Origin of the sequence: Aeromonas sp. 604443, from assembly GCF_049170315.1 — a bacterium.
Taxonomy (GTDB): Bacteria; Pseudomonadota; Gammaproteobacteria; order Enterobacterales; family Aeromonadaceae; genus Aeromonas; species Aeromonas veronii_A.
This window is the reverse complement of sequence record NZ_JAAKMI010000005.1, coordinates 57,672-115,342: the sequence shown is the minus strand read 5'-3', so window position 1 is coordinate 115,342 and position 57,671 is coordinate 57,672. Positions and strand designations below refer to the sequence as shown.

At 59.1% G+C, this 57,671-nt stretch carries 48 protein-coding genes (2 of these 48 cut by a window edge); 34 read left to right on the top strand and 14 right to left on the bottom strand.

Annotated features, from left to right (window positions below):
- The 3 genes from G5380_RS09495 to mscM all read right to left on the bottom strand — a co-directional run.
- Nucleotides 1–722: the start of a methyl-accepting chemotaxis protein gene (locus tag G5380_RS09495; protein ID WP_421208790.1), read on the bottom strand. It extends 1,156 nt beyond the left edge of the window; the window shows 722 of its 1,878 coding nt (coding positions 1–722); the start codon lies at nt 720–722; its stop codon lies beyond the left edge, outside the window.
- Nucleotides 723–880: 158 nt separating this feature from the next.
- Nucleotides 881–1,558, bottom strand: a complete 678-nt coding sequence (locus G5380_RS09490) for a glycerophosphodiester phosphodiesterase (protein ID WP_421208789.1) — start codon at nt 1,556–1,558, stop codon at nt 881–883.
- A gap of 24 nt (nt 1,559–1,582) precedes the next feature.
- Complete coding sequence (gene mscM / locus G5380_RS09485) at nt 1,583–4,864, bottom strand: miniconductance mechanosensitive channel MscM (RefSeq protein ID WP_421352688.1); 3,282 nt, start codon at nt 4,862–4,864, stop codon at nt 1,583–1,585.
- 155 nt (nt 4,865–5,019) lie between these two features.
- Between mscM and G5380_RS09480 the strand changes: the two genes are divergently transcribed.
- Nucleotides 5,020–6,357 carry an MATE family efflux transporter gene (locus G5380_RS09480; RefSeq protein WP_421352687.1) on the top strand — a complete coding sequence of 446 codons (1,338 nt, stop codon included), beginning with the start codon at nt 5,020–5,022 and terminating at the stop codon, nt 6,355–6,357.
- An 88-nt stretch (nt 6,358–6,445) separates the two neighbouring features.
- Here the strand turns inward: G5380_RS09480 and G5380_RS09475 are convergent, their stop codons facing one another.
- Complete coding sequence (locus G5380_RS09475) at nt 6,446–7,267, bottom strand: peptidoglycan DD-metalloendopeptidase family protein (protein WP_421352686.1); 822 nt, start codon at nt 7,265–7,267, stop codon at nt 6,446–6,448.
- 302 nt (nt 7,268–7,569) lie between these two features.
- Between G5380_RS09475 and G5380_RS09470 the strand changes: the two genes are divergently transcribed.
- Nucleotides 7,570–8,349, top strand: a complete 780-nt coding sequence (locus G5380_RS09470) for a BPSS1780 family membrane protein (protein WP_005362278.1) — start codon at nt 7,570–7,572, stop codon at nt 8,347–8,349.
- A 66-nt stretch (nt 8,350–8,415) separates the two neighbouring features.
- Here G5380_RS09470 and G5380_RS09465 read toward each other — a convergent pair whose 3' ends face one another.
- Nucleotides 8,416–9,315 carry a LysR family transcriptional regulator gene (locus G5380_RS09465; RefSeq protein ID WP_167573451.1) on the bottom strand — a complete coding sequence of 300 codons (900 nt, stop codon included), beginning with the start codon at nt 9,313–9,315 and terminating at the stop codon, nt 8,416–8,418.
- 126 nt (nt 9,316–9,441) lie between these two features.
- On the opposite strand from G5380_RS09465, the gene G5380_RS09460 reads away from it, so the two are divergent.
- The 4 genes from G5380_RS09460 (at nt 9,442) to oxyR (ending at nt 13,888) form a co-directional block, all read left to right on the top strand.
- Nucleotides 9,442–10,302, top strand: a complete 861-nt coding sequence (locus G5380_RS09460; protein WP_026035063.1) for a Vmh family MBL fold metallo-hydrolase — start codon at nt 9,442–9,444, stop codon at nt 10,300–10,302.
- A gap of 73 nt (nt 10,303–10,375) precedes the next feature.
- On the top strand, nt 10,376–11,020 hold the full coding sequence (locus G5380_RS09455) for a DsbA family protein (RefSeq protein WP_216953053.1): 645 nt from the start codon (nt 10,376–10,378) through the stop codon (nt 11,018–11,020).
- A gap of 171 nt (nt 11,021–11,191) precedes the next feature.
- Nucleotides 11,192–12,832, top strand: a complete 1,641-nt coding sequence (locus G5380_RS09450; protein WP_216953054.1) for a methyl-accepting chemotaxis protein — start codon at nt 11,192–11,194, stop codon at nt 12,830–12,832.
- A gap of 156 nt (nt 12,833–12,988) precedes the next feature.
- Nucleotides 12,989–13,888: a DNA-binding transcriptional regulator OxyR gene (gene oxyR, locus G5380_RS09445; RefSeq protein ID WP_257687017.1), complete on the top strand. Its 900-nt coding sequence runs from the start codon at nt 12,989–12,991 to the stop codon at nt 13,886–13,888.
- A 49-nt stretch (nt 13,889–13,937) separates the two neighbouring features.
- On the opposite strand, the gene G5380_RS09440 is transcribed toward oxyR, so the two are convergent.
- Nucleotides 13,938–16,409, bottom strand: coding sequence for a penicillin-binding protein 1A (locus G5380_RS09440; protein ID WP_257687016.1), 2,472 nt, complete (start codon nt 16,407–16,409; stop codon nt 13,938–13,940).
- A 299-nt stretch (nt 16,410–16,708) separates the two neighbouring features.
- On the opposite strand from G5380_RS09440, the gene tapM reads away from it, so the two are divergent.
- From tapM to G5380_RS09350, 18 genes are all read left to right on the top strand, one after another.
- Nucleotides 16,709–17,770 (top strand): PilM family type IVa pilus assembly protein TapM, encoded by a 1,062-nt coding sequence (gene tapM, locus G5380_RS09435; RefSeq protein WP_323137627.1) that lies wholly within the window; start codon nt 16,709–16,711, stop codon nt 17,768–17,770.
- The gene (gene tapN / locus G5380_RS09430; RefSeq protein WP_216953058.1) at nt 17,758–18,336 is read left to right on the top strand and encodes a PilN family type IV pilus biogenesis protein TapN; all 579 of its coding nucleotides are present in this window, start codon (nt 17,758–17,760) and stop codon (nt 18,334–18,336) included. Before tapM ends, tapN begins: the two co-directional genes overlap by 13 nt.
- Nucleotides 18,333–18,932, top strand: a complete 600-nt coding sequence (gene tapO, locus G5380_RS09425; RefSeq protein WP_216953059.1) for a PilO family type IV pilus biogenesis protein TapO — start codon at nt 18,333–18,335, stop codon at nt 18,930–18,932. The genes tapN and tapO overlap by 4 nt, the downstream gene beginning before the upstream one ends.
- Nucleotides 18,929–19,462 carry a pilus assembly protein PilP gene (locus tag G5380_RS09420; protein WP_216953060.1) on the top strand — a complete coding sequence of 178 codons (534 nt, stop codon included), beginning with the start codon at nt 18,929–18,931 and terminating at the stop codon, nt 19,460–19,462. The genes tapO and G5380_RS09420 overlap by 4 nt, the downstream gene beginning before the upstream one ends.
- Nucleotides 19,463–19,478: 16 nt before the next feature.
- Nucleotides 19,479–21,692: a type IV pilus secretin PilQ gene (locus tag G5380_RS09415; RefSeq protein WP_421255651.1), complete on the top strand. Its 2,214-nt coding sequence runs from the start codon at nt 19,479–19,481 to the stop codon at nt 21,690–21,692.
- Nucleotides 21,693–21,883: 191 nt separating this feature from the next.
- Entirely contained in the window at nt 21,884–22,402 is a 519-nt protein-coding gene (gene aroK / locus G5380_RS09410) for a shikimate kinase AroK (RefSeq protein ID WP_266134309.1), read from the top strand.
- Between the two features lie 14 nt (nt 22,403–22,416).
- Nucleotides 22,417–23,499 carry a 3-dehydroquinate synthase gene (aroB, locus tag G5380_RS09405; protein ID WP_371178343.1) on the top strand — a complete coding sequence of 361 codons (1,083 nt, stop codon included), beginning with the start codon at nt 22,417–22,419 and terminating at the stop codon, nt 23,497–23,499.
- On the top strand, nt 23,489–25,069 hold the full coding sequence (locus tag G5380_RS09400; RefSeq protein ID WP_421352685.1) for an SPOR domain-containing protein: 1,581 nt from the start codon (nt 23,489–23,491) through the stop codon (nt 25,067–25,069). Before aroB ends, G5380_RS09400 begins: the two co-directional genes overlap by 11 nt.
- 70 nt (nt 25,070–25,139) lie before the next feature.
- Complete coding sequence (locus G5380_RS09395; protein ID WP_005335008.1) at nt 25,140–26,012, top strand: Dam family site-specific DNA-(adenine-N6)-methyltransferase; 873 nt, start codon at nt 25,140–25,142, stop codon at nt 26,010–26,012.
- A gap of 189 nt (nt 26,013–26,201) precedes the next feature.
- Nucleotides 26,202–26,876, top strand: coding sequence for a ribulose-phosphate 3-epimerase (rpe, locus tag G5380_RS09390; protein WP_005335006.1), 675 nt, complete (start codon nt 26,202–26,204; stop codon nt 26,874–26,876).
- Complete coding sequence (locus tag G5380_RS09385) at nt 26,863–27,531, top strand: phosphoglycolate phosphatase (RefSeq protein ID WP_139494141.1); 669 nt, start codon at nt 26,863–26,865, stop codon at nt 27,529–27,531. The genes rpe and G5380_RS09385 overlap by 14 nt, the downstream gene beginning before the upstream one ends.
- A gap of 42 nt (nt 27,532–27,573) precedes the next feature.
- Entirely contained in the window at nt 27,574–28,578 is a 1,005-nt protein-coding gene (gene trpS, locus G5380_RS09380) for a tryptophan--tRNA ligase (RefSeq protein ID WP_005362251.1), read from the top strand.
- A gap of 118 nt (nt 28,579–28,696) precedes the next feature.
- The gene (locus G5380_RS09375; RefSeq protein ID WP_005334997.1) at nt 28,697–28,912 is read left to right on the top strand and encodes a hypothetical protein; all 216 of its coding nucleotides are present in this window, start codon (nt 28,697–28,699) and stop codon (nt 28,910–28,912) included.
- A 21-nt stretch (nt 28,913–28,933) separates the two neighbouring features.
- Nucleotides 28,934–29,515: an aminodeoxychorismate synthase component II gene (locus G5380_RS09370; protein WP_421352684.1), complete on the top strand. Its 582-nt coding sequence runs from the start codon at nt 28,934–28,936 to the stop codon at nt 29,513–29,515.
- 276 nt (nt 29,516–29,791) lie between these two features.
- Complete coding sequence (locus tag G5380_RS09365; RefSeq protein WP_421352683.1) at nt 29,792–31,009, top strand: aspartate aminotransferase family protein; 1,218 nt, start codon at nt 29,792–29,794, stop codon at nt 31,007–31,009.
- Between the two features lie 76 nt (nt 31,010–31,085).
- On the top strand, nt 31,086–32,105 hold the full coding sequence (gene astA / locus G5380_RS09360; RefSeq protein WP_005334994.1) for an arginine N-succinyltransferase: 1,020 nt from the start codon (nt 31,086–31,088) through the stop codon (nt 32,103–32,105).
- A 72-nt stretch (nt 32,106–32,177) separates the two neighbouring features.
- Nucleotides 32,178–33,647 (top strand): succinylglutamate-semialdehyde dehydrogenase, encoded by a 1,470-nt coding sequence (astD, locus tag G5380_RS09355; RefSeq protein WP_421352682.1) that lies wholly within the window; start codon nt 32,178–32,180, stop codon nt 33,645–33,647.
- Nucleotides 33,648–33,706: 59 nt separating this feature from the next.
- Nucleotides 33,707–34,504 carry a DUF1338 domain-containing protein gene (locus G5380_RS09350; RefSeq protein WP_421352681.1) on the top strand — a complete coding sequence of 266 codons (798 nt, stop codon included), beginning with the start codon at nt 33,707–33,709 and terminating at the stop codon, nt 34,502–34,504.
- A gap of 92 nt (nt 34,505–34,596) precedes the next feature.
- Here the strand turns inward: G5380_RS09350 and G5380_RS09345 are convergent, their stop codons facing one another.
- A complete protein-coding gene (locus tag G5380_RS09345; RefSeq protein WP_421352680.1) occupies nt 34,597–35,703 on the bottom strand; it encodes an anhydro-N-acetylmuramic acid kinase in 1,107 nt (368 codons plus the stop codon).
- Nucleotides 35,704–35,826: 123 nt separating this feature from the next.
- A complete protein-coding gene (locus G5380_RS09340) occupies nt 35,827–37,152 on the bottom strand; it encodes a peptidoglycan DD-metalloendopeptidase family protein (protein ID WP_216953070.1) in 1,326 nt (441 codons plus the stop codon).
- A gap of 109 nt (nt 37,153–37,261) precedes the next feature.
- On the opposite strand from G5380_RS09340, the gene tyrS reads away from it, so the two are divergent.
- On the top strand, nt 37,262–38,461 hold the full coding sequence (gene tyrS / locus G5380_RS09335; protein WP_019445249.1) for a tyrosine--tRNA ligase: 1,200 nt from the start codon (nt 37,262–37,264) through the stop codon (nt 38,459–38,461).
- Nucleotides 38,462–38,503: 42 nt separating this feature from the next.
- Here the strand turns inward: tyrS and G5380_RS09330 are convergent, their stop codons facing one another.
- Nucleotides 38,504–39,439: a LysR family transcriptional regulator gene (locus tag G5380_RS09330; RefSeq protein ID WP_421205194.1), complete on the bottom strand. Its 936-nt coding sequence runs from the start codon at nt 39,437–39,439 to the stop codon at nt 38,504–38,506.
- A 108-nt stretch (nt 39,440–39,547) separates the two neighbouring features.
- Here G5380_RS09330 and budA point away from each other — a divergent pair, with 108 nt between their 5' ends.
- Nucleotides 39,548–40,342 (top strand): acetolactate decarboxylase, encoded by a 795-nt coding sequence (budA, locus tag G5380_RS09325; RefSeq protein WP_005338506.1) that lies wholly within the window; start codon nt 39,548–39,550, stop codon nt 40,340–40,342.
- An 18-nt stretch (nt 40,343–40,360) separates the two neighbouring features.
- Nucleotides 40,361–42,031 (top strand): acetolactate synthase AlsS, encoded by a 1,671-nt coding sequence (alsS, locus tag G5380_RS09320; protein ID WP_421352679.1) that lies wholly within the window; start codon nt 40,361–40,363, stop codon nt 42,029–42,031.
- Between the two features lie 114 nt (nt 42,032–42,145).
- On the opposite strand, the gene G5380_RS09315 is transcribed toward alsS, so the two are convergent.
- Nucleotides 42,146–43,558, bottom strand: a complete 1,413-nt coding sequence (locus G5380_RS09315; protein ID WP_136501483.1) for an MATE family efflux transporter — start codon at nt 43,556–43,558, stop codon at nt 42,146–42,148.
- Between the two features lie 73 nt (nt 43,559–43,631).
- Nucleotides 43,632–44,570 carry a LysR family transcriptional regulator gene (locus G5380_RS09310; protein ID WP_042055187.1) on the bottom strand — a complete coding sequence of 313 codons (939 nt, stop codon included), beginning with the start codon at nt 44,568–44,570 and terminating at the stop codon, nt 43,632–43,634.
- 498 nt (nt 44,571–45,068) lie between these two features.
- On the opposite strand from G5380_RS09310, the gene G5380_RS09305 reads away from it, so the two are divergent.
- Nucleotides 45,069–46,361, top strand: a complete 1,293-nt coding sequence (locus G5380_RS09305; protein ID WP_005338498.1) for an HAAAP family serine/threonine permease — start codon at nt 45,069–45,071, stop codon at nt 46,359–46,361.
- Between the two features lie 66 nt (nt 46,362–46,427).
- On the opposite strand, the gene G5380_RS09300 is transcribed toward G5380_RS09305, so the two are convergent.
- Entirely contained in the window at nt 46,428–47,456 is a 1,029-nt protein-coding gene (locus G5380_RS09300) for an MBL fold metallo-hydrolase (RefSeq protein WP_216949498.1), read from the bottom strand.
- 154 nt (nt 47,457–47,610) lie between these two features.
- Here G5380_RS09300 and G5380_RS09295 point away from each other — a divergent pair, with 154 nt between their 5' ends.
- The 6 genes from G5380_RS09295 to pdxY all read left to right on the top strand — a co-directional run bounded on the left by G5380_RS09295 (nt 47,611) and on the right by pdxY (nt 57,092).
- Nucleotides 47,611–48,510 carry a LysR family transcriptional regulator gene (locus tag G5380_RS09295; RefSeq protein ID WP_216949497.1) on the top strand — a complete coding sequence of 300 codons (900 nt, stop codon included), beginning with the start codon at nt 47,611–47,613 and terminating at the stop codon, nt 48,508–48,510.
- A gap of 101 nt (nt 48,511–48,611) precedes the next feature.
- Complete coding sequence (gene yjeH, locus G5380_RS09290) at nt 48,612–49,892, top strand: L-methionine/branched-chain amino acid transporter (protein WP_216949496.1); 1,281 nt, start codon at nt 48,612–48,614, stop codon at nt 49,890–49,892.
- A gap of 392 nt (nt 49,893–50,284) precedes the next feature.
- Nucleotides 50,285–51,838, top strand: a complete 1,554-nt coding sequence (gene cadC, locus G5380_RS09285) for a lysine decarboxylation/transport transcriptional activator CadC (RefSeq protein WP_216949495.1) — start codon at nt 50,285–50,287, stop codon at nt 51,836–51,838.
- A gap of 755 nt (nt 51,839–52,593) precedes the next feature.
- Nucleotides 52,594–53,928 carry a cadaverine/lysine antiporter gene (gene cadB / locus G5380_RS09280; RefSeq protein WP_100646560.1) on the top strand — a complete coding sequence of 445 codons (1,335 nt, stop codon included), beginning with the start codon at nt 52,594–52,596 and terminating at the stop codon, nt 53,926–53,928.
- A 77-nt stretch (nt 53,929–54,005) separates the two neighbouring features.
- Entirely contained in the window at nt 54,006–56,138 is a 2,133-nt protein-coding gene (locus G5380_RS09275; protein WP_150997088.1) for a lysine decarboxylase CadA, read from the top strand.
- A 93-nt stretch (nt 56,139–56,231) separates the two neighbouring features.
- Complete coding sequence (gene pdxY, locus G5380_RS09270; RefSeq protein ID WP_047435702.1) at nt 56,232–57,092, top strand: pyridoxal kinase PdxY; 861 nt, start codon at nt 56,232–56,234, stop codon at nt 57,090–57,092.
- A 76-nt stretch (nt 57,093–57,168) separates the two neighbouring features.
- Here pdxY and G5380_RS09265 read toward each other — a convergent pair whose 3' ends face one another.
- Together G5380_RS09265 and G5380_RS09260 are read right to left on the bottom strand one after the other, a co-directional pair.
- Complete coding sequence (locus G5380_RS09265; protein ID WP_421208777.1) at nt 57,169–57,612, bottom strand: PliI family lysozyme inhibitor of I-type lysozyme; 444 nt, start codon at nt 57,610–57,612, stop codon at nt 57,169–57,171.
- Nucleotides 57,613–57,670: 58 nt separating this feature from the next.
- A protein-coding gene (locus G5380_RS09260; RefSeq protein WP_421208776.1) for a M13 family metallopeptidase crosses the window boundary here: on the bottom strand, nt 57,671 shows a 1-nt sliver of it. The gene runs 2,033 nt beyond the window's last position; just 1 of its 2,034 coding nucleotides falls inside the window; its start codon lies beyond the right edge, outside the window — the gene reads right to left on this strand; only part of the stop codon is in view: it crosses the right edge, with 1 base visible at nt 57,671.

The window sequence follows — 57,671 nt, the reverse complement described above, 5'->3', positions numbered from 1 at the left end:
ACCTCTTTCTTGCCACTGATCACCAGCTCGTTGATCATGCCGTCATGGGCGATCTGGTTGATGTAAGAAGCAGTCAATTCAGGGGCCAGTGCGGTGGCAGACTTGAGACTCAACGAGGCATCCGGGTGGGCGATGATGGTGCCATTACTGTCTACCAGAATGGCGTAGGTGCCCTCGGTGGTGACTGCCAGAATATCCGAGATAAGGGCGCTGATGGATACGTCACCGGCGATGACGCCCTGAGTGTTGCCGCGCTGGAACGGCTCGGCAATGGTGACAATCAGTTGTCCGGTAGAGATATCCGCATAAGGGGCAGTAATGACCAGTTTGCCAGCTGCCATTGCATCCTTGTACCAGGGGCGTTGACGGGGGTCATAACCGGCAGGGAGGTTGGTGGGCTTGCTCTGGATCATCTTGCCATCGGCAGTACCGGCATAGACCAGGTCGAATCCACCTGCATTCATGGATTGGGCCAGATGGCTGATGGGTTCATCCTCTTTGGTGAAAGCCTCCTTGGTGGTGCTGACGATGGCGATACGGGAGTCAACCCAGCGGGAGATCCCCTTGACGTTGGCCATGGAGCTTTCGTCGATGATATTCCAGACCAGCCGCTGGGTTTCGCTGCGCAGTTGCGAGGTGTTGTACCAGACCTGTATCCCGGTGATCACCAGAATGATGACCCCGATAGCCAGGACCAGCTTGTTTTTAATCGATAAGTTCATAGTTACATCCTTGTGAGCGTCAGTCTGAGTGTGTGGAAACTGGTTATTGTTATGTGCCTGTTCTTATCGGCTGAAGTTGAACTCTTTGTATCCCGATCAGCTATTTAAAGTTAGTGCCTAAATCAGAGCTTATCCATATGTGTATCCTTGTCAGGTGGCTACAGGAAACGATCTGGACGATTGGTGAAGATTCCATCGACCCCCATGCTGGCTAGTTTTTCATAATCTTCATGATAATCAACGGTATAAACTAGAACCCTTAATCCGCGTTGATGTGCATCTTCCACCAGTATCCGGTCGACAAAATCCACGTCGCAGTTAAGTGACCAGGCCCCCAGCTCATCAGCAAACAGCGCCAGGTTGAGTGGCAGATTGGCGGTCAGGGCGCCGAGGCGGATATCGGGCCGCAAGGCGGCAAATCGGGCCAGCTCCGGGTGATGGAAGGACGAAACCACCCACTGCTCTGGGGTAAAACCAAGCTTGGCCTCTGCCCTTCGGGTCAGGGATGCCACTGCGTCAGCGGTATCGGCACCCTTGAGCTCGATATGCAGCTCGCAGCGTCCGGCGATAATCTCCATCACTTGCCACAGGGTCGGTATCACCTCTCCCTCACCGGCATCGAGTTGCTCCAGATAGGCTCGTGATTGTTCAGTCAGCACCCCCTTGCCGTTGGTACAACGCTCCAGCCTCCGATCGTGAAATACCCATAACTCGTCATCTGCTGCCTGTACATCCAGTTCGATGGCACTGACTCCCAGCGTCAGTGCTTTTGCCATCGCCTTGAGGGTGTTTTCCGGTGCCAGACCGCTGGCACCACGGTGGGCAATAATTTGCATGTTCTGCTCCTTGTACCTCGGGGATCAGCCGCGGCTCAGGTGAATGTCGATCTGTTGATGGGGCAGGGGAAGTCCCTGCTGCTGCATCTTCTCCAGCACCAGCGAGTGAACCTCGTGAGTGATGGGCATCCGGTGATCCATGTTGTTGACGTAGAGGCGGATCTCGTAGATCAGCGCCGAGTCGGTGAATTCGATCAGGAATACTTCCGGACTGGGGGTCTCCAGTACCAGAGTAGAGGCATGGATCGCCTCCTCAAGAATACGTTGCACCAGTTTCGGATCACGGGTCAGACCGATCCGGATCCGCAGTTTGACCCGGGTTATCGCATCGGAGAGCGACCAGTTGATGAACTGCTCGGTGATAAAGGCCTTGTTGGGCACGATGATCTCCTTGCGATCCCAATCCACTATGGTGGTCGCCCGGGTTTTGATCTTGGTTACGGTGCCGGTGAGATCGCGAATAGTAACAGTGTCACCGAGCCGGATTGGTTTCTCGAACAGGATGATGAGGCCGGAAACAAAGTTGGCGAAGATCTCCTGCAGGCCGAAACCCAGCCCTACCGAGAGGGCGGCTACTAGCCACTGGGTCTTCGACCAGTCGATACCGAGCATGGAGAAACCGGTGAGGGCGCCAACGAGGATCACCAGATACTTGCTGATCGTGGTGAGTGCAAAGCCGGTACCCGGGGAGAGGCTGAGGTGCTGCAGCAGGGTCAGCTCCATCAGCCCCGGCAGGTTGCGGGCTGTCACCACGGTCAGAATGAAGACGAAGGCGGTCAGCATCAGATCCTGCAAGGTGATGGCCGAGAGCTGCTCGATGCCGCCAATCTTGCTGCTCACCTGCCACACCTCGATATTGCTGAGGAAGCTGAAGGCGGAGTTGAGATCCGACCATTGCACCACCACCAGCATGGTGAAGCCCAGCATCAGCAGGGTGCGCACCAGTCCCAGCGACTGGGCGCTGATGGTATCGAGATCCAGCTCAGTCTCTTCCACCACGTCCGGGGTCTCGGAGCTGAGCTCGTCATGCCCCTCTTCCCGGCCGCGCTGGGCCAGGATCTCAGCCCGCTTGCTCTTGGCGCGCTCGAAGGCTAGGCGGCGGCGCTGGATCAGCATCCAGCGTCTGGCTAGATAGTAGACCAGCAGGCAACCCAGCCCCATCAGCAGGCTAAGCTCCAGCTGGCGCAGCAGGGTGCGCGAGGTATAGAAGTAGCCAAACAGGGCGCCGATCACCGCCAGCAGCGGCGCCAGCATCAGGCTGTTCCAGATGAAGTGGTGCAGCAGATGGGGCTTGGTCATATCGGTCTGGCCCCAGGTGAGTGGCAGCCGCTCCCGGTTGAGGCGGGCAAAGAAGAGCAGCAGCCAGAGTGCACCGATCATGAAGGCCATCCGGCCGAGGGAGTCGTAGAAGGCGTGCTCCTGATAGCTGTTGGCCATCCCCTGCACAAAGAAACTCGGGATCAGCACCAGCAGCAGGGTGCGAAACTGCCCCCATACCTTTTGCACCTGTTCCCGGGGCCAGCGGAAGTGGTGGATCAAAATCCCCCGCTCCAGCGTCAGATGGCGGGCCATCACCAGCGCCAGCAGCAGAAACCAGATCTCGCCAAGACCGCGCGCCACCGCCACCGCAAACGGGTATTGCCAGGCCCCTTCGAGCAGGCCGCGCACCATCAGTACCATGGCGGGCAAGGGGAGGGCGGCAAGCAGGGAGCGCAGCAGCAAGCGGCTGGTGAGGCTGAATTTGTCCTGAGTTACCTTGCCGATCCGCGGCGCAATATGGTCGCAATAGAGGCTCAGGTGACGGGCCAGCTTGAACCAGCTCCAGGCCAGCACCAGCAGCCCAATACCGGCCAGCGTGAGGCTCAGCGGGCTGTTTTCGACGATGGCGTAGGGCAGTTGCAACCAGTTGTCCGGGTTGAAGGCCAGGGTCAGCGCGGCAGGAATACCGAGCATCACCTGTGGGGTAAAGGGGCGCACATCCGGCATCCAGAACAGGTGGCTGGCGCTTATTTCGCGGATCTCGTCGATCTTGCTGTTCTGGCGGCTGTAGAGCAGCTTGAGACGGGTCTGCTCCTGAATGAGGGTATCGGAGGCGTCGTTGAGCCGGGTCAGCAGCTGGCGCCGGGCCTTGAGCAGGTTGTCGAGCACAGCTTGCTGCGGCCGATCCAGCGTCACATCCTCTTCGGCCATCAGCTTGTCGCGCAGCTGGCGGGTATCCTTGAGCCCATCCTGCTCGCTCTCGTACTGGTACTTGGCCATGCGGGCGCTGACGATGGCGGACTCCAGCTTGTCGAGGGGGAACTGGGGAGGAAGATCGGAGAGTTTGCTGCGCAGGTTCTCGCCGTAGGCATTACTGATCTGCAGCCACTCCAGCTGTTCGCGTACCGAGTTGACCAGCTCATTCAGTTCAAACAAATTCTTGTCGACGCTGCGCTGCTCGTCCTGCACCCGCTCAATTTGATCTTCCAGTGTGCCGAGCTGGATGGAGAGCGCCTGATTCTGCTGTTGCTGCTCCAGCAGCAGCGGCATGTCGGTGGTGAGTTGTTTGCGCAGCCTTTCGCTCTCCTCCAGCGCCTGCTCGGTCTTCTCCCGCCGCAGCTGGTTCTGCTGGGTCAGCAGGCTGGCTTGCCACTCATCCTCGTCGGCGATGGCCAGATTGAGCTCCTGCAGTTTCAGCTTGCCGAGATCGTTGCGCTGCTGGGCAGAGAGCTGCTCCAGCTCCAGCATCTGGATCCGGTCGGAGAGGCTCTGCTCTTTCATTCTGGTCAGCAGCAGCTGTGCCTCCTGCTGGCGATCCGATTCGCTGCTGAAGCTCAGTCGCTCCAGCTGGCTGCGGGTCAGTTGCAGCTGTTTGCGCAGATCATCCACCCGCAGGTGATACTCCTGACCGGTGCTCTCCAGCTGGTTGAGGCTATCCATCACCCCCTGCCGCTCCTTGCGCAGGTTGAGCTGGCGGTTGCTGCTCAGGCCTATGGCCTGGCGCAGCGCCTCCTCCTTGAGGCTCGCCAGCGGCGGGCGAGCGGCGGGCTGATAGTTGTGCAGGCTCTCCTTGAGCCGTGCCGACTCCTTGGGGTAATCGATAAGGATCTGCTGATAGGCTTTGCTCTGCTCTCGGTAACGCTCGGCCTCTCTGGCAAATTGCAGCGCCTGCTGGTAGCTCTCCCGCAGCTTCTGGTTTTCCGGGGTATCGCTCTTGGGCACGCTCTGCAACAGGGATTCGGCCTGGGCAATGGCATCGTCGGCGCGCACGGTTGGCGGCAACAAGAGAAGGGAGAGCAGCAAGAAGGTGAGCAGGCGTTGCAACATGAGGCTCGTTTCCGTTCAGAAGAGGTGGCCCTAGCCTAAAACAGGGCAGGGAGGCGGGTAAAGCAGTCTATATTAATGATTCATAACACAAATAACAGGAAGTCGTGCTGCCGTTTCGCTATGATCCCGGCCGCTTTCTCTCCACCGAGTCGAATATGTCAGCTGTTGATCTGGGCACAGCCCCGCTATCTCGCCTTTTCTGGCGTTACGTAACCCCGACCGTGGCGGCCATGCTGATCACCGGCATCTATGTCACCATCGATGGCATCTTCGTTGGCCATGTGCTGGGTCAGGATGGCATGGCCGGTCTGATGCTGGCTTATCCCATCTGCGCCGTGCTTTATGCGGTGGGGGCGCTGATCGGCATGGGGGCCTCGTCGCTGGTCTCCTTCTATCTGGGGCAGGGCAACCCGGCCAAAGCCCGCCATATCGTCGGCAATGCCCTGGTGATGGTGTTGCTGGCCTCGGCACTGCTCAGTTTTATCGGGATCCGTTATGGCGAGCCCATGTTGGCCTGGATGGGAGCGGAGGGGGAGATCTTCACCGCCGGGCTCTCCTACCTGCAGGCCTACGCCTGGCTGGGCGTCTTTGCGGTGCTGTCGATGGCGTTCAGCTCGCTGCTGCGCAACGATGGCCGCCCCGGGTTTGTCACCCTCATCATGGTGGTCGGGGGCCTGCTCAACGTGCTGCTCGACTATCTGCTGATGGTAGTGTTTCCGTTCGGACTGGCCGGGGTGGCGACCGCCACCATGCTCTCTCAGGCAGTGACGGGCCTCGCTTGCCTGTGGCACTTCTTCACGCCGCGCAGCCAGCTGCGGATAAGTTGGGACACCTTGCGCCCTGATCTACGGCTGATGGGCGAGACGGTGCGCCTCGGGATCTCCAGTTTTCTGATGTACCTCTATCTCTCGGTAGTGCTGGCGCTGCACAACAAGGCGTTGCTGGCGGTTGGCACTTCGCTGCATGTGGCCGCCTACGGGGTGATCAGTTACACCGAGGCCTTCTTCTATCTGGTGTTTGAGGGGATCGCCATGGGTATCCAGCCCATCGCCAGCTTCAACGCGGGTGCCGGTCACTGGCAGCGGGTGCTGCGGATCCGCAATCTGGCACTCGGAGTGACGTTGGGGATCGCCCTGTGCGCCATGTTCCCGCTTTATCTGTGGCCGGAGGCGGCGGTCTATCTGTTTGCCGGCGACAACGCCACCTTGCTGCCGGTGGCGAGCCTCGGGATCTGGCTCTACTTCTGGGGGCTGCCGATGGAGGGTTTGCTGCTGGTGGGGGCCACTTACTTCCAGGCCATCAATCGGGCCCGCATCGCCTCCCTGCTCACCGGTGGCAAGCTGGTGCTGATCGGCGGTTTCTTGTGGGGATTCTCGACCCTGTGGGGCGTGCCCGGGGTCTGGCTGGCATTGCCAACGTGCAGTTCATTGCTGGTGTTGGTGATGTGGCGGGCGATGCGTCGGGAGTCCGGCGCCCACGCGCTGGCCGGATAGGTAATCAGGTTCGACGTGCAGATAGCAGACAGGCAGCCATGGGCTGCCTGTTTTGTTAGAGGATGTTTTGTTAACGGGCTCTGCCGATTCAGGGCTTGAAGGCACCGATAAAGATGGCGGGATCGACCCGGGTGTCGTTTAGGCTGACGTTCCAGTGCATATGGGGGCCGGTGGCGCGACCGGTCGAACCGACTCGCCCGACGATGCCCCCCCGCGGCAGGCTCTGACCGAGCTTCACATCGATCTTCGACATGTGGCAGAACATGCTGATGAGCCCCTGACCGTGGTCGACAAAGACGGTATTGCCATTGAAGAAGTAGTTGCCGATCAGGATCACCTTGCCTGCGGCGGGGGACTTGATCGGAGTGCCGGCACCGACAGCGAAGTCGAGGCCGGAGTGGGGATTGCGCTCCTCGCCATTGAAGAAACGACGCAGGCCAAACGGGCTGGAGAGGGGTCCGTTGACCGGCTTGTCGAACAGCAGGTTGCTCGGCTGGTTGGGGCTGAAGGTCTGGTAAGCCCGGGTCTGCTCCGCCAGCTCGCGGTTGATACGGGTCATATCCTCGGCGAGCGGATTGACCTGACGGCTGTTCTTAAGCTTGATGTGCTGCTCGCGGTAGTGCTTGGGGGTCACGGTGAAGCCGAGAGTACGGCCATCACCTGTGGTCAGTTGTTGGGCCCCAAGCGGGTTTTTGAGAGAGATGCCGACGATGGCGATCCACTGGTTGTCTTCGCGCACTACCAGCACGGGTTTGTCATGATAGCGGGCCGTGGGGGCAGTGGGTGACGCGCCAAGAGGGATCACCGCAACGCCACCCGGCACCGGATGATTGAGCAGGCGACTGATAAAACCCTCGGCCAGGGCCGACTGGCTGGCCAGTAACAACAACAGACAACACACAACTCTCATGACGATACCACTCGATGTTAAAGCGCCCGGGATGGCGGGATGACAACCCCCTGTCCGGCATTCGTCGATCACTAAAGGGTGATCACGGCACGCTGGCCACGACAGGCGCGGCTGGGGAAGGGGGCAGATTGTGCCTCGTTATGGTCGGGGCAGCCAGAGGCGGGGCGTGGCTGACGCCCCTTTTGTGCATAGCTGCGTCAGGTTTTATGTCGTGGTCGGGCCGCTTCGCCATTGAGTCGCCCCCGCCCTGGCTCTAGAATCGGCTTCCGGCACTGATGCCACCGACACTCCGAGGAGACGATATGAACGGATTACCCCCTTTGCGCACCACTCCGGCCCGGTACACGACAGGTCGTGGCTGGCTCTGGGTTCGCAGCGGGTTCGATATCTTCAACAAGGGTATGGGGATCAGCGTGGCCATGGTGTTGGTCTGGTTTATGGTGGGCATGCTGCTGGAGCAACTGCCGGCGGGTGGCCTTATCTCCCAGCTGCTCTACATGGTGTGGGGCGCGGGTTGGGTGGCGGTCGCCGCTCGGGGTTATCGGGGGGAGCCGCTGCAGTTTGCCGATCTCTTCGCCGGTTTTCGCCACAAGCTGACCCCGCTGATGCTAGGCGGTCTGCTGGTGTTGCTGCTGTTCAGCCTGGTGGGCCTCGTCTGTCTCGGTCTGCTCTCCATGTGGGGGCTGCTCCCGCTGCTGACGCAGGATCCCGAGAGCATGGTGGTCTCAGCCAGCCAGTTGCAACAACTGCTGCTGGTATTGCTGGTGGGTATGCTGCTTATCATTCCCGTGCTGATGGGGGTCACCTTTGCTCCGGCGCTGATCTACCACCACGATATCGGCATCATCCAGGCGGTACGGCTGAGCTTCTTCGGCTGCTGGCGCAATATGTGGCCCTTCTTCTGGTGGGGACTGCTCTCAGCCATGTTGTTGCTGTTTGGCGCTGTGCTGTTACTGGTAGGTCTGCTGGTGGTGATCCCGGCGCTCAACTACTCCATCTATGTGGCTTATCGGGATATTTTCCTCGACGAGAGTGCGCAGCCGGAAGCGCCGCACTCAGAACCATTCGGATTTGAAGCCTGATCAAGGGATCAGAGTGAAGAAGGGGCCCGCAGCGGCCCCTTCGTTATGTTTGGGTGTGCGGAGTGCTTACTCCTGCCAGATGGGATCCGCCGCCATGCGGGCCAGCAGAAAATCGAGGAAGCTGCGCAGCAGTGGCGACATCTGCTTGCGGGTGGCATACACCCCGTAGACCCCGAGGCGCTTGGGTTGCCAGTCGGTCAGCAGGGGCACCAGTTCCCCACGCTCCAGATAGGGTTGTGCCGAGTAGCGGGGTTGCAGGCTGATCCCGGCACCTTCAAGCGTTGCTTCCAGAAGCAGGTTGGAGATATTGGCGCTCAGGTTACCGCTGACCGGCACTGACTCGGGACCGTCCGGTCCATTGAACTCCCACAGGCTCTTGCCAAAGTAGGTGTAGGTGAGGCAGTTGTGCAGCGCCAAATCCTGCACCTTGTGTGGCATTGGATGACGGGCCAGATAGGCCGGGCTGGCACAGACTACCGAGTGGCAGGTGCCGAGACGACGCGCCACCAGATTGGGGTCGAGGTCGTTGGTGATGCGCACCGCCAGATCGATCCGCTCCTCCACCAGATTGACGGTTCTGTCGAGCAGCAGAATGTCGATGGCCGTCCCCGGGTATTGCGCCAGATAGTCGTTAGCAGCCCCGACCAGCAAGGCTTCCGACAGGGAGTAGCTGCTGGTGATCCGCAGTTGTCCCTTGGGGGCGTCATCCCCCTTCACGGCGATCTGCTCCATCTCTTCGCCGAGCGCCAGCATGGCGCGGGCCCGGTTCAGCGCTTCCTCTCCCGGTCCGGTCAGACTCAGACGACGGGTGGTGCGGTGCAGCAGGCGGGCGCCCATCCAGCTCTCCAGCTCGGCCAGATAGCGCGACACCATGGCGCGCGACATATCCAGTTTCTCTCCGGCGCCGCTCAGGCTCCCCTGTTCGACTACGCTGACAAAGACCTGCAATGCGGTCAGTCGATCCATGTATGGCTCTCTATATGTTCGATATGTGCAACAGTGATGCGCTTTTTATGCTGTATTTGCACCTTAATTGATCCAATACACTGTGTCCATCAAATGAACCCCCGAATACTTAATGAGGAATAGATGATGAACAACACCCTGATCCGCAACTTGACTCTGGCGACCACCCTGTTGAGTGGCGCCGCACTGGCCGCCCCCCTGAGCGTGACCGTCTACAACCCTGGCGAGAAGGCGATCTTCCCGGTCTCCTCCTCACTGGTGACCGGTGACAAAGAGGCCATCCTGATCGATGCCCAGTTCGACGTGCAAAATGGTCAGGCGCTGGTCGACATGATCAAGAAGAGCGGCAAGAAGCTGACCACTGTCTATATCAGTGCCGGTGACCCCGACTTCTACTTCGGTCTGGAGCCGGTCATGGCGGCGTTCCCGGATGTCAAAGTGCTGGCCGACCAGCATGTGGTTGACCATATCAACAAGACCAAGGATGCCAAGCTGAGCTACTGGAGCCCGATCCTCGGCAAGGGTGCACCGAAGAGCCTGACCGTGCCGCAAGTGATGACCGCCAGCCACCTGACGCTGGATGGCGAGAAGATTGAAATCAAAGAGATGAATACCCCGAATGCCTACCTCTGGGCCCCTTCCATCAAGACTGCTTTTGGTGGTGTGCCGGTCTACCACGGGGTGCATGTCTGGATGGCCGACAGCCAGACCAAAGCGGCTCGCAGCAACTGGGTCAAGGCGCTGGATAACCTGCTGGCCCTGAAACCCGAGCGTGTGGTACCGGGCCACTTCCTGGGCACTGCTCCCAAAGGCACTGCTGCTGTGACCTTTACCCGTGACTATGTAGAGCGTTTCGAACAGGAGCTGGCCAAGGCGAAAAACTCCGGTGAGCTGATTGAGGCTCTGAAGAAAGCCTATCCGGCACTGCCGGTTGACGATGGTCTGGCCATCGGTGCCAAGGTCAATACCGGCGAGATGAAGTGGTAAGCCACTGAGCCTGCTTTCCCTGTGTTTTTACCGGGCCTAAGGGCCCGGTTTTTTATCCGAGATTGAAGTGAGAATGAAGATGAGCGAACAACAAACCACCCTCCATTATGTCTATGACCCGCTCTGTGGCTGGTGCTACGGTGCCGCCCCCCTGTTGCAGGCGGCAGCCACCATTGCTGGGCTCAAGATCGAGCTGCATGCGGGCGGTCTCTGGCTGGGTAGTCGCCGTCAGCCTATGGGCGAGGCATTGCGTGATTATGTGCGCCCCCATGATCAGCGGATCGAGGCGCTGACCGGCCAGCATTTTGGCGAGCGCTACTTTAACGAACTGCTGCTGCGCGAAGGGTGTCTGCTGGACTCCGAGCCGCCGATCCGTGCGGTTTTGGCCGTCACGGCCTTGGGGGGGGATGGGTTGGCCATGTTGCACCGGATCCAGCAATCCCACTATCGGGACGGGATCTGGATTGGTGAGCCGGCATTTCTCGCCACGCTGGCGGCAGAGCAGGGGGTCAGTGAAGACGCGTTCCAGCAAGCCTATCTGCAGGCCCCATTGCTGCAACATCTGGCAGATAGCCAGGGCTGGATGAAACGGCTGGGTGGTCAGGGTTATCCCACCCTTGGGCTGATGCACAAGGGGCGGGTCACGCCTGTACGGGTTGCCGATTTTCTGGGGGAGCCGGATGCTCTGAGCACGCATCTGCTGGCTCTAATGACATGATGGCTGTTATTTGAACACGAGACCGCTTCAGGAAAGGTGTCCAGGGCCGATAGGCAAACAATCACAGAAACGGTATGAAATCCTTCTGTTTTCCGGGTGCAGGCTATGCTCTATATGACCATTCCCGGTGGATGTTGCGGGAGTGAAGACTCATTTCAAGGAAGCCCTTATATGTTCAAAAACATGTCCATCGGCCAGAAACTGAGTGCCGGATTTGCCATCCTGGCCTTGTTGGTACTGGGCTTGGCCTGGTTTTCAATCAGCCAGCTGGCAAAGCTCTATGGTGATACCGAAACCATCACGGGTAATTTACTGCCTTCTACTCGTCTGGCGAGCCAGATGCATGTTGCCGTGCTGGATGCGCGTCGTTCAGAGTTGGCCCAGGTCATCGGTGGCCTGAACAAGGATGAGCAAGAGGTAAGCGATCGCACCCTGACCTTCAATAAGGCCAAGCAGGAATTTGAGCAAGCAGCCCAAAAATATGGTGCTTTACCTTTCACTACTGGTGAAGAGAAGCAGGTTTATGAGCAGGTGGTTGCGGCGGGGGCCAAGTATTTTTCGGTACATGACCAGCTGTTAAATGCCTTTGCTGCTGGCGATCTGGATAAAGTCAGAAGTCTGCGCAAAAACGAGACTCGTGCCGCATTGGAAGAGGTTGGTGCCAAGTCTTATCGTTTGCGGGAGATCAATAACGAGATTGCCGATGAGATGGTGAAAGACATTGCGGCCATGTATAGCAATGCCAGAACCATGAGCATTATTGTCAGCCTGGTGACGCTGGCTTTTGTGGTGGTGATTGCCTGGCTGTTGACCGCCCAGATCCGCAATCCGGTGATGGCCCTGCTGGAGCAGACCCGCCGTGTCTCCTCCGGTGATCTTACCTCCCGCATCGATATGCAACAGTTCAACAATGATGAACTGGGGACTCTTGCCAAAGGGTTTGGCGAGATGCAGACCAATTTGCGTACCCTGGTCAGTGAAGTCTCGGGCTCAGTGGTGCAACTGAGTTCGGCCACCGAAGAGATGAGCTCGGTAGCAAGGCAGTCAGCGGCCAACATGAGTGCCCAGCAGCATGAACTTAATCAGCTGGCAACCGCGATGAACGAGATGCAGGCTACGGTTCAGGAGGTTTCTCGCAACACCAGCGATGCCGCCAGTGCCGCCACCTCGGCCAGCGAAACAGCAGAGATTGGGGCCAAGACTGTTAATGACTCTATTTTGCGCATCGAGCGGGTGGCGGGGGCCATCGAGAGCACTGCAGTGGTGATCCGCCAACTGGGCGATGATAGCCGCAATATCGGCATGGTGCTGGAGGTGATCCGCGGCATTGCCGAACAGACCAACCTGCTGGCATTGAACGCGGCGATTGAAGCGGCCCGGGCCGGTGAGCAGGGACGGGGTTTTGCGGTGGTGGCTGATGAGGTGCGTACTCTGGCCAAACGAACCCAGGACTCCACCTCCCAGATCAATACCATCATTGCCGAGTTGCAGCAGCGTGCCGAACAGGCGGGCAGTACCATGCAACAGAGTCAGGAGCTGATGAACACCACGGTAGCTACCGCGCGGGAAGCGGGCGAGTCTATCTCCCAGATCAGTGGCTCGGTCAGCAGCATCTCCCACATGAACATCCAGATTGCAACGGCCACCGAAGAGCAGGGCGCGGTGAGCGAGGAGCTCAACCGTAACGTGGTCAATATCAGTCATGCTTCCGAAGAGGTGGCCGCCGGTGCCACCCAGATGGCTCAGGCGTGCAACGAGTTGAACCACCTGGCTACCCAACTGCAGGATATGGTGCGCCGTTTCAGGGTGTAATCCATCGGCGAGTCAAACAGCCTGATTACCGCGAGGTGATCGGGCTTTTCTGTTTTGGAGGGGCAGCCAGAGAGGCTCACTGCAAGTGGATGACTTGTCCCGCCGGACGATATTGTGCATGCTGATGGCCCATTTTCCAGGCAGGACTCTTGCTGTATGAATCTTCGCGATCTCGAATATCTGGTGGCGCTGGATGAGGAAAAACATTTTCGCAAAGCCGCTGAACGCTGCTTTGTCAGTCAACCCACCCTGAGCGGCCAGCTGCGCAAGCTGGAAGATGAACTCGGGGTCATTCTGATCGAACGTACCTCGCGCAAGGTGCTGTTTACTCCGGCTGGCGATGCCATGGCCCATCAGGCGCGTCGGGTGCTCAAGGAGGTGCGCGAGCTCAAGAGCATCGGTCAGCACTTCTCCGAGCCGATGTCAGGGGAGATCCATATCGGTTTTATTCCGACCGTGGGCCCCTACCTGTTGCCCCGCATTATCCAGACCCTGCGTGAGCGTTTTCCCCAGCTGGAGTTCTATCTCTATGAGGAGCAGACCCAAACCCTGCTCAAACGGCTGGAAGAGGGGGAGCTGGATTGCGTCATTCTGGCCGAGATGCCTGGGATGGAGGGGTTTGGTTCAATCCAGCTCTATCATGAGCCGATGTGGTTGGCGGTGCCTTGCCATCACCCCGAAGCACAGGCCAGACAAGTGCCACTCGGCAATCTCAAGGGCAAGAAATTGCTGATGCTGGCCGATGGCCACTGTTTGCGGGATCAGGCGATGGGCTTCTGTTTCGCTGGCGGGATAGGTGAGGATCAACGCTTCAAGGGGACTAGTCTCGAGACGCTGCGCAACATGGTGGCCGCCGGTAGCGGCATGACCCTGGTGCCAAAGCTGGCCGTACCCGCCGATCATGATGAGGGAGGGGTGAGCTATCGTCCTGTGGTTGACCCTGTGCCGGGTCGTACCATCTCGCTGCTCTATCGCCACTACTCGGTACGTCGCCCCTGTTTCAACGAGCTGGCCGCCTCGATCTCCACGCTGATGAGCAAGCAGTTGGCCCAATAAAAAAACCGGCAGCCAAGGCTGCCGGTTTTGTTGCTGCCGCGAGAGCAGCTTAGAAGATATCGTCGGTAGAGACAGGCCCTTCCACATCGGGGTTGTCGCCACCGTAGACCTGATTGCCGTCCGAACTGGGCGCGGCGTAACGGGTCGGCTCGGTCCCTTCCTTGAAGTATTCGTCGGTTCCGCCACTGGTCGCCAGCAGTCCGGTTTCGCTGTCAATCTTCACCGTCATGATCCCTTCGGGAACCGGCATCTTGTGCTCCGGCTGCTTTTTGAGGGCGACTTTCATGAAGTCGATCCAGATAGGCTGTGCAGCGCCACCACCAAACTCGGCACGGCCAAGGCCACGCTGGTGGTTGTCAAAACCGATCCAGGAAGTAGCTACGATGTCCGGGGTATAGCCGGAGAACCAGGCATCCCGCGATTCGTTGGTGGTACCGGTTTTGCCGGAGATATCGTGACGTTTCAGGTCACGGGCTGCACGCCAGCCGGTACCACGCCAGCCGTTGCCACCCCAGATGGCTGTGCTCAAGGTGTCGGTGATCAGGAACGCGCTCTGGGCACTGATGGTATGCGGGGCGATGGTTGGCGCGAGAGGGGTCTGCGTGCCATCTTGTGCTGCGCCATCAACAGTTGGCTCCGGCAGTGTGCTCTGCTCGGACGCCGTCTGCTGTTCGCAATTGTTGCAGGCAATGGCAGGATTGGCCTGATAGAGGGTGTTCTCCAGGCTGTCGGTGACTTTGTCGATGAAGTATGGGGTCACCAGGAAGCCACCGTTGGCCAGTACCGAGTAACCACGCACCACCTCGAGGGGGGTAAATTCGGCTGCGCCCAGCGCCAGTGACTCATGGGGCGAGATGAAGTCGCGGGGGAAGCCAAAGCGTGTCAGACCGTCGATATAGGTATCCAGACCGATGGCGCGCATCAGTCGAACCGACATCACGTTCTTGGACTTGGCCAAACCCAGACGCAGCGGGGTGGGGCCATCATAAACGGCCGGGGAGTTCTTGGGCTGCCACATGGGCCCTTTTGACGGATCCCACTGGTTGATTGGCGCATCGTTGATGAGCGACGCCAGGGTATAGCCGTGCTCCAGCGCGGTCGCATAGAGGAAAGGCTTGATATTTGAACCGATCTGGCGACGCGCCTGATCGACCCGGTTGAATTTGGATAGTTCGAAGCTGAAGCCGCCAACTACTGCTTCCAGCGCGCCATTTTTCGGGTTCATGGCAACCAGCGCGGCGTTGACGTCCGGGATTTGGGCCAGCAGCAACTCTTCGCCCTCTTCCCGCACCCAGATCTGGGCGCCGACTTTCAGTACATCGCGTGCCGATTTCGGGGCATAGCTTTGGCGGTCGTCGGTAATAAAGGAGCGAGCCCATTTAATGCCGTTCCAGCCCAGCTCTGCTTCCTTGCCATTTTTAAGTACCAGTGTGGCGCTACGGTCACCGAGCTTGGTAACTACGGCCGCCATCAGCGGATCATAAGTGGGTTGCTTGCCAAGGTGGGCCACGATCTGCTCGTAATCCCAAGCTGTTTCGCCTGCCTTCCACAACTGGGCCGTCGGGCCACGATAGCCGTGACGCATATCGTAGGCAAAGACGCCATCCAGCAGAGCCTGTCTGGCGGCCCTTTGGCGTTCGGCAGAGACGGTAGTGTAGACGTGCAGGCCCATGGTGTAGGCATCTTCACCAAACTGCTCTACCATCTTCTGGCGTACCATTTCACCCAGATAGGGAGCGTGCAGGGTCACTTCGGCGCCGTGAAAACGGGCCTTGATCGGCATTTTGGACGCTTCGTCAAACTGGGCCTGGGTGATCTTGCCGGTCTCCAGCATCCGACCAAGCACAACGTTGCGGCGCGCAAAGGCGCGCTCGGGGGATCGGATGGGGTTGAGCATGGAGGGGGCTTTGGGCAGACCTGCAATGATGGCGATCTCGTCCAGCCCCAGATCCTTAACCTCTTTACCAAAATAAACCTGAGCCGCAGCACCGATCCCGAAGGAGCGATAACCGAGAGGGATCTTGTTGAGGTACAGTTCGAGGATCTCGTCTTTTGAGAGATTCTGCTCGATCCGCCAGGCCAGGAAGACCTCCTTTATCTTGCGGATGATGGTTTTCTCATTGCTCAGGAAGAAGTTGCGTGCAACCTGCTGGGTAATGGTGCTGGCACCCTGACGGGCATGACCTGATACGGCCCAGACGGAGGCGGCGCGAATGATGCCGATGGGGTCAATGCCGGGGTGCTCGTAGAAGCGGGCATCTTCGGTTGCCAGTACGGCATCGATCATTGGTTGGGGGATTTCATCCAAGCGCAACGGAATGCGACGGATTTCACCATATTGGGCGATCAATTCCCCATCTCGGCTGTAGACCCTCATCGGGGTTGCCAGTTTGACATCACGCAGTGCGGTGACATCGGGCAGTTGGGGTTTGATATAGAAGTAGATACCGATGAGGCTGGCAACACCCAGCACAGCACCCAGCATCATGACAATAAACAGGCGAACGAGCCATTTCAGCATGGAAGAACTACCAATCGTCTTAAATTTAGCCAACGGGCGCAGAGTATAGCCCTTTTGCCATCTGGAATTCGAGGTTTTCCTGTGGCAAGTCACCCATCGACAGGATGCGAGAGGTTAGCACTACAGTGAGCAATAACCAAGGTGCCTCCCTTTATCTCAAGAAAGCGAGGTGGGTCACTTTTCGGTATAAACTTTATGACATTGATAGTTAGAGCATTTAGGATGGATCAAGCTCTCATCTGATTAGAGTGTCCTACACTCAATTCAGGTATAAAACCCAATAACGCATGGATGTGTATATGTTTGGGCTATTTAATAAGGGATCCCTCCTCCCCCTGGTGGGCATTGATTTCGGTAGCCAGACCATCAAGGCCGTTACCCTCACTGGTCGTCCCGGCAAGCTTCATATTGAATCTGTTGCCGAGGTCGCCACCCCGAAAGGTACGCTGGTTGATTACCAGCTACAGGATATCGAGCGGGTCAGCCCATCTTTGAAAACCCTCAAGCGCCTTATCTCTGGCCACAGCGATTATGCCGCGACAGCGGTGACTGGTTCCAATGTGATCACCAAGGTCATCCAGATTGATGCTCGCCTTGGTGACAAGGAGCTGGAGAGTCAGGTGCAGCTGGAGGCCGAACAGATAATTCCCTTTCCCCTCGATGAAGTCAGCCTCGATTTTGAGGTGCTGGACACCAGCGCCAGTGAAGATCGTCAGGATGTCCTGTTGAGCGCAGCCCGTACTGAGAGCGTCAATGGCCGGGTCAGCGCTCTCGCTGAGGCTGGCATTGCCGTCAAGGTAGTGGATGTGGGAGCCCATGCCTTGGGGCGGGCCGTTGTGGCCTGTTTGCCCGAGTTGCAGGAGAGTGAGCGACCGATCGGGGTGATCGACATCGGTGCCAGTGCCATGACCTTCGCGGCGCTGGTCAAGGGAGAGGTGATCTACTCCCGCTTGCAAAACTTCGGCGGCGATCAGTACAGCCAGGCGCTCTCCTCCTTTTATGGCATGACGCTGGATGAGGCTGAGCAGGCTAAAACCAAAGGTACCTTGCCTGTTGACCATGAGCTGGATGTGCTGATGCCCCACATCAACTCGCTGCTGCAGCAAGTGCGGCGCAATATCCAGCTGTTTTGCAGTTCATCCGGTTATCGCGACATCGCAAAACTGGTGCTGACGGGGGGAGGCAGTCTGCTACCCGGTTTGTTGGTACAGGTAAAAGAAGAGGTCAATTGCGAGGTGTTGCACCCGGATCTGTTCGCCCTGTTTGGCAAACCGAAAGGAGAGGCCGAGCTGGTACATGGCGCTAAATATATGACGGCATTCGGGTTGGCTCTGAGGAGTTTTACACCATGTCAAATATAAACCTTCTCCCTTGGCGCGAGGCTCGTGCTCAGCGGCAAAAGAAACAGTTTGGTGCCCTGCTCGGGCTTTTCGTGTTGGTCACTGTCGCACTGAGCCTCTTTGCCAACTGGCTGGTCGAGCGTCAGATTGCCGCCCAGCAGCAGCGTAATCAGCGTCTGGTTCAGGAGATGACCATCCTGGATGCACAACTGGGAGAAATCCGCCTGCTTAAAGAACGTCGCAAGGAGCTGATCGATCGGATGCAACTCATCGAACATCTCCAAATGCGTCGAAATGTGCCCGTTCGTCTTTTCAACCAGTTGCCCTCTCTGGTACCCAATGGGGTTTACCTCAATACCCTCTCGTTGCAGAACAATATTATCGATGTCAACGGCAAGACAGAAGCTTATGGTCGAGTTGCCAGCATGATGCGTCGAATCGATGGTTCCGGCTGGCTGGGACAGTCGAAAATAAGCACCATTTTTGCAGCGGAGGTCGCGCCGGTATCGTTGAGTCAATTCTCGATGATGTTCCTGATTGCCAATAATACCGCGGCTGCCGGGGATATGGCCAAGGAGAGCAAATGAACCTTCAGCAACTCAACGAGCTTGATCTGAATGACATCGCGAGCTGGCCAAAATGGGCGAAAGCTGTCTTTATCCTGCTGTGCTGTGTGTTGACTGGTGGCGCTATTTATTACTACGTGATTGCCAATTCCTTAGGCAATCTGACCAAAGAGAGCGCCAGAGAGACGGAGCTTAAAGGCCAGTTTGAAAGCAAGGCGATGCTGGCAGCCAATTTGGGCGCCTACAAGGCACAAATGATCCAGCTCGAGCAACTGGTCGATACCCAGCTCAAGCAGTTGCCCAATACCCATGAGGTCGCCGGTTTGCTGGACGATATCAGTTTTATTGCCACCGATAATGGCTTGAAACTCAATCGCATCAACTGGGAACCTGAGGTCAAGCACGAGTTTTCTACCGAATTGCCCATGCGGATCGAGGTAGTAGGTAATTATCATCAGATCGGCAAGTTTACGGCAGATATGGCAGCCCTGCCTCGTATCGTCATACTCGACTCCTTTACCTTGAGTCAGAGCAAGGATGAGGGAGACCTGATTGCTATGTCGATGCTGGCCAAAACCTACAAGTACAACGGTAAAACAGTGGAGCAGAAACAATGAGACGCATCTGCTGGTTGTTACCTGCCCTCTTGCTGACGGCCTGTGGTGGTCAGGAGGAGATGGATTCCTATATTGCCGAAACAAAGGCAAGACCCCCTGTACCTATTGAACCCTTACCCCAGTTGAAGCCGTTTTCCCCCATGCACTATCAACAACGCGATCTGCGTAGTCCCTTCATGATGCCGCAACCAGAAGCAAGTGTCGGGCGCGCGAATAGTGCCCAGGTGAAGCCTGATTGCGCACAGGTTATGATGGACAGAGAAAAAGAGGTATTGGAAAACTACTCTCTCGCCAGCTTGTCAATGCACGGCTCCTTGGGAAAGGCCGGGCAGTTGTGGGCCCTGATCAGCACACCTGATGGAAAATCAATACGGGTCGGGCTCAACCAGTATATGGGGCTCGATCAGGGTAGAGTCATCAAGATTACTCCTACGGCAGTGGATTTACTGGAAACCATTCCGGACGGGAAGGGGTGCTGGGTAACAAGAGAAACCCAGTTGGCGATGGCCAATATGCAAGAAAAACAATAATCAGGGACGAACAGCAATGAGAACAACCATAGACAGTGTAACAAAAGTGGCTTTGCTGTTTTGCGCCAGTGCCTTTGGTCAGGCGTGGGCAGTGGCAACCTTGCAAGAGATAAAAGTTAATCCATTGCTGGCAGACCAGTTGCAACTGGAGCTCAGCTTCAGCGAGCCTGTGAGTGGCTTTACCGATCGTCTCTCCTATAAACCTAACCAGCTCCTGCTGCATGTCCCCGGTGCTGTGGGTGCACTCAAGGTGAACCCGCTGCCTATTCAGCGTCAGGGAGTAGACAACATCAAGGTGGAAGGGAAGGGAGCTGGCCTTGATATCAAGATTGCTCTCGATCAGCTGGCTCCCTATCAGGTGCAGCAACAGGGTAACAAATTGCTGGTTTCCCTTGGTGAAGGGACCTCATCAGCTCTGATTAATGGCGAAAGCGCCCTGATTGCACCAGCCGCAACGGCTTCCTCAGCCATGGTGGCCACTCCAGCTCCTTCGGCACTGCTCAATTCTCAGGTTGTTGCCAAGTCAATGCCTGTTGCACCGGTAACCCCTCCTGTTGCGACGCCTGCTGCCAGCAAACCACTGCTCGGCAGCTATCAAAATAGTGGCAGTGGAGCCTATTTCAACTCGGTGACCGGGGTGGATTTTCGTCGTGGCAAGGATGGTCAGGGGGAGTTTCTGGTCACACTTGACAACAGCTCGGCTGCCGTCGATGTGAGCAGCCGCGGTCAAACTGTGCTGGCCAAGTTTCATGGTACTCGCGTGCCTGATGGTTTGCTTAATCTGATCAATGTGCAGGATTTTGCGACACCGGTCTCTCAGGTTGAGGTGTCCCGGCAGGGCAACGATACCCTGTTTGAGCTGTCGGTTAATGGCCAGTTTGATTACCGTTACGATCAGGCTGATAAACTGTTCATTATCGAAGTGAAAAAACGCACGGCGGCATCTGCGTCTTCAAAGCAGTATCAGGGCAAGCCCATCTCATTGAACTTCCAGGATATCCCGGTTAGAACCGTGTTGCAGCTTATCGCTGACTTCAACAACCTCAATCTGGTTACTACCGATTCTGTGGCAGGCAATCTGACACTACGTCTGGATGGCGTGCCCTGGGAGCAGGCGCTCGACATCATTTTAAAAGTGCGCGGTCTGGATAAGCGGCTTGATAACAACATCCTGCTGGTTGCTCCGGCTGAAGAGATTGCGGCACGGGAGAAACAGCAGCTGGAGAGCCGGAATCAGGTGGCTGATTTGGCCCAGTTATATACCGAATATATGCAGATCAACTATGCAAAAGCATCCGAAGTGGCTGCTCTGCTCTCATCCGAGAGTACCAAGTTGCTATCGCCACGTGGCGCGGTGAGTGTGGATGAACGGACCAACGTGCTGGTTGTGAAGGATACGGCTGAGGTTATCAGCAGTATCAAGCGGATGCTGGATATTCTGGATATCCCGGTCAAGCAGGTGGTGATCGAAGCGCGTATGGTGACCATCGATGACGGTTTCGATGAAGCGCTCGGGGTACGTTGGGGAGTGACCAAGAACGATGGTCACGGCAACAGCACTTCAGGCTCTATTGAAGGGAATGATTCGTCCGGTAATAACGACGGTAGTTCAACGATTACCAGACCCTCGGTCGATAATCGGATGAACGTCAATCTGCCGGTGACCAATGCTGCCGGTACCTTGGCATTCCAGGTTGCCCGTCTGGCCGATGGAACCCTGCTTGACCTTGAATTGTCTGCGCTGGAAAAAGAGAGCAAGGCCGAGATTATCGCCAGTCCGCGGGTGACCACTGCGAACCAGAAACCGGCGTTGATCGAACAGGGTACCGAGATCCCCTATGTGGAGTCCTCTTCCAGTGGTGCAACCTCGGTCACCTTCAAGAAGGCGGTACTGAGCTTGAAAGTCACGCCGCAGATCACCCCTGACAACCGGGTGATCCTCGACCTGACCGTGACCCAGGATACCAAGGGCGAAACCGTACCGACCGGTACCGGTGATGCAGTCTCCATCAACGCCCAGTCCATCACGACGCAGGTACTGGTTAACAATGGCGAGACACTGGTGCTGGGCGGCATCTATCAGCAGACTATCAAAAGCGATGTGACCAAGGTGCCCTTGCTGGGTGATATCCCCGGATTGGGCGCCCTGTTCCGCAAGACCACCAGCGAGAACAAAAAGCGTGAACTGCTTATTTTCGTGACCCCCAAGATAGTCACCGACGCCTTCTGAAGGCTTTACATGTGAAGGTAAAACACATATAACCTTACGCCCCAATGAGGCTGGGGCGTAAGGGCTGCGGTTGCCAGTCCCGATATCTATTGAGATAATCCCCCTCCTGATCCATCGCAAGATAAGGTTCATAGGTACCCCGATCCAGTATTTATCGGGGTCGTACAGTTTGTAATTACTAACGAAAAAACATGGCTGAGAAACGCAATATTTTCCTGATAGGTCCCATGGGTGCGGGCAAGAGCACCATAGGTAGACATCTGGCAGAACAACTGCATATGGAGTTTTTCGACTCAGATCATGAGATTGAGCGCCGCAGTGGTGCTGATATCGGCTGGGTGTTTGATGTTGAAGGCGAAGAGGGTTTCCGTATTCGCGAAGAGAAGGTGATCAGCGAATTGTCTGAGCAGCAGGGTATCGTGCTGGCAACCGGTGGTGGAGCCATCAAGAGCCGGGAAACCCGCAACAAGTTGTCTGCTCGTGGCATCGTGGTCTACCTCGAAACCACTATCGAAAAGCAGCTGGCGCGCACACAGCGAGACAAACGCCGCCCTCTGCTACAGACCGAAGAACCGGCACGCGAAGTGCTGGAACGTCTGGCACAAGAGCGCAATGCCCTGTATGAAGAGGTTGCCGACTTTGTTGTGCACACCGATGACCAGAGCGCAAAAATCGTTGCCAATCAAATTGTAAAGCTGATCGGTATGTAATCTAGAGGACGTCCATGGAACGGTTGAAGGTCGAACTGGGTGAACGCAGCTATCCCATCGAGATAGCTGCAGGGTTGTTGCAGCGCCCCGAGGCGCTGGTATCGACCATCAAGGGCAAGCGGGTGATGATAGTGACCAACACGGTCGTTGCTCCGCTTTATCTTGAACGGGTAACCGCTCTGCTGTCGGGTTTTCAGGTTGAACACCTGATCCTGCCTGACGGCGAGGCGTACAAGAACCTGGCGACTTTTGAGCAGATCATGTCTGCTCTGCTTGAAACCAACCATGGGCGCGATACGACGCTGATCGCTCTGGGGGGCGGCGTGATCGGGGATGTGGTGGGCTTTGCGGCAGCAAGCTATCAACGTGGCATTCCTTTTATCCAGATCCCGACCACTCTGCTCTCCCAGGTTGACTCCTCTGTTGGCGGTAAAACCGCGGTCAACCACCCCCTCGGCAAGAACATGATTGGGGCTTTTTATCAGCCCAAACAAGTTGTTATCGATACCGAATGTCTGAGTACCTTGCCAGCCCGCGAATTTGCCGCAGGGATGGCCGAGGTGATCAAGTACGGCATCATTTGGGATGCTGATTTCTTCAGTTGGCTGGAGCAGAACATGGTGCGTCTGCAACAGCTGGAATCTGCCGCGCTGGCCTACGCCATCAAACGCTGCTGCGAGATCAAAGCCGATGTGGTCGGTCAGGATGAGACCGAGCACGGCGTCCGTGCGTTGCTCAATCTGGGTCACACCTTTGGTCATGCTATCGAGGCCGAGCAGGGTTATGGCAACTGGCTGCATGGTGAAGCAGTGTCCGCTGGCACCATGCTGGCTGCCTGGACTGCGCAGGCCCGTGGCGATATGAGCGAAGCGGACGTTGCGCGAGTGCGCGCCCTGCTGCTGGCCGCCAATCTGCCCATTCATGCGCCTGCCGAGATGGATTTCGCCGCCTTTATTCGCCATATGCGCCGTGACAAGAAGGTGCTGGAAGGCAAGCTGCGTCTGGTGTTGCCGGTTGGTATCGGCCATGCGCAGGTGGTCGGGGACGTGTCCGATGCCGAGTTGCTGGCGGTGATCGAGTCTGGTCGTGACGAATAAACTGCTAAAACTTCCTTCCCAGCGGCAGCTGGTTGACCGGCTGCTGCATCTGATCGAATTCAATCACCCTTTCATTTTTCTCTCCGGTAAACCCGGTTGTGGTCGCGGTACCCTGTGCGAATCCCTGCTCGGCGTGTTGCCGGAAAAAGTGCGGGTGGTAAGCCTGATCGGTACGCCTGCCATGAAGATGGTGGATGTGCGCCAGCTGTTGCTGCCACAGGTGGTGGCGCGCCCGCTGTTCAATCCACAGGATGCGCTGGCGGAGAGCTTCTTTCGCATGCTGGAGGGGAGCAAGCCTGCCACTCTGCTGCTGCTGATAGAGCGGGCCGATCAGTTGCCGGCCGAGATGTTGGGAGAGTTGTGGGCGATCATCCGTCATAACGATACTCTGGCGGCGCCCCATCAGCTGGCCATTATTGTCTCGGGCACTGACGTCTGGTGTCGTACCCAACGGCCGCAGCTCAAAGGGCGTGCCATGCCAGCCCTTGAGCTGGAAGTGCCGCCCCTGAGCCCGCCCGAGCAGCGCATCTTCTTGTATGAAAAAGCCAAAGAGCTCAAGATCCCCGCGACCCTCTTGCCCAAGCCGCAAGTGGAGGAGATCCTGAAAACGGCGAATGGACATCCGTCCACCATCATGCAGTTACTGGAGGATATCATGACCGACAGAAGGCCCAAGAAGCGTCAGGCGGAGTTGCCCGTCAAGAAGATTGCCACCGCTATCGCGCTGGTCGCTGGCGGCCTGCTGGCGCTGAGCTACCTGCTGCCTGCGCTGTTTGACAATGAAAGCAAACCGGCACTGCAGGATCCTGCGCAGAACACGGCATTGCCGATCCCGGTAACGGGAGGCGATCCCCTCACCGCAGGCGGTTCGAATACCGATACCGCTGCACAAGGCGCGCAAAACAGCGATGCAGCAAGCAATCCCAATGGGGTTGTGAAAGATTGGCAGCCGGAGGCGAAAGTGTTGCCCAAGTCGGTGGAGAGCGAAACCGTGACCACCGAATCAACCAATTACGAAGGGCGTCGGGTGGTGATCTCTGACGAGGTCGTGCAAAAGCTGATGACCGAACCCAAGGTGAGCGGCGCACTGCCTACTGACGTGGTGGACGAGCTGACCGGCAAGAACCCGAGTGGCACAGCCCCCAGTGGTGCAATCGCAACCACGGCGCCAGCCAGTACCTCCAAAGCACTGAATCCGGCGACAACCGCAACGCCTGCGGCCACCACCAAAACAGCCAGCAACGAGCCGGTTGCCGCGCCTGCACCCAAAGTGGCCCTGACACCGGTCGCCACCTTGAACAAGAAGCCGCGCAACCACTACAGCGTTCAGCTGATGGGGGCGAGCAACACCAAGGCGGTGGATCAATTTGTCGCCGAGCATGGTCTGGCGGGCAAGGTATGGGTCTATCAGACCAAATTCCGTGGCAGCCCCTGGTTCGTGGTGCTGCAAGGGGATTATGCCGGTCTGACCCAGGCCAAGAGTGCCATTCGCAAGCTTCCGCCAGCCTTGCTGAAAGGCCAGCCCTGGCCCAAGTCGTTTGCACAGGTACAAAAAGAGCTGAAGCAATAGCCTTGATACCGGATAAGGGGGTAGAATCGTCCCCCTTTTTGGGTCTTGCCTTCTTACACACCGGATTTCCATGAAAAAAACACGCGCTTTTTTAAAATGGGCCGGGGGAAAATACTCCCTGGTTGAAGAGATTGCCGAGCGCCTGCCGGCCGGGCGTGTGTTGCTGGAGCCCTTCGTCGGGGCCGGGTCTGTGTTTCTCAACACCGACTACGACGCGTATGTGCTCAACGACATCAATCCGGATCTGATCTGCCTGTACAACCACCTCAAGCTGACGCCGGACAGTTTCATTGCCGAGGCGCGCAAGCTGTTTGTGGCAGAGCACAACCACAAGGCGGCCTATTATCGGCTGCGTACCCAGTTCAATCAGACCGAGACCACCTTCGAGCGGGCACTCTTGTTCCTGTTTCTCAACCGTCACGGTTTCAATGGATTGTGCCGCTACAACAAGAAGGGCGGCTTCAACGTGCCGTTCGGTTCCTACAAGAAACCCTATTTCCCGGAAAAAGAGCTGTGGGCCTTTGCCGAAAAGGCGCAGAAGGCGACCTTTATCTGCGAGAGCTACGCCGACGCCATCAAGCGTGCCGAAGAGGATTGGGTTATCTACTGTGATCCACCCTATGCGCCGCTCTCCACTACGGCGAGCTTCACCACCTATGCCTCCGGTGGGTTTACCCTGGATGATCAGGCGATCCTGGCGCGACTGGCCCGCCACACAGCGGCTCACAAAGGGGTGCCGGTGCTGATTAGTAACCACGATATCGAGCTGACTCGTGAGCTTTATCGCGGTGCCCGCCTCGATGAAATCCTGGTCAAGCGCACCATCAGCCGCAACGGCGGCACCCGCAACAAGGTGGCCGAGTTGTTGGCGCTCTATCCGCCCGGAATCGAACCGGAGCAGGGCTACTATCCCAGCGACAGTGAACTGCTGCCACTGACGTAACAGACCATGCGGCGCCCAGGGGCGCCGTTTTTTATGGGCGAGTCCGCGCCCGTGCCGATGCCCCAAAACCCGGGTGGCAGGGGGAGGGGAGGCGATTGCCCCATTTCCCCCGCATTCGAGTCGTTTTCGCCCGCCTTTTACGTTAAAATTGCGCCGCTTTTTCTCCCTGGCTGCCAATGGATGATGCTGATGAAAGACTTTCTGATTGCCCCCTCGATCCTCTCTGCCGATTTTGCCCGTCTGGGTGACGATGTAGCCAAGGTACTGGCTGCCGGTGCCGACGTGGTTCACTTCGACGTGATGGACAACCACTATGTCCCCAACCTGACCATTGGCCCCATGGTCTGTCAGGCGCTGCGTGACTACGGTATCGAGGCCCCCATCGACGTGCACCTGATGGTCAAGCCGGTGGATCGCATCATTCCCGATTTTGCCAAGGCGGGTGCTTCCCTCATCACCTTCCATCCGGAAGCGTCCGATCACGTTGATCGCTCTTTGGGCCTCATCAAGGAGATGGGCTGCCAGGCGGGTCTGGTGCTGAATCCTGCTACCTCGCTCTCCTGCCTCGAGTATGTGATGGACAAGCTGGATGTGATCCTGCTGATGTCGGTCAACCCGGGCTTCGGTGGCCAGAGCTTCATTCCCGGCACCCTCGACAAGCTGCGTCAGGTGCGTCGTCTGATCGACGAGAGCGGCCGCGATATCCGCCTCGAGATCGATGGTGGGGTGAAGGTCGACAACATTCGCGAGATCGCCGAAGCGGGCGCCGACATGTTTGTCGCCGGCTCGGCCATTTTCAGCCAGCCTGACTACAAGGCGGTGATCGACAAGATGCGTGCGGAGCTGGCTCATGTCACACGCTGAGCGCGCATTTGATTTGGTGCTGTTCGATCTGGACGGCACCCTGATTGACAGCGCCGCCCAGCTGGCGCTGGCAGTCAATCTGACTCTGGCAGACCTCGGTCTGGCGCAGGCTGATGAAGCGGTGATCCGTACCTGGGTCGGCAACGGAGCCGACAAGCTGATCCAGCGGGCGCTCGCCTATCGCGAGGCCGATCCCGAGTTGTTTGCCAAGGCCAGACCGATCTTTTTCCAGCACTACAACGCCTGCCTGCTGCAAGGGCTGGCTATGTATGACGGGGTTGCCCAGAGTCTGCGTCGCCTGCAAACCCTGGGTTACAAGCAGGCGATCGTCACCAACAAGCCGAGTGATTTCGTGGCACCCATCCTCGATGCCCTTGGCATCAGCGATTGTTTCGAACTTTGGCTTGGCGGCAACTGCGTGCCAGTCAAGAAGCCGAGCCCGGAGCCATTGCTGCACGCTTGCCAGGAGTTGGGGGTGAGCCCGGCTCGCACTCTAATGGTGGGCGACTCCGAAAATGACGTGCTGGCGGCCAAGGCGGCCGGCATGAAGGTGGTGGGCCTGACCTACGGTTACAACTATGGCCGCCCCATTGCCGACTCCCATCCAGACTGGGTATTCGAGCAGTTTGCCCAGCTCGATGCACTTTTGGTCTAATAGCGCAGCTGGGCTGGCTGAATAACAAGGATTAACACTCTCATGACTAAACCAATCGTATTGAGCGGGGCGCAACCCTCCGGTCAACTGACCATCGGCAACTACATGGGGGCCCTGCGTCAGTGGGTCAACATGCAGGATGAGTTCGACTGCCTCTACTGCATCGTCGACCTGCACGCCATCACCACTCGTCAGGACCCGGCTGCCCTGCGCAAGGCTTGTCTGGACGCAGCCGCCCTCTATCTAGCGGTCGGTATCGATCCCAAGAAGAGCACTGTCTTCATCCAGTCTCACGTGCCGCAGCACGCCGAGCTGGGCTGGATCCTCAACTGCTATACCCAGATGGGTGAGTTGTCGCGCATGACCCAGTTCAAGGACAAGTCCGCCCGTTTCGAGAACAACGTCAACGTCGGCCTGTTCGGTTATCCGGTGCTTATGGCAGCCGATATCCTGCTCTATCAGGCCAATCAGGTGCCGGTCGGCAACGACCAGAAGCAGCATCTGGAGCTGACCCGCGACATCTGTACCCGTTTCAACAACCTCTATGGTGAAGTGTTCACCATGCCGGAGCCCTTCATTCCGACCGAAGGGGCGCGGGTGATGAGCCTGCAGGATCCGACCAAGAAGATGTCCAAGTCGGATGACAACGAGGCCAACTTCATCGGCCTGCTGGAAGATCCCAAGCAGATCGTCAAGAAGATCAAGCGTGCGGTGACTGACTCCGACGAGCCGGCGGTGGTGCGTTTCGACCCGGAAAACAAACCGGGTGTCTCCAACCTGCTGACCCTGATGTCCGGCGTGACTGGCCGCTCCATCCCCGAGCTGGAGCAGCACTTCGAAGGCAAGATGTATGGTCACCTCAAGACCGAGACCGCCGAAGCCGTGGTTGCGCTGCTGGAACCGATCCAGGCTCGTTTCCACGAGTTGCGTCAGGATGAGGCCCATCTGATTGCGATTCTGGCAGAAGGAGCACAAAAGGCGCGCGAAAGAGCTGAAAAAACCCTGACCAGCGTATATGATGTAGTCGGCTTCGTTCCTCGAGCCTGACATACTGGGAAGGTGTAGTAGAAGAGAGCTGGGTATTTGCCTGGCTTTCTTTATTTTCTGCCTAGCTATTTTGTTTAATTTCTTTATTTCAACCTGGGTAATATCCCCAAGAGAAAGCATGCCTGTTCAACCAACTATTTCTGCTGAAGAGCTGAGTGACAAAGGTCACTGGCTACGTAAATTTCGCAAGGCGAAAAACCTCAATACCCTGCAGTTGATGGTCTCCAATGCCATCGACAAGCACCATAAAACCCCTGCCGTTGCTGCCGCCATCTATCTGGCCGAGTGTCAGCGTGAACGGGAAATGGAACAGGGTCGTTATCTCGATCGTTAATTCTCCGCTGTTGGTTATCTCATGCTGTTGTTGATCGATAACTACGACTCTTTTACCTGGAACCTGGTGCAATATTTCGGCGCCCTGGGACAAGAGGTTGTGGTCAAGCGCAATGATGAACTGACGCTTGATACCATAGCGCAGCTCTCCCCCTGTTTTCTGGTGATCTCTCCCGGTCCCTGTACGCCCAATGAGGCGGGGATCTCTCTCGACGCCATCAGCCACTTCGCTGGCAAGCTGCCCATTCTCGGCGTCTGTCTCGGTCATCAGTCGCTGGCGCAGGCCTTCGGCGCCCGCGTAGTGCGTGCCCGTCAGGTAATGCACGGCAAAACCTCACTCATCCGCCATCGCAATGAGGGGGTGTTCAAGGGGCTCAACAACCCGCTGAGGGTGACTCGTTACCACTCGCTGGTGGTGGAGCGCGACACGCTGCCCGACTGCTTCGACATCACCGCCTGGAGCGAGCATGCCGATGGCTCGTTTGACGAGATCATGGGGCTGCGCCACAAGACACTCCCTGTCGAGGGTGTTCAGTTCCATCCGGAGAGCATTTTGAGCGAGCAGGGCCATCAGTTGCTGGCCAACTTTCTGGCGCGTTCATAAAAAGTTGTGATCGCCTTCTCAAGTTCGAGAGAAGGCAAAAAAAATTTCCCTGACACTTTATTCACCCCCTCTCCTGCCCAAATTATCTCTTGCCAAGCCCCCCTGAGTCGTTATGCAATGCGGTTGCCTAAAATCTCAAGAGCAATCGAACATTGTTCCTTATAGGCCGTCTTGTTACAGACTTTTTACTTTATTTCTGTGATAATCCCGTCACGTTTACACAGATTTAACTTTTGGGCGGTGGATTATTCTGTCGCCGAATCGAAGGAGAGCTATATGTCAGAGTTGTTGGCAGTGACACGTGAAGTGTTTGATGAAGTGATGGTTCCCAACTATGCGCCCGCCAAGATCATCCCGGTGCGTGGTGAAGGGTCACGTGTCTGGGATCAGGAAGGGCGCGAGTATGTCGACTTCGCCGGTGGCATCGCCGTCAATGGTTTGGGTCACTGTCATCCCAAGCTGGTCGAGGCCCTGAAAACCCAGGGCGAGAAGCTGTGGCACCTCTCCAATGTGATGACCAACGAGCCGGCCCTGCGTCTGGCCAGGAAGCTGGTCGCCGCCACCTTTGCCGACAAGGTCTACTTCTGCAACTCCGGCGCCGAAGCGAACGAAGCCGCTCTCAAGCTGGCTCGCCGCTACGCCATCGAGAAGTTTGGCGAGCAGAAAACCCAGATCATCGCCTTCAATCAGGGCTTCCACGGTCGTACCTTCTTTACCGTCAGCGTCGGTGGCCAGGCTGCCTACTCAGATGGCTTCGGTCCCAAGCCCGGTGACATTACTCATGTTCCCTACAACGATCTGGCGGCGCTGGCCGAGGTGATCTCCGACAACACCTGCGCCGTGGTGATGGAGCCGCTGCAGGGGGAGGGGGGCATCATTCGTCCTACCGACGAGTTTGCCAAAGGGGTGCGCGAGCTGTGCGACAAACACAATGCCCTGCTGGTGTATGACGAAGTGCAGTCCGGCGTCGGCCGGACCGGTGATCTCTATGCCTATATGGGGCTGGGCGTCACGCCGGACATCCTCACCAGCGCCAAGGCGCTGGGGGGCGGTTTCCCTATTGGCGCCATGCTGACTACCAACGAAATCGCCTCTTACCTGAAAGTGGGCTCTCACGGCTCTACTTACGGCGGCAACCCGCTGGCCTGTGCGGTGGCGGAAGCGGTGATCGACGTGATCAATACTCCCGAGGTACTGGACGGGGTCAAGCGGCGCGAACAGCTGTTCCGAGATGGGCTTGAGGCGATAAACGCCAAATACCACTGTTTTAGCGAAGTGCGTGGCAAGGGGCTGTTGCTGGGCGCCGCTCTGAGCGAGGACTTCAAGGGGCGTTCCCGCGACTTCCTGCTGGCCTCCATCGACCAAGGGCTGATGGCACTGGTGGCTGGTACCAACGTGGTTCGTTTTGCCCCTTCACTGGTGATCCCGGAAGCGGACATCAAGGAAGGGCTGGCCCGCTTCGAGAAGGCGGTTGCCCAGGTGGTTAACGCCTGATTCCAAATTGAGGTGGGGAGCTCTCCCGGCAGGAGCCGGGACCCCACCTGTCGTCAATGAAAGGGAGTTGTCATTTATGTTGGTTATCCGTCCCATCGAGCAAAAAGATTTTGCCGGGCTCAAGACCTGCGCCATCGAGTCCGGCACCGGCATGACCTCGTTGCCCGTCAACGATGAACTGCTGCAGCGCAAGATCGATGCCTCTACCCAGACTTTTTCCGACAAGCCCGCCGGCAAGGGGGATTGCCTCTACTTTTTCGTGGCCGAGGATTTAGAGACCGGTGAGATGGTGGGCACCTGCGCTATCGATGCCGCAGTGGGTCTCTCCCAGCCGTTTTACAACTATCACATCGGCAAGGTGGTGCACTCATCACCCAAGCTCGGTATCTACAACGTCGTTGAAACCCTGACTCTCTCCAACGACTACACCGGCAACTCCGAGCTCTGCACCTTGTTCTTGCGCGAATGTGCCCGCGAGGGGCTCAATGGTCGCTTGCTCTCCAAGCACCGCTTTCTGTTTATGGCCGAGCACCCCGAGCTGTTTGACGAGACCGTCTTCGCCGAAATGCGCGGCGTCTCCGATGCCAACGGTCACAGCCCCTTCTACGAGTGGCTACAAACCCATTTCTTCTCGATGGATTTTCCCACCGTCGACTATCTGACCGGCATCGGCAAGAAGCGCTTTATCGCCGAACTGATGCCCAAGTACCCCATCTACGTCAATTTGCTGAGCAAAGAGGCGCGAGCCGTCATTGGCCAGACCCACGAGAAGACCCGACCGGCCATCAAGATGCTGCAGGATGAGGGCTTCGTGAACCGTGGCTACGTCGATATTTTCGATGCGGGCCCCACCGTCGAGTGCGACGTGAAGAATATCCGTAGCGTGCGCCGCAGCAAGAAGCTGCGGGTGCTGGTGGGCGAGCCCATCGGTGGCAAGACCCATCTTATCTGCAACAGCCGTTTCGAGCATTACCGCGCCTGCTACGGCAATATCCGGGTCGATCTCGACAAGCACGAAGCCATCATTCCGCCGAAGATGGCGGCGGCACTCAAGGTGCAGGATGGCGACATGGTGCGGGTGGTTGACCTCGACTGAGACAGACAGGACAAGCAAACCGATTATCAGACAGGCAGCCGAGGCTGTCTGCCAGCGACAGGGAGTGAATGGATGAGCCAGTCAGTACAATTTATCGACGGTAAATGGCTTGCCGGTGAAGGCAAGCCGTTCGAGTCAAAGGACCCGGCCAAGAATCAGGTGATCTGGCAAGGGGAGGCCGCCAGCGCAGCGCAAGTGGATGCCGCCGTCAAGGCTGCTCGCGCTGCTTTCTACCATTGGGCGGACATGAGCCTTGAGGATCGTCTTACCATAGTGCGTCGCTATGCCGACCTGCTGGGCGAGCAGAAAGAGGCGCTGGCGCTGACCATCGCCCGCGAAACCGGCAAACCGCTGTGGGAGACCCGCACCGAAGTGGCCGCCATGCAGGGCAAGATCGCCATCTCCATCCGCGCCCATGACGAGCGCACTGGCACCGTTGAAAATGCCATGCCGGGCGCCAAGGCGTTTGTCCGTCACAAGCCCCACGGCGTGGTGGTGGTGTTCGGCCCCTACAACTTCCCGGGCCATCTGCCCAACGGCCATATCGTACCTGCACTGATCGCGGGTAACGCCGTGGTGTTCAAACCCTCCGAGCTGACCCCCATGGTGGCCGAAGCCATGGTCAAGGTGTGGCAGGAGGCCGGATTGCCCAAGGGAGTGCTCAATCTGGTGCAAGGGGAGGTCGAGACTGGCAAGGCGCTGGCTGGCAACCCCGATATCGACGGCCTCTTCTTTACCGGCTCCTCCCGCACCGGTCATTTCCTCCATCAGCAGTTTGCCGGTCAGCCGGGCAAAATTCTGGCCCTCGAGATGGGCGGCAACAACCCGCTGATCGTGAAAGACGTGAGCGACATCGATGGCGCTGTGCATGCCATCGTCCAGTCGGCATTTATCACCTCGGGTCAGCGCTGCACCTGCTCCCGCCGCCTGTTTGTCGAGCGCGGTGAGCGTGGCGATGCGCTGGTCAAGCGACTGGTCGAGGTGGTTAGCCAGATCAAGGTCGGCCTCTATAACGCAGCCGAGCAGCCGTTCATGGGCTCGATGATAAGCGAGAAGGCTGCACTGGGCATGGTCGAGGCGCAAGCCAACCTGCAGCGCCTCGGTGGCGAGAGCCTGCTTACCCTCAAGCACCTGGAAGCGGGCACAGGCTTTGTCTCCCCGGGTATTATCGACGTGACCTCAGTGAGCGCGCTGCCTGACGAAGAGTACTTCGGCCCGCTGCTGCAACTCATTCGTTACGATGATTTCGATGCTGCCATCGATCAGGGCAACGCCACCCGCTACGGTCTCTCGGCCGGTCTGCTGGGGGACAAGGAGGCGGACTGGCACCACTTCTTCAAGCGGATCCGCGCCGGTATCGTCAACTGGAACAAACCCATCACCGGCGCCTCCAGTGCCGCGCCGTTTGGTGGCATCGGCGCTTCCGGCAACCACAGGGCAAGCGCCTACTACGCTGCTGACTACTGTGCGTATCCGGTTGCCTCTGTCGAAGACAGCAAAGCAACCATGCCGGATCAACTGTCGCCCGGCCTGCGCTTCTAATAACGACACGGGGCATCCAGCGGTGCCCCCATCTGTACCCGCAATCAAAGGAAAGAGAGATGCAAAAGGATATCGACACCCTGTTCAGCCATCTGTGGGACAACTACATCAAGGTGACCCCGAGCGCCCTCAAGGTGCACACCCTGCTGGGTGGCGGCGAGCCCATCGTCAACGATCACGTGGCGTTTCGTACCTACAACCTGCCCAAGCTGGGGCTGGAGAAGCTTGCCGCCCACTTCCTGTCGCTCGGTTACGAGCAGAAGGGCGAGTACGTTTTCAAGGCCAAGAAGCTCTACGCCAAGCACTTCGAGCATCAGGATCCGGACGCTCCCAAGGTGTTTATCAGCGAGCTGAAGGTGGAAGAGCTCTCCCCAGCGGCGCAGGCCATCATCCACAAGCTGGCCGATCAGGTGCCCGATCATCTGACCGATACCCCGGCATTTCTCTACACCGGCGCCCCCTGGCAGGTCTCCTATGCCGATTATCAGACTCTGCTGGCGGAGAGCGAGTACGCGGCATGGATGGCAGCATGGGGCTATCGTGCCAACCACTTCACGGTCAATATCAACAAGTTGAAGGATTTCGACACCATCCATCAGGTCAATGCGGCACTGAAGGCGGCGGGTTTCGTGCTCAACAGCGTGGGTGGCGAGGTGAAAGGGGACCCGCAGGTGATGCTGGAGCAATCCTCCACCATGGCCGACAAAGCAGAGGTGCCGTTCAGCGATGGGGTGCGTACTATCCCGAGCTGCTTCTACGAGTTTGCTCTGCGCTATCCGCAGGCCGACGGCGTACTCTATCCGGGCTTTGTCGAAGCGTCCGCCGACAAAATTTTTGAGTCCACCAATGCCATGTAACAACGGGTGTTGGCCAAAGTGCCACTGTTCATGATGTGACATGACGACAGCCCCATATCGGGGCTGTCGTCATTTGCATATCTGGGGGATATCTAGGGTGCGGGGTAGAGAGCACCCAGCACAGCCGGACGGCTGGCGCCGGTGACGGCGGGCAGGTTGCCGGGTTTGTGCTTGATAAAGCGCTCCGCCAGCCAGGCAAAGGCTGCGCCTTCCATCCAGTCGGGCGCAATGCCCAGTTCGGCAGTGCTGGCGATGCGCCAGCCGGGCAGCAGGCTGGCCAATTCGCTCAGCAGCGGGGCGTTATGGGCGCCGCCGCCGCAGACAAACAGCTCGGGACGGGTTTGCGCCTCATTCGGGGCAGGCAGCTGGCGGGCGATGCTGTGGCAGGTGAGCGCCTGCAGAGTGCGCTGCACATCCGCCGCAGCATAGGGGTGGCCAGCCAGCTCGCCATCGAGCCACGCCAGGGTGAACATCTCCCGCCCGGTGCTCTTGGGGGCGGGGGCGGCGAAATAGGGGTGAGCCAGCAGCTTCTCCAGCAGGGCCGGGATTGGCTTGCCGCTGGCCGCCCACTGGCCGCCGGCATCGTAACCGGTCCCCTTGGGGTGATGGCGGCGATACCAGCCGTCGAGCAGGGTGTTGGCCGGGCCGGTATCGAAGCCATAGACCCCGTTGGCATGGCCCGGCAGCACCGAGATATTGGCGATGCCGCCGAGGTTCAGCACCACCCGCAATGCACCGGGGCGGGCAAAGAAGGCCTGATGGAAGGCGGGCACCAGCGGGGCCCCCTGACCGCCGAGGGCCATGTCCATGGTGCGAAAGTCGGCGATGACATCGATGCCGGTCAGCGCCGCCAGCAGGGCCGCGTTGCCGATCTGCAGGGTGAAGCCAAGCTGGGGGCGGTGGCGGATGGTCTGGCCGTGGCTGCCGATGGCGCGAATATCGGCGGGCGTGAGGCCCGTCTTGGCCAGCAGGGCGTGGGTGGCGGCGGCAAATTCGCGCGCCACCAGATTGTCGGCCACCCCCATGCGATCGATCTCGTTGTCGCTAGGGGTACAGAGCTCATGCAGCTCGTGGGCGGTGGGCCAGGGGTGGCTGAGGGCCGCCTCGACCCGCAGTTGATCCCCGTCGATCACCACCTGCACGGCGTCAATACCGTCCATGCTGGTGCCTGACATCAATCCGATATAGCGTTCAGCCATTGGCTCTCCTCACTCGCTGGTCGGGATAGTCCGCTTCCCGACACCGATGCAGCATGGCGCCGAGCCATGCGCAGGCAAAATAAAAAGGGCTGGCGGGGCTGCTACCCCGCCAGCCCTGATGGCTTAGTTGCCGCGGCTATCCCGCTTGTTCTGGGCCAGCTGCAGCTCGGGGCTGTCGAGCTTGGCCAGTTGCGGCATCGCCAGCTTTTTGAAGTTGGCCAGCTCGCGTCCGCTCAGGGTCTCTGCCTGCGGCAGGGTGAGGGTGCGCGGGTTCTTGTGAATGCCGCCCACCACGAACTCGTAGTGCAGGTGCGGGCCGGTGACGCGACCGGTGCCACCCAGAGTGCCGATGGTCTGCCCCTGCTTCACCCGCTGTCCCTTGTTGACGGTGCGTTTGGAGAGGTGCAGGTATTTGGTCACATAGTTGCCGGCATGCTTGATAAAGACGTAGTTGCCGTTGAACTGGTTGTAACCGGCGGCCACCACGCTGCCTGAGCCCGCCGCCATGATGGGGGTGCCCACCGGCGCCACATAGTCGATGCCGTTGTGGGGGCGGATCTTGCCGGTCACCGGATGGAGGCGGCGCGGGTTGAAGTTGGAGCTGATGTATTTGAAGTTGACCGGCGCACGCAGGAAGCTCTTGCGCATGGCTTTGCCTTCCGGGGTGTAGTAGTTGCCATCTTCATTGAGCACGGCGCGGTAGGCAGTGCCCTGGTTGACGAACTCGGCGGCCAGAATATCGCCGGAGGCGACCCGCTCGTCGTCGCGGAACTTGTCTTCATAGACCACCCGGAAGCTGTCCCCCGGCTGCAAGTCCTGGGCAAAGTCGATGTCCCAGCCGAAGATGGCGGCCAAGTCCATGATCTGATCTTCGGTCATCCCCGCATCCACCGCCGCGCCCCAGAAGCTGGAGCGGATCTCGCCCTTGCTCACCTGTTCGCGGGTGTCGAGGGCGATCTTGACGTTGCGGGCGACAAAGGTCTCCTCCTTGCGGCTCACCTTGAGCGCCTGCTCCAGACTGTGGGGGTAATAGAGGCTGTGCAGCTCGCCGTTTTCGGTGAGCTTGAAGGTGAGCTCCTGCCCCGGTTGCAGCATCCGCAGGGGATCGCTGCCCTCGAGCTGGTCGATCAGGTGCAGATCCGTGGTGCTCAGGCCAATGCGCTGGAAGATCACCCCCATGTTGTCGCCACGGCGCACCTTCACCTGCTTGGTGATATAGCGCGGCTTGGGCGGGGTAACGGGCTGGGCGGCCTCGGCTGGCAGCTCGTTGTTTAGCGCGTTGTCGTTGGCCGGTTCCCGCAGGGCAATTTCGTTGCCGTTTTCATCGACCCGTGTTGCTACTGCCTGTTCGCTGGGCCAGGCCGCCAGCATCATGATCATGATGCTCAAGATCAGCACCATCTTGCGGTGCCAGTGGGGGAGTGCGTTGAAGGCGTGCCAAATAACCATGAGAAGCAGATGAAGTCGGGCAGAATGGACGGATTTTACAGCCTTTCCAATTGGCCCGCCATTCCAGTAATATGTTTGGCCCTGTGGAATCGTGATGGAGAGTCAAAAAATGTCCCAGCTCGAGGTGGCGCTAGCCGAGATCAAGCGCGGAGCGGAAGAAATTCTGGTTGAAGAAGAACTTGTCGCCAAGTTGAAGGAAGGGCGCCCGCTGCGCATCAAGTTGGGCATGGACCCGACCGCCCCCGACATTCACCTGGGTCATACCGTGATCCTCAACAAGCTGAAGACCTTCCAGGATCTGGGCCATGAAGTGATCCTGCTGATCGGTGACTTCACTGCCATGGTGGGTGACCCCTCCGGCAAGAACGCCACCCGTCCGCCGCTCTCCGAAGAGGCCATCAAGCACAACGCCCTCACCTATGCCGAGCAGGCGTTCAAGATCCTCGACCCGGCCAAGACCCGCATCGAGTACAACTCGACCTGGCTGAGCGAGCTGGGTGCGACCGGCATGATCAAGCTGGCGGCCAAGCAGACCGTGGCCCGCATGATGGAGCGCGACGACTTCAAAAAGCGCTACACCGGCGGCCAATCCATCGCGATTCACGAATTCCTCTATCCGCTGCTGCAAGGCTATGACTCGGTCGCGCTGAAGGCGGACGTTGAGCTGGGTGGTACCGACCAGAAGTTCAACCTGCTGATGGGCCGCGAGCTGCAAAAAGATGCCGGCATGGCGACCCAGTGCGTGCTGATGATGCCGCTGCTGGTGGGTCTGGATGGCGTCAAGAAGATGTCCAAATCCGCAGGCAACTACATCGGCGTTCACGACGCTCCGGGCGAGATGTTCGGCAAGATCATGTCCATCACCGACGATCTGATGTGGAACTACTACGAGCTGCTCTCCTTCCGTCCGCTGGCCGAAATTGAAGAGTTCAAGGCAGGCATCGCTGCCGGTACTCTCAACCCGCGCGACGTGAAGATCTGGCTGGCCAAAGAGATCATCGCCCGTTATCACGACGAAGCGGCGGCCGAAGCGGCCCACGAAGATTTCACCCAGCGTTTCTCCAAGAACGCCATTCCGGACGAAATGCCGGAAGTCGAGCTGGCTCTGGAAGGCGAAGGTCTGGCCATTGCCAACCTGCTGAAAGAGGCCGATCTGGTGGCCACCACCTCCGAAGCGCTGCGGATGATCAAGCAGGGTGCGGTCAAGGTTGATGGCGAGAAGCTGGAAGATGGCAAGGCACTCATCGGTGCCGGTACCGCCGTCTATCAGGTCGGCAAGCGCAAGTTTGCCCGCGTGACTGTCAAATAAGCAGTACCGTCAAATAAGCCGTCGCATCAGGCAAGCTGGCCATCAAACCGGTTCAAGCTTGTTCAACAGGGCCTCCTTCTGGAGGCCTTGTTGTATCTGGGCGGCACGGATCTGGGCGATAAAGTGCCGCAGCACGGCACTGCTTGGGTGTGGCCGTGTTGCCAGACTGATGCTGGTCATCATGCCGTTGCCCTCAATGGGGTGATAACTGACCCCGAGCGGGCGCAGCGCCGCCACCGAGCTGGGCACCAGAGTCACGCCAAAGCCCGCCTGCACCATGCCGACGGTAGAGATCACCTGCGGGCATTCGGGCCCCAATATAGGCTCGAACCCCGCCTCCCGGCAGAGACCCACGATGCCGTCATAGAGCCCGGGCCCGATGGCGTGGGGAAACAGAATAAAACTCTCGTCCTTCAGGCTGGCCAGTGGCAAGGGGCCCGGCTTGGCCTTGGGATGGCTGGTCGGCAGGGCGATCAGCAGCGGCTCCTGCTCGATAAGGTGGTGGGCAAAGCCCTCGCTACCGCGGCAGGGGAGCCGCAAGATGGCCGCATCCAGCCGATCGTTGCGTAGCGCCTCCACCAATGCCGGCATGGTGCCCTCCTGCGGGCTGAGGGCCACCTCGGGGTAGCGCTCCCGATAGTCGTGCAGCAGGGTCAGCACCGCGGGGTGGAGCACGGTGGACCCGGCAAAGCCGATCCGCAGTGCCCCCTGCTCGCCCCGGGCAATCCGCTTTACCTTCAGTTTTGCCGCATCGGCCAGCGCCAGGATCTGCGCCGCATCCCGATAGAGGCTCTCGCCCGCCTCGGTCAGCTCGACACTGCGGGTCAAACGGCGCAGCAGCGGGGTGCCCAGGGTCTCCTCCAGCTTGCGGATCTGCTGGCTCAGCGGCGGCTGGGCCATGTTGAGTGATTCGGCTGCGCGGGTGAAATTCTGCTTTTCAACAACGGCCATGAAGTAGCGGAGCGTACGAAGTTCCATATCGATTGAGTCTCAAAGTCATGGGATCAGCGTATTGGTGTTGAAATGTGAACCAAGTCACCATTGGATCCGAACGCTAACAGGATTCACGGTGGAGGTGAAACCCGAATGGAACATATTGCAACATCTGACAGTGCCGGGTGCAGCTGTGCCCTCGAAGTGAGCCAGCAGTTTTCCCGCTGGCGCAGGCAGCATGACGGTGGCGAGATCTACCAGAGTTCCCTGATGAGCGCCCTGCTGGCGGGGGTCTACGAAGGGGAGACCACCATGAGCGAGCTGCTGCGCCACGGCGACTTTGGCCTCGGCACCTTCAATCACCTCGATGGCGAGCTGATCGCCTTCGAGCGCCAGATCCACCAGTTGCGCTCCGATGGCTCGGCCCGGCCCGCCCGCGCCGATCAGAAGACCCCCTTTGCGGTGATGACCCATTTTCGCCCCTGTCTGGAGCGTCGCTTCGATCACCCCCTCAGCCGTGACGAGATCCACCAGTGGGTGGATCGGCTGGTGGGATCCGACAACGTCTTCGTCGCCCTGCGCCTCGACGGCCAGTTTGAAACGGCCAAGGTACGAACCGTGCCGCGTCAGGAGCCCCCTTATCGTCCCATGCTGGAAGCCATCGAACAGCAGCCGCTGTTCCGCTTTGCCGCGGTGGCGGGAACCCTGGTGGGCTTTCGCTGCCCGCCGTTCGTGCAGGGAGTTAATGTAGCGGGCTTTCACGAGCACATGATCACCGCCGATCGCAAGGGGGGCGGTCATCTGCTCGACTACACCATGGCCCACGGCACCCTGCGACTTTCTGTGGTGCGTCACCTCAATCTGGCCCTGCCATCGGATCCCGCTTTCCGGCAGGCCGACCTCAACCCCGCCGATCTCGATCGCGCCATTCAGGCCGCCGAAGGCTGATAGACAAGGAGCAATATCATGGAAAACAGACAGTGGAAGTGCGGTGCCGAGCTGGTTGTTCGTCATCTGGAGGCGCAAGGGGTCAAGCAGGTGTTCGGTATTCCCGGTGCCAAGATTGACCGGGTGTTCGATGCGCTGGAGGACTCTCCCATCGAGACCATAGTGGTGCGCCACGAGGCGAACGCCGCCTTTATGGCGGCCGCCGTGGGGCGCCTCACCGGCAAGGCGGGGGTGGCGCTGGTCACCTCGGGCCCCGGCTGCTCCAACCTTATTACCGGGTTGGCGACTGCCACCTCGGAGGGGGACCCCATGGTGGCGCTGGGCGGTGCGGTGCGCCGTGCCGATGGCCTCAAGCTCACTCATCAGAGCATGGATACGGTCAACCTCTGCCGTCCGGTCACCAAGTTCAGCGCCCAGGTCAACAGCGGGGCGGCGATCTCGGAAGTGATGGCCAACGCCTTTCGCGCCGCCGAGCTGGGACGGCCGGGGGCGGCGTTTGTCAGCCTGCCGATGGACATCATCAACAAGCCGGTGCAGGGCAATGTGCTGGTGCCTCGGGAAGTGCCGGAGCCGGGCTGCGCCGATGAGCAGAATATGGAGCAGGCATTGACCCTGCTGCGCAACGCCGAGAATCCGGTGGTACTGCTCGGCCTGATGGCGAGCCGGCCGGAAAATGCCGAGGCAGTGCGTGCCTTCCTCGACAAGGCGCGGCTGCCGGTGACCGGTACCTATCAGGCCGCCGGGGTGGTGGACAGCTGCCACTTCGATGACTTTGCCGGACGGGTGGGGCTCTTTAACAACCAGCCGGGGGATCAGCTGCTGGCAGGGGCCGATCTGGTGATCTGCATCGGCTACAGCCCCATCGAGTACGACCCCGTGCTGTGGAATGGCGATCGGGAGCGGCGCATCCTCCATATCGATGTGCTGCCTGCCGATATCGACAGCAGCTACTGCCCGACCGCCGAGCTGGTGGGGTCGATCCGCGCCAACCTGTTGCAGCTGACCCGCATCATGGGCAATCCGAAAATCCGTCCCCCCGAGGTGGCTCGGCTGCTGCAAGGGGTTCGCCAGCAGCGGTTGCGACTGGCGATGCGGGCCGACGATCTGCACGGCAATCCGGTTCACCCCTTGCGTATCGTGCGCGAGCTGCAGGATCTGGTGCGCGACGACATGACCCTCTGCGTCGACATGGGCAGCTTCCATATCTGGATTGCCCGCTACCTCTACAGCTTCCGCGCTCGTCAGTTGTTGATCTCCAATGGTCAGCAGACCATGGGGGTGGCACTGCCGTGGGCTATCGGTGCGGCGCTGGTGCGGCCGGGGGAGAAGGTGATCTCGGTATCGGGGGATGGCAGCTTTATGCAGTCGAGCATGGAGCTGGAGACGGCGGTGAGGCTCAAGAGCAATATCGTTCACATCATCTGGGTCGATAACGGTTACAACATGGTCGCGATGCAGGAGCAGCAGAAGTATTGCCGCACCTCAGGCGTCTCTTTTGGCCCCATCGACTTCAAACGCTATGCCGAATCGTTCGGGGCGGCCGGGTTTGCGGTGCGCTCGGCCGACGAGCTGCGCGCCACCCTGCGGGCCGCGCTGGCGGTGGAGGGGCCTGCTGTGGTGGCCATTCCGGTGGATTACTCCGACAACCCGGGGCTGATGGCCCAGCTCAGGCCAGAAGTATTGGCATAGTGTGGGCAGCAGTGCTGGCCTGAATCCTCGAGTAAGGGCAGGCAGACCCGCCCATATAGCAGAAACCGGCATCAGGGGATGCCGGTTTTTTATTGTTTTGCGGGATGGGTGGTCTTAACGGGCCAGCTGGACGGCGGCGCGTGCGCGGGCCGGTTGCGGGCGACGCTTGTTTTTTGGCGCGCAGGCCATCTTCAGGCGCAGCCACTCGCGCCACAGCAGCCAGCAGAGCGGCAGGGTGAGCAGCAGCACGGTCGCGGGCTGGGCCATCAGCACCCCATCACGACCCCACAGTTGTGGCAGCAGGAAGATGAGCGGCAGCAGCAACACGGTTTTGGCGATGGAGATGACCAGCGCCTGACGGGTACGCGCCATGGATTGCAGCAGCACTATGCCGAACATGATGATCCCCTCCAGCGGAATGGCGCCGAGGTTGAGGGTCAGGCTGCTGATGGCAGCGGCCAGCAGTTCGGGATCCTTGTCGCCGGTATAGAGCATGGCGACCTGTCCCGGCAGCAGCTGGATGGTGAGCCACACCAGCATGCCGTAGATAAAGGTGAACTTGAGCCCCATCTCCATCAGGTACTTGAGGTTGCGGTGGCGCTTGGCCCCTGCCGCCTTGCTGATGAGCGGCTGAATGCCGAAGGCGAGCCCCTGCAGGATGACGATAAAGACAGCTTCGGTGTAACCGGCCACGGTAAAGCCCGCCAGATCCTTCACATTGCCGTACACCATCAGCTGGCTGTTGTGCAGCATCAGCAGCAGGCCGAGGTTGAACTGGGCAATCAGGCTCGGCAGACCGGTAAAGAGCAGGTGCGGCATGGCGGGGAGGTTGGGCACCAGATCCCGCCAGCTGAGGCGAAGCCGCGCCCAGGGGGTAAAGAAGTAGCCTAGGCCGATCAGGCTCACCGCACCCTCTGCCATCAGGGTGGCTTGCGCGGTCCCGATCAGTCCCAGCCCCAGCCGACCCACCATGATGTAGTTGAGGATGATATTGAGCACGGCGCCGCTGCTCACCAGCACCATGGCCAGTTTCGGGCGACCATCGTTGCGCAGCAGATAGGGGACCGCCAGATTGCTGGCCAGCAGCAGGGTACCGCCGCCAATCCAGGTGAGGTAGTCACTCGCCTGTTTCCAGGTCTCGGTGCCCTGTTCAATCCCCAGTCCCAGCAGGATATCGGTGTGGGTGTAATAGAGCAGCACCGGCGCAACTACCCCGAGACCGGCCAGCAGCCAGAGGGCGTTGACCAGCGCCTGACGGGCCAGCGTGTCGTTTTTCGCACCTTGCTGGAAGGAGATGGCGGTGGCGGCCCCCATGCTGATCATGGCGGCCAGACCGATCAGCACCATGATGACCGGATAGACCAGGTTGATTCCGGCGAGGCCAGCGGCACCGACATAGTGGCCGACGAAGATGCCGTCGATGAGGTAGTAGGCCCCCGAGACCAGCATGGCAAGAATGGAGGGGAGGGCGTAAGCCCAGAAGCGACGGGTCATGGCCCGTTGCCGCAGTGTTAAATAGGCAGACATATCTGTTCTCTCGGGGAGTTCGATTATCGAACAGCTAGTCTAGATTAATACTTATTTGGTGATAATCAGGGTTTCACTTGATGAATTGCTGAGTATTACTCACTAATCCGGGGTTTTGGTAGTGAGCCTTGAGCATGTCGATCAGGATGCGCAGCCCGCTGCCCAGCTGATGCCGACTGGGATAGAAGAGGTAGAAGCCGGCAAAGGTGGGGCACCAGGGCTCCAGCACGGTGAGCAGTTTCCCCTCCGCGACCTTCTGGCTCACCTCCTCTTCCAGACAGTAGGCGAGCCCCAGCCCCGCCTCGGCGGCGCCCAGATAGAGGGCTGGGGTGCTGGTAGTGAGCGGCCCGGTCACTTCGATCTCCAGCATGGTGCCATCGGCGGCAAAGGCCCAGCGATAGTGATGGTGCGGGGTGAGGCGATAGCCGATGCAGGCGTGGCGGCTCAGCTCGCTCGGGTGCTCCGGCGTACCGTGCTCCGCCAGATAGGCCGGGGAGCCCACCACCAGATAGCGCTGGGGCGGGCCGAGGGGGATGCCGATCATCTCCTTGGGCAGCAGATCGCCATAAAAGAGTGCGGCATCGTAACCATCTTCAATCAGCCGGGGCATCAGCTCCTGCTCCACCACCTCCACCTGCATCCGCGGATAACGGGCCAGATAGTCGATCAGCACAGGTGCCAGCAGGCTGTCGATGGCGCCGCGGGGGGCACAGAGCTTGAGCCTTCCCACCGGCTCATCGCTGTTGCGGGCCAGCTCGCAAAGCGCCTCTTCCAAGGTATTGAGGGTGGGGAGCAGCTGCTTGAGCAGCCGCTGGCCCGCTTCGGTCGGTACCACGGCGCGGGTGCTGCGGTTGAGCAGCCGTACTCCCAGACGGGCTTCCAGCCCCTTCAGGCTATGACTGAGGGCGGAGGCGGAGACCCCGAGTTCGAGGGCGGCCTTGCTGAAACTGCGGTGACGGGCGACGGCGGCAAACACCGCCAGTTCGGCGAGATCGGTACGGGTAATGGTCATCATCAATCAACAAAAAGGCGTGAGTCACAAGGGTACGCCAAGGCCGTGCTGCACACAATCCGCGCTAAACGGGTGGCTTGTTGCAAATATGTAGCTGCTCGCAGGCCATTGATTCCAGTGAAACTAAGTTGAATTGTTAAAAAAAACTCACAATAAGGCGCTTTGAGTGTGATCTTGGTCGTCCGAAAGGCGACCAAAATCAAACTTTGGTTGATTAATTCAAAAAAACGCTGTGATTAATAAGGGCATTTAATTAAAGTCAGCCCATCAAGAGTGGCGCACGTTAATCGGTTGTTAAGTGAGACGGGCGCCGACCCTCAGGGTCAAAATCTCGCACTGTTGTTTGTTGCAATCCTGTTGTCACAAGGAGTGATGGCCAGGTTGCCGGGGGGCGAGAGGTTAATATCAAGGACGGACAGCAGGCGTTCCAGGGAGATGGAACCGGGCCAAGGCCCGACCAAACAAGAATCCCATTTTCCTAGATGACAGGAACAACGTATGTCTGACATGAATATTGCAGCTGATGGTCGTTTAGCCAGCAACACCTCCCGCGGCGTCAACAAGGCCGATGTGGTCTGGATGCTGGGTCTGTACGGTACCGCGATCGGTGCCGGTGTGCTCTTCCTGCCAATCAACGCCGGTGTAGGTGGCCTGTGGCCGCTGGTTGCCATGTTGATTCTGGCGCTGCCGCTGACTTTCTTTGCTCACCGTGGTCTGACCCGCTTCGTGCTGTCCGGCTCTACCCGTGATGGCGACATCACTGAAGTAGTAGAAGAGCACTTCGGCAAGACCGCAGGCAAATTCATCACCCTGCTCTACTTCTTTGCCATCTACCCGATCGTGCTGATGTATTCAGTCGCCATCACCAACACCGTCGAGAGCGTGATTGTTCACCAGCTGGGCATGTCTGCACCTCCCCGTGCCGTTCTGTCACTGGCCCTGATCCTCGGTCTGATGGCGGTTGTTCGTCTGGGCGGCCAGGTTATCGTCAAAGCGATGAGCGTGCTGGTATTCCCGTTCGTGCTCACCCTGATGGGTCTGGCGTTCTACCTGATCCCGCACTGGAACGGTGCCATCATCACTGAAGCTCCGGCCCTGTCCGACGCCTTCAACGGTGACTTCATCAAGACCCTGTGGCTGGCTATCCCGGTAATGGTGTTCTCCTTCAACCACTCCCCGATCATCTCCTCCTTCGCGGTGGACAACAAAGGTCGTTACGGTGAAGGTGCCGAGAAGAAGTGCAGCAACATCCTGCTGGGCGCCCACGTCATGATGGTGATGACCGTTATGTTCTTCGTATTCAGCTGCGTACTGAGCCTCTCTCCGGCTGACCTGGCTGCTGCCAAAGAACAGAACATCTCCATCCTGTCCTACCTGGCCAACCACTTCGATAACCCGGTTATCGGTACTGTGGCTCCGCTGATCGCCATGGTTGCCATCAGCAAATCCTTCCTGGGTCACTACCTGGGGGCGCAAGAGGGCATGAACGGCCTGATGGCCAAGGCGCTGCGCGAGAAGGGCAAGAACGTTGACACCAAGCAACTGAACAAAGTCACTGCCGTGTTCATGATCCTGACCACCTGGGCCATCGCTACCATCAACCCGAGCATCCTCGGCATGATTGAAGACCTGGGTGGCCCGATCATCGCAATGCTGCTGTTCCTGATGCCGATGTACGCCATCACCAAGGTTCCGGCCATGCGCAAATACGCTGGCAACATCAGCAACGGCTTCGTGACCATCATCGGCCTGATCGCCATGTCCGGTATCATCTACAAGCTGATTGCCTGATAACTCCGGTTACCAAGTTGAATGAAGAAGCCGCCTCGCAAGAGGCGGCTTTTTTATGGCCGGGATTCAGGATTGGGCATTGTCGATATTTTCCGACTGCCAGAGGGCATAGCCCTTGCCGGAGGCCGTGGTAGGCAGATCAATCTGCATCAGGTCGTTGCCGATGACAAAGGGGCCCGAGTAGCGGGCGCGCAGATCCTGCGCCAGATCTTTGACCCTGATCTTGCCGTTGAGGCCGATATGGCTGAACACGGTCAGCGCCGGTTTGGCTTCGTTCATTACCCGGGCCGCCTGCTCAGGGGAGGCGAGGTGACCGGCGATCGCCTTGTAGCCGGGGTTGGCCTTCATCTGCTCGGCAGAGGTCATGGAGACGCAGTGCACCAGCAGATCGGCCCCTTTGGCCTGCTTCACCACTTCGGGGCTGTAGCGGGTATCGCCGGAGAGCACCACGCTATGGCCGTGATAGTCGATGCGATAGCCGAATGACGGCTTGATGTTGACCCCGTGGTCGTTGTCAAAGGCGGTTACCTTGACCCCGTCATGGTTGTAGACCACCCCGGCGGTAACCTCGTGGCTGTTGATCTCCACCCCATCCAGCGGCGTACCCTCATCCTTGACCCGGGTGGCGATGTCGGTGGCGTAGGCCTGCTGCAAGCCACGGGCGAGAGCTGTGGTGCCTTTGGGGCCGTAGAGTTCCATCGGCGCGTGGCGCTGGCCATAGGCCGGTTGCAGCCAGCCGGTCAGCCAGAGATCCGCCAGCCCGTTGGTGTGGTCGGAGTGAAAGTGGGTGAGGAAGAAGGCGTTGACCCGGCCGATGGGGATATGCAGCTGCCACAGGCGAGTGGCGGAGTTGCGGCCAAAATCGAACACCAGCTTCTGGTTGCCCGCCTCGACCAGAGTGCTGTAACCGCCACGACTGATCTGGGGTACCGGAGTGCCGGTGCCGAGCAGGCTGACCCGAAAGATATCGGGCCGGGCTTGAGTTGCTGAGGCAGGGGCATGATCGTGGTTGCTGATAAAGCTGCTCTCGGCAGCCTGACTGGCGCCGCTGGCCAGCAGACCGACCAGTAATGCGGCCAGATAGGTGCTTTTCATGGGAATTTATCCTGTGGGGGAGGGACGGCATCACTGTATTGGTAACTAAAAGTTGAATAAATTGGCTAAAATCCATTTCTTACTAAACTTTTGGTTGTGAATAGGGGCCCTGTCGCGGGACAAACGGCCTTGAAACGGGCAAAAAGGAGGGGTTGTGGACCGATTGACCAGCATGCGAATCTTCACCCGGGTAGTGGATCTCGGCTCCTACAGCGCGGTGGCGAGCGAAGAGGGGATCAGCGCCCAGATGGTGGGCAAGCATGTGCTGGGGCTGGAGCAGTGGCTGGGGGGCAAGCTGTTTCACAAGACCACCCGCCAGCAGACTCTCACCGAGCTGGGCCAGCTGTTTTTGGCTCGCTGCCAGCGGGTGCTGGAGGAGCTGGCACTGACCGAGTCGCTCACCCAGAACCTGCTGGCCGAGCCGGCCGGACGGCTGCGCATCGCCGCTCCCCTCAGCTTTGGCCACCACCGGCTGGTGCCGCTGCTGCCCGCTTTTCTCGACCGCTACCCCAAGCTGGATCTGGATCTGCAGCTCACCCCGCGCTGGGTCGATCTGGTGGAGGAGGGGTTCGACGCCGCCATCCGCACCCTGCGCCCGCAGGATGAGGCGCTGATCGCCCGTCCGCTGCTGACCCAGCACTACCGCCTCTGCGCGGCCCCCGACTACCTCAATCGCCACGGCGTGCCCCGTCATCCGGCCGATCTCGCTCGCCACCAGTGTCTGCACGGCAACTGGGGCGAGCACGAGCGCTGGCAGTTTGTCGGTGAGGATGGCCAGAGCGAGGAGGTGCGGGTCGCCTCGCGCCTGCGCATCAATCACTGGCCAGCCTTGTTGACGGCGGCGCTCTCGGGGGCTGGCATCACCTTGCAGCCGGCCGAACAGGTGCGTGACCATATCGCTGCGGGGCGTCTGCTGCCGCTGCTTGGCCACTATCAGAGCCCGGCCAAGACCCTCTACTTCATCTATCCGGCGGCGCGGCGGCAGGTACTCAAGATCACCCTGTTGGGGGATTTTCTGGCCGAATCCCTGCAAGCTGGGCCCGAGCCCGAATAAAAGGCTGCATATTCTCGCAGCCGCGATTAACCATCGTGCTTAACAAAGGGGCGGAGCAGGCCTAACATGGCGGGATGTTTTTCTAGTCGGGACAAAAGGATATGTCTGGGTTGAAAAAGGATCTCGGGCTCTGGCAGGGGATGGGGCTGCTCGCCACCTCGCTGCTTGGCACCGGGATCTTCGTGGTACCGGCGACTGCCGCCTCGCTGGCGGGGGGGGCCTCGCTCTGGGCCTGGTTGCTGCTGATTGCGCTGGTGCTGCCCATCGCCTTTACCTTCGCTCGCCTCGGTCGTCGCTATCCCCATGCGGGCGGCGCGCCGCACCTGATTGGCCTCGCCTTTGGCAACGGCGCCGAGCGTTTCTCCGCCTTCCTCTTCCTGGCTGTGCTGCCGGTGGGGCTGCCCGCAGCCCTGATGATTGCCGCCGGTTTCTGGCACGCCCTGTTCGAGATGGGGGAGTGGACCCTCTGGGCCATCCAGCTGCTGACCCTGCTCGGGGTATTCCTGCTGGGGCTGCGCGGGGCGCGCTCCTCCGGCAACCTGCAACTGTTGATAGCTCTGGCTATTCTGGGGCTCACCCTGCTGATCTGGTTCAAGGGAGAGGTGAGCTGGCGCGATGCGGCCCGGCCGCTGCCGAGCGCGGATGAGTGGCCCCCTATGGCCACCGCGCTGGCGGTGATGTTCTGGTGTTTCGTCGGGCTGGAAGCCTTCGCCCACATGGGGGAGGAGTTCAAGCGGCCGGAGCGGGACTACCCCATCGCCCTGCTCGGCGGGGTGCTGCTGGCGGGGCTTATCTACTGGATCCACTCGCTGGTGGTGCTCAAATACGGCCTCTACGGCGATGAGGCGACCAACGCCACCGCCATTCCGGCCCTGCTCTCCCTGCTGTTAGGCCCCACCGCCAAGTGGCTGGTGGCGGTGCTTGGCTACCTCTCCTGCTTTGCCAGCATCAACATCTACATTCAGGGCTTTGCGAGGCTTATCTGGAGCATGGCGCGTGAAGGCAAGCTGCCCCCCTCGCTGGCGGTGCTTACCGCTCGGGGTGCGCCGCTGCGGGCGCTCGGTCTGGTACTGCTTATCTGCCTGCTCTGCATCACCCTTATCATCTGGTTGCGACTGCCCCTCGATGAGCTGATCCGCTACGCCAACGGTAACTTCGTGCTGGTCTACCTGCTCTGCATGGCGGCGGGCTGGCGCCTGCTCGGCGGGGTGGGCAAGGGGCTGGCAGGGATAAGCGTGCTGCTCTGCGCCCTGGTGCTGGTGGCGCTCGCCACTCAGGTCCTCTATGCGGTGGTGCTCAGTCTTGGCTACGGCAGCTTCTCGTTGTGGCGGCGTCATCTGCGCCGCAGTCGTCAGCAGGATGCGCTCCCGCTGGCGAAGTAACGTCTCCCCGATAGTCGAAGAAATGAGAAAGCCCTGATGTTCAGGGCTTTTTGATTCCGGTATATGTGATGTTCATATGAATACTAGTTGGCACGCTATTTGCCGAAAAGTGCGGTGTCGGATCAACTCAACGGCGATTTATAGCCAAAAAAAGTGGGATCCAGCTCCCGTTTTGCTTAAAGTGATCCCTTCCGATCCCGGTGGTCGGAATGCCCGCAAGGATGCCCTTCAGACGTAAACAGGATGGCCTGGCCAGACTGACTCTCAGAGATGTGATTGCTTCGGTTCTCTTTTTATCTGTCACCTGTGGTGATAGCGCCTTGTTCCGTTCAGTCAGCCCGGGTTTTGCGTCTCTCTCATCGTGCATTGTCACCATCTGCAGCGAGTGAATCATGAGCGAATCGGTTTTTGAGATCCACGACTGGACCCTGAGCGTTGACGACAACATGCTGTGTCGCCCCGACCGCGAGGTCTACCTCGAACCCAGACTGGTCAACCTGTTGCGGTTTCTGGCCCATAATGCCGGCACCGTGTTTGGCCGCGATGCCCTGATCAACGAGGTGTGGGATGGCGCCGAGGTGACCGATCAGGTTGTGACCCAGTCCATCTTCGAACTGCGCAAGATCCTCAAAGATGGTCGCACCGATGCGACCGACTATATCGTCACCGTACCCAAGCGCGGCTACAAGCTGGTGGCACCGGTGCGGCCGCTGCAGGTGGTTTCCGTGGTGATGGCGGACGAGCAACCCGTGCCCGCGGTCAATACCGCTCTCTCCGACAACCCGACGCTCTCCGATCTGAGCCCGCCCGCGGCTGAGCAGGATGATGATGCACAGCCCAATGTCGCCCCTTTTCCCGCCGGGCCCCTGACCCGCGCCATCTCCACCCATGCCAAGGATGCTCGCAGCCGCTGGAAGATGGTGAGTTTCGATATCTTCGTTGCCATCGTGCTGATCGCCATTGTCAGCATGCTCAGCTACCAGCACACCAGCCCCCAGGTGCATGCCATGCTGGATCCCAATCTGCTGGTGTTCCGCTTTCACTCCGGCATGGATGACAACAACGAGAACGTGCGCCTCGCCGATGGCATTACCCGCGCCCTGATGGGGGAGGTGGCCGTGGCTACGCCGCTGCGGGTGCAGTACGGCGCCACCACTCTGATGGGGGGCATCATGCCCGGCAAGGAGCTGAGTGTGCGGGTCACCCGCCAGCCCCGTGGCACCTATCTCGATCTGGAGTATCGCAATATCAATACCAACCGGGTGCTGTTCAGCCATCAGTACCAGCTCAGTCGCCACAGTGTGCACGGTGTGTTGCAGGCCAGCAGCCAGGATCTGCTGCGCGCCCTCGACCAACCCGATGCCGAGCCGGGGATGGGCTGGCCGACCGATGATGCCTCCCTGATGGCGATGATGGAGGCGCAGTACTACATCAACAGCCGGGATCCGGTCGCCCTCAAGCGTGGGATTGATCTGCTGGAGCAGGCGCTGATTGTCCATCCGGATCAGCCGCTGCTGCTGGCGGAGCGCTATCTGGCAGGCGAGGCGCTGGCCACCCTTGCGGGCAAATCCGAGAGCGAGCGGCTGCAGGAGATTGGCACCCATCTCGCCCGCGTGGTGCAAAACAGCGGCGCTCTCCCTGCTCGGGTGTGGGAGGCGTTGACCCTGCAGGCGATCCTCAACGGCCAGCAACAGCAGGCCAACTATCTGCTGGAGAAGGCGGCGAGTCGCGGCCGCTCTGTGCTCTATTACATACTGCAGGGCAAGCTGGCGGAGCTGGACGGTCGCCCCGAGGCGGCGGGTGATGCCTACAGTCAGGCCTTCCTGATGGAGGCGACCGAGCAGACCTATCTGCTCTGCCAGCAGCTCGGTTTCTACAGCAATATGGAGAGCCTCACCCCGGCCCTGTTCAATGCGCTGGGCCAGAGCAAGGTGAAGCTCTTCTAACTCCGTAGTGTTGGTTTTCCCCCGGTCGGTGCGGTTGCCGACCCCATCCACAGGCTGCCTTCGGGCGGCCTGTGCTGTTTCTGCTTGTTTCAATCCTGCTTGTTTGTCACCGGGGATAGTTGCTCTGGTGTGGCCCGATTTATCCCCCGCCGCTCCCCACTATCCCCACTTGCCTTTGTCTTGCCCGCGGCATTCGCTGCACTCGCGTTTGTTCGGCTTCACGCCGCGCGCAGCTTGTGACATCTGCTCGTTGTTGGCGGCGGGATAAGCTGTCTGTCTCGACCCATTTCTCATTGCTTACCGGTTATCGCCGTTGCGCTTTACCTCTGAGTTTGGATTGTGATGAGCCGAGCTGAGGGGCGAACAGGAGGTGAGTGTCCACTCAGGGTGATGATCAGCAGGGCTTCCAAATGGCCGCAAGGGCAGGGGGGCGCAATGGGCGCTGCTTTATCCCGGGTTTATCTGACCAAAAATATCAAGACGGCGAGATAAGGGAGTTATCAAGGGACAAAAACGGGTTGGCCGGATATCAAGGTTTTATCAAGAAGGCTGTGTGATGTGATGTCAATTTACTGTTTTTAAATGGTTTTTATCAAAAGTGACGAGGCGGCGAAAAAAGTTGCCTCATATTTTTATCCGTTAGCTGGTCTTTATGTTTTCCGGGGATGAGAGGCCTAGTCTGTGCCCATTCTTTGGCGGGGCGTTCCGCCAAATGTGTATGTGACGACCCGACCTTTTATAGAACCGGAGATCTTATGTCCCTAGATACGAGCAAGAAGATTGGCCTTATCGCCTGTACAGGTGTGGTGGCCGGCAACATGATGGGGAGCGGTATCGCACTGCTGCCTTCGGCACTGGCCACCATCGGCTCCATCTCTGTCTTTAGCTGGGCAATCTGTCTGGTAGGCGCCATGGGCCTCGCCTTTGTCTTCGCCCGCCTTGCTACCAAGAACCCGCAAGAGGGTGGCCCCATTGCTTACGCTGGCGAGATCTCTCCGGTGTTCGGTTTCCAGACCGGTGTGCTTTATTACCATGCCAACTGGATCGGTAACCTGGCCATCGCCATTACCGGCGTCTCCTACCTCTCGGTCTTCTTCCCCATTCTCAACAGCCCCATTCCGGCCGCCGCAGCCACCATCGCTGCCGTCTGGATCTTCACCTTCGTCAACCTGCTTGGCGGTAGCTGGGTGAGCCGACTCTGTACTCTGGGTCTGGTGCTGATCCTGCTGCCGGTTGTCGGTACTGCGGTGATGGGCTGGGGTCATTTTGATGCCACTGTTTACAGCCAGAACTGGAACACCACCAGCGGTAGCGACCTGCATGCGGTCATCAGCGCCGTGCTGATCTGCCTCTGGTCCTTCGTCGGTGTTGAATCTGCCGCCGTCTCTTCCGGCATGGTGAAGAACCCCAAGCGCACCGTACCGCTCGCTACCATGCTGGGTACCGGTATTGCCGGTGTTATCTACATCCTCTCTACCCAGGTGATCAGCGGCATGTTCCCGGCCGGTGAAGTGGCAGCCTCCGGCGCCCCGTTTGCCATGGCCTCTTCCGCCATCTTCGGTAGCTGGTCTGCACCGTTTGTCTCTGCCTTCACCGCCCTGGCCTGCTTCACCTCGCTGGGCTCCTGGATGATGCTGGTGGGCGAGGCGGGCAAGCGTGCCGCCAATGACGGCAACTTCCCGAAAATCTATGGCGAAGTGGACAAGAACGGCGTAGCCAAGAAGGGTCTGATCCTGGGCTCCCTGAAGATGACTGCCCTGATGGTTGGCCTGACCGCCTTCACCTCCCAGTCCGCTCATGCTGCCGATCTCTTCAACGTGCTGACCACAGATGCTGTGCTGCTGACCATGCTGCCCTACTTCTACTCCAGCATTAACCTGATCCGCTTCGAGGGCATGACCTCCCGCAGCATCGGCGCGATGATCTTCTCCGGTGTGGCCTGCGTCTTCTGTCTGGTAGCCCTGATGGGTGCCAAGGGTTCCAACCTCACAGCTACCTTCGTGGTGTCGCTCATCATCCTGATGTTCTACGCCAAAAAACTGGGTCTGCGTCAGCACGATGCCCTGCTGAACGAACAACCCAGCAACTGATTTCCCCTTTTATCTTCCGAGCGCTCTTCACTCACCATCCCTGATGGAGAGCGCCCCTTTACGTGTGGAGCATTACGATGAATATCATTGCCATCCTCAACCACCTCGGCGTTTTCTTTAAAGAAGAACCCATTCGCCAGCTGCAAGCCTCCCTCGAGCGCAAGGGTTTCGAGGTTGTTTATCCGGTCGACGTCGCCGACCTGCTGAAACTGATTGAGAAGAACCCCCGTGTTTGCGGCGCCATCTTCGACTGGGACAAATACTCTCTGGGCCTGTGCAAGGAGATCCACGATCGCAACGAGAAGCTGCCGATCTTCGCCTTCGCCAACGACCAGTCCACCCTCGATATTCACCTGACCGACCTGCGTCTGAACGTGCACTTCTTCGAGTACCGTCTCGGCATGGCCGATGACATCGCCCTCAAGATGGGTCAAGCCACTCAGGAGTATCAGGACGCCATCCTGCCGCCGTTCACCAAGGCACTGTTCAAGTACGTGGAAGAGGGTAAATACACTTTCTGTACTCCGGGTCACATGGGCGGTACCGCCTTCCAGATGAGCCCGGCCGGCAGCATCTTCTATGACTTCTACGGCCCGAACGCGTTCAAGGCTGACGTCTCCATCTCCATGCCGGAGCTGGGCTCCCTGCTGGATCACTCCGGTCCGCACAAGGAAGCCGAAGAGTACATCGCCCGTACCTTCAACGCCGATCGCTCCTATATCGTCACCAACGGCACCTCCACTGCCAACAAGATCGTCGGCATGTTCTCCGCGCCGGCTGGCAGCACTGTGCTGGTTGACCGCAACTGCCACAAGTCGCTCACTCACCTGATGATGATGAACGACGTGACCCCGATCTACTTTCGTCCGACCCGTAACGCCTACGGCATTCTGGGCGGTATCCCGCAGAGCGAATTCAGCCGCGACACCATCGCTGCCAAAGTCGCTGCGACGCCGGGTGCCCAGGCTCCCCGTTACGCCGTCGTCACCAACTCCACCTATGATGGCCTGCTCTACAACACCGGCTTCATCAAGGAAGCGCTGGATACTCCTTACATCCACTTCGACAGTGCCTGGGTGCCTTACACCAACTTCAGCCCGATCTACGAAGGCAAGTGCGGCATGAGCGGCGAAGCGATGCCGGGCAAGGTGTTCTATGAAACCCAGTCCACCCACAAGCTGCTGGCGGCCTTCTCCCAGGCCTCGATGATCCACATCAAGGGTGACGTGGAGGAAGAGACCTTCAACGAAGCCTTCATGATGCACACATCTACCTCGCCGCAGTACGGCATCGTGGCATCGACCGAGATCTCCGCTGCCATGATGCGTGGCAACACCGGCAAGCGTCTGATCAAGGACTCCATCGATCGCGCCATCTCCTTCCGCAAAGAGATCAAGCGTCTGCGTGATCAGAGCGAAGGCTGGTTCTTCGACGTATGGCAGCCGGACAACATCGACACCGTCGAGTGTTGGAAGCTGGATCCGAAAGATGACTGGCACGGTTTCAAGGACATCGATGACAACCACATGTACCTGGATCCGATCAAGGTCACCCTGCTAACCCCGGGCATGGGTCGTGATGGCAAGCTGCTGGAGAAGGGTATTCCTGCTTCACTGGTCTCCAAGTTCCTGGACGAGCGCGGCATCGTGGTCGAGAAGACCGGTCCTTACAACATGCTGTTCCTTTTCTCCATCGGTATCGATCAGTCCAAGGCGATGCAGCTGCTGCGCGCCCTGACCGAGTTCAAGCGTGGTTACGATCTGAACCTGACCATCAAGAACATACTGCCGAGCCTCTATCGTGAAGACCCTAGCTTCTACGAAGGGATGCGCATTCAGGAGCTGGCCCAGAGCATCCACGATCTGACCTGCAAATACCGTCTGCCGGAGCTGATGTTCAAGGCGTTCGACGTGCTGCCGGAGATGAAGATGACCCCGCATGCTGCATGGCAGCAAGAGCTGGCGGGCAATCTGGAAGAGGTGCCGTTGCGTGACATGGTTGACCGCATCAGCGCCAACATGATCCTGCCGTACCCGCCGGGAGTACCGCTGGTACTGCCGGGCGAGATGGTGACCCAGGATTCTCTGCCGGTGCTCGAGTTCCTCGAGATGCTGTGCGAGATCGGCGCCCACTACCCGGGCTTCGAGACCGACATCCACGGCCTCTATCGTCAGGCCGATGGCAGCTACACCGTCAAGGTGCTGCGTTAATCGACAGTGACAACAGTCGAAAGTGACAACAACGGGCCGCAAGGCCCGTTTTTCCCTCCGGAATTCCTGTTCTTATTGCGTGAGTCGCCAACCATGAAGCGAGTGCTCTCCATTCAATCCCACGTAGTCTTTGGCTGTGCCGGCAACAGCGCCGCCGTTTTTCCCATGCGTCGCCTCGGGATCGAGGTGTGGCCGATGAACACGGTGCAGTTCTCCAACCACACCCAATACCGTGAAGGCTGGCAGGGGATGGTGATGCCCGGCGGCCATATCCGTCAGCTGGTAAACGGCCTGGCGGAGATCGGTGTGCTGGCCGAGTGCGATGCGCTGCTGAGCGGCTACCTCGGCTCGGCCGAACAGGGGGAGGAGATCCTGGCGGCGGTGGCTCGGCTCAAGGCGATCAATCCGGCCGCCCTCTACTTTTGTGACCCCGTGATGGGTCACCCCGACAAGGGCTGCATAGTGGCACCCGGCGTCGCCGATTTTCTGAAAAACCGGGCACTGGCCTGCGCCGATATGCTGGCCCCCAATCTGCTGGAGCTGGAACAGCTCACCGGCCGCGATATCCGCAATGTGCCGGAGGCCATCGAGGCGTGCCAGCAGCTGCGCGCGCAAGGGGTCAAGCTGGTGATGGTCAAGCATCTGGGCAAGGCCGGTTTTGCCATGGACCGCTTCGAGATGCTGCTGGTGTGCGAGGAGGGAACCTTTCATCTTTCCCGCCCGCTCTACCCTTTTGCCCGCCATCCCATCGGGGTGGGGGATCTGCTGAGCGCCACCATGCTGGCCAATCTGCTGGCCGGTTGTACCCCGGTAGCGGCGTTCGAACTTACCAACGCCAGCGTGGATGCGGTACTGGCCCGGACCTGGCTGGCGGGGGCCTACGAGCTGCAACTGGTTGCTGCCCAGCACGAGATGGCGCTGCCGCAGGTCTCCATCCGGGCGACCCGCCTCTGAGCTGTTTGTACCAACAGCAGAAACAACAAAGCCCTGATCATCAGGGCTTTTTATATTTCAGATTCGGGGAGAGGGCTTAGTCTTGCGGGCTTTTGAGCGCCTTGACCACATCCTCTTTGGGCTCCAGCTCCTTGACCTGATTGAAGATCTCCAGCTCCCCTTGCGGGCTGACGGTGTAGGCATCGGCATCCTGATAGCTGCCGCTGCCGGCGCTCTCGATGATGACCACCAGCTCGGGCTGCTTGTCGCCATTCAAATCGACCAGTTTCAGCTCCCGGATAAAGCCGTTGCGAGCCATCACCTTGCCATCCTGAAACTCATCCAGTGGAAACTGGGCGTTCTGACCCGAATAGAGTCGCACGTCATAGCTGCCGATGGAGGCAGGTTCACCGACCCCCTGCGCCACCCGGATCACCTGCCCGGAGGGCAGGGTCAGTTGCTTGTTAAATCCCTCTTCGGCTTGTGCTTGCGCCGCCAGCGGCAGGGCCAGCAGCCCTGCCATGATCAATGCTCTGTTCATCTTGCAACCTCTTGCTGTCTGTTGAGGGCGGGCTCCCGGGGAGCCCGCCCTGATGCTGT

Excerpts from the sequence above, each read along its gene's own strand:
- G5380_RS09490 (WP_421208789.1), bottom strand. The coding sequence starts at position 1,558 with ATGCAAATTATTGCCCACCGTGGTGCCAGCGGTCTGGCACCGGAAAAC.
- mscM (WP_421352688.1), bottom strand. The coding sequence starts at position 4,864 with ATGTTGCAACGCCTGCTCACCTTCTTGCTGCTCTCCCTTCTCTTGTTG.
- G5380_RS09480 (WP_421352687.1), top strand. The coding sequence starts at position 5,020 with ATGTCAGCTGTTGATCTGGGCACAGCCCCGCTATCTCGCCTTTTCTGG.
- G5380_RS09475 (WP_421352686.1), bottom strand. The coding sequence starts at position 7,267 with ATGAGAGTTGTGTGTTGTCTGTTGTTGTTACTGGCCAGCCAGTCGGCC.
- G5380_RS09470 (WP_005362278.1), top strand. The coding sequence starts at position 7,570 with ATGAACGGATTACCCCCTTTGCGCACCACTCCGGCCCGGTACACGACA.
- G5380_RS09465 (WP_167573451.1), bottom strand. The coding sequence starts at position 9,315 with ATGGATCGACTGACCGCATTGCAGGTCTTTGTCAGCGTAGTCGAACAG.
- G5380_RS09460 (WP_026035063.1), top strand. The coding sequence starts at position 9,442 with ATGAACAACACCCTGATCCGCAACTTGACTCTGGCGACCACCCTGTTG.
- G5380_RS09455 (WP_216953053.1), top strand. The coding sequence starts at position 10,376 with ATGAAGATGAGCGAACAACAAACCACCCTCCATTATGTCTATGACCCG.
- G5380_RS09450 (WP_216953054.1), top strand. The coding sequence starts at position 11,192 with ATGTTCAAAAACATGTCCATCGGCCAGAAACTGAGTGCCGGATTTGCC.
- oxyR (WP_257687017.1), top strand. The coding sequence starts at position 12,989 with ATGAATCTTCGCGATCTCGAATATCTGGTGGCGCTGGATGAGGAAAAA.
- G5380_RS09440 (WP_257687016.1), bottom strand. The coding sequence starts at position 16,409 with ATGCTGAAATGGCTCGTTCGCCTGTTTATTGTCATGATGCTGGGTGCT.
- tapM (WP_323137627.1), top strand. The coding sequence starts at position 16,709 with ATGTTTGGGCTATTTAATAAGGGATCCCTCCTCCCCCTGGTGGGCATT.
- tapN (WP_216953058.1), top strand. The coding sequence starts at position 17,758 with ATGTCAAATATAAACCTTCTCCCTTGGCGCGAGGCTCGTGCTCAGCGG.
- tapO (WP_216953059.1), top strand. The coding sequence starts at position 18,333 with ATGAACCTTCAGCAACTCAACGAGCTTGATCTGAATGACATCGCGAGC.
- G5380_RS09420 (WP_216953060.1), top strand. The coding sequence starts at position 18,929 with ATGAGACGCATCTGCTGGTTGTTACCTGCCCTCTTGCTGACGGCCTGT.
- G5380_RS09415 (WP_421255651.1), top strand. The coding sequence starts at position 19,479 with ATGAGAACAACCATAGACAGTGTAACAAAAGTGGCTTTGCTGTTTTGC.
- aroK (WP_266134309.1), top strand. The coding sequence starts at position 21,884 with ATGGCTGAGAAACGCAATATTTTCCTGATAGGTCCCATGGGTGCGGGC.
- aroB (WP_371178343.1), top strand. The coding sequence starts at position 22,417 with ATGGAACGGTTGAAGGTCGAACTGGGTGAACGCAGCTATCCCATCGAG.
- G5380_RS09395 (WP_005335008.1), top strand. The coding sequence starts at position 25,140 with ATGAAAAAAACACGCGCTTTTTTAAAATGGGCCGGGGGAAAATACTCC.
- rpe (WP_005335006.1), top strand. The coding sequence starts at position 26,202 with ATGAAAGACTTTCTGATTGCCCCCTCGATCCTCTCTGCCGATTTTGCC.
- G5380_RS09385 (WP_139494141.1), top strand. The coding sequence starts at position 26,863 with ATGTCACACGCTGAGCGCGCATTTGATTTGGTGCTGTTCGATCTGGAC.
- trpS (WP_005362251.1), top strand. The coding sequence starts at position 27,574 with ATGACTAAACCAATCGTATTGAGCGGGGCGCAACCCTCCGGTCAACTG.
- G5380_RS09375 (WP_005334997.1), top strand. The coding sequence starts at position 28,697 with ATGCCTGTTCAACCAACTATTTCTGCTGAAGAGCTGAGTGACAAAGGT.
- G5380_RS09370 (WP_421352684.1), top strand. The coding sequence starts at position 28,934 with ATGCTGTTGTTGATCGATAACTACGACTCTTTTACCTGGAACCTGGTG.
- G5380_RS09365 (WP_421352683.1), top strand. The coding sequence starts at position 29,792 with ATGTCAGAGTTGTTGGCAGTGACACGTGAAGTGTTTGATGAAGTGATG.
- astA (WP_005334994.1), top strand. The coding sequence starts at position 31,086 with ATGTTGGTTATCCGTCCCATCGAGCAAAAAGATTTTGCCGGGCTCAAG.
- astD (WP_421352682.1), top strand. The coding sequence starts at position 32,178 with ATGAGCCAGTCAGTACAATTTATCGACGGTAAATGGCTTGCCGGTGAA.
- G5380_RS09350 (WP_421352681.1), top strand. The coding sequence starts at position 33,707 with ATGCAAAAGGATATCGACACCCTGTTCAGCCATCTGTGGGACAACTAC.
- G5380_RS09345 (WP_421352680.1), bottom strand. The coding sequence starts at position 35,703 with ATGGCTGAACGCTATATCGGATTGATGTCAGGCACCAGCATGGACGGT.
- G5380_RS09340 (WP_216953070.1), bottom strand. The coding sequence starts at position 37,152 with ATGGTTATTTGGCACGCCTTCAACGCACTCCCCCACTGGCACCGCAAG.
- tyrS (WP_019445249.1), top strand. The coding sequence starts at position 37,262 with ATGTCCCAGCTCGAGGTGGCGCTAGCCGAGATCAAGCGCGGAGCGGAA.
- G5380_RS09330 (WP_421205194.1), bottom strand. The coding sequence starts at position 39,439 with ATGGAACTTCGTACGCTCCGCTACTTCATGGCCGTTGTTGAAAAGCAG.
- budA (WP_005338506.1), top strand. The coding sequence starts at position 39,548 with ATGGAACATATTGCAACATCTGACAGTGCCGGGTGCAGCTGTGCCCTC.
- alsS (WP_421352679.1), top strand. The coding sequence starts at position 40,361 with ATGGAAAACAGACAGTGGAAGTGCGGTGCCGAGCTGGTTGTTCGTCAT.
- G5380_RS09315 (WP_136501483.1), bottom strand. The coding sequence starts at position 43,558 with ATGTCTGCCTATTTAACACTGCGGCAACGGGCCATGACCCGTCGCTTC.
- G5380_RS09310 (WP_042055187.1), bottom strand. The coding sequence starts at position 44,570 with ATGACCATTACCCGTACCGATCTCGCCGAACTGGCGGTGTTTGCCGCC.
- G5380_RS09305 (WP_005338498.1), top strand. The coding sequence starts at position 45,069 with ATGTCTGACATGAATATTGCAGCTGATGGTCGTTTAGCCAGCAACACC.
- G5380_RS09300 (WP_216949498.1), bottom strand. The coding sequence starts at position 47,456 with ATGAAAAGCACCTATCTGGCCGCATTACTGGTCGGTCTGCTGGCCAGC.
- yjeH (WP_216949496.1), top strand. The coding sequence starts at position 48,612 with ATGTCTGGGTTGAAAAAGGATCTCGGGCTCTGGCAGGGGATGGGGCTG.
- cadC (WP_216949495.1), top strand. The coding sequence starts at position 50,285 with ATGAGCGAATCGGTTTTTGAGATCCACGACTGGACCCTGAGCGTTGAC.
- cadB (WP_100646560.1), top strand. The coding sequence starts at position 52,594 with ATGTCCCTAGATACGAGCAAGAAGATTGGCCTTATCGCCTGTACAGGT.
- G5380_RS09275 (WP_150997088.1), top strand. The coding sequence starts at position 54,006 with ATGAATATCATTGCCATCCTCAACCACCTCGGCGTTTTCTTTAAAGAA.
- pdxY (WP_047435702.1), top strand. The coding sequence starts at position 56,232 with ATGAAGCGAGTGCTCTCCATTCAATCCCACGTAGTCTTTGGCTGTGCC.
- G5380_RS09265 (WP_421208777.1), bottom strand. The coding sequence starts at position 57,612 with ATGAACAGAGCATTGATCATGGCAGGGCTGCTGGCCCTGCCGCTGGCG.